Consider the following 56,148-nt stretch of genomic DNA (forward strand, 5'->3'; position numbering starts at 1 on the left):
GTTCGGGGTCATTTCCGGCTTCGACCTGTTTGTCGGTGGGATCGGCGCGATCCTGATCCTGCTGTTCCTCGGCCAGACCATCGCGACCGGCCGACGACTAGCGGCACTCGAACGGCCGCCTGCGTTGCGACCTTGAACCCGGTTCACGCGCGGGTCAGAGCCGCTCGAATAGCCTGCACGCCCGATTGGAGCTGCCCATGTTGATCGCCTTCACCCTGCTCGCCCTTCAGGCCCAGCCGCTCGGCGTCGCCCCCGGCCCGCTTCCCAAAGCGGAGGCGGAGCGCCGCGCAGCCGAACGCTTCGCCGATCTCGATCTCAACGAGGATGGCGTCGTGGAGCGCGACGAGGTGCGCGCACGGTTCGATTTCGAGGCGAGCGCGGAGGCCACCTACCAGGCGTCGCGTCAGGCGAAGAAGGCCGCCGAGCCACGCCCCGCGGTGCGCGCGCCCGCGATGGACTGGGCCCGGGCCGATGCGTGGTTCGCGGCGGTCGATACGGATGCCGACGGCAAGGTCTCGCCTGCCGAGCTGGCCGCCCATCTGGGTGCGGATGTCGAGCAGCTCGGGATCAAGTGATCAGCCGCGCAGCCGCGCTTCCTCCTGCACCATATAGTCGCGCGTGATGGGCAGCGCCGTGCGCGAGCGGCTGTACTGGAGCTGGTAGTTCACCAGCCCGCCATTCTCGAAGCTGACCAGCGACCCGGCAAGATAATAGGTCCACATCGCGAAGAACCGTTCGTCGTAGAGCGCGACGATGGCGTCGCGCGCGGCCACGGTGCGATCGTACCAGTGCTGCAGCGTATAGCCGTAATGCAGCCGCAACACCTCGACGTCGGTCAGGAAGTAGCGCAGCCCCTCATGTCCGCGCGCGATTTCCGACAGCGCCGGGATATAGCCGCCGGGAAAGATGTATTTGGCGGTGAAGGCGTCGGTCACTCCCGGCCCGCCGGCACGGCCGATCGTGTGGAGCAGCATCACGCCCTCGGGCGTCAGCAGCTCGCGGCACTTGCGGAAGAAGGTGCGGTAATGCGCCGGGCCGACATGCTCGAACATGCCGACCGACACGATCCGGTCGAACTGCCCGGCGACATGGCGATAGTCGATCAGCTCGAACCGCACCTTCCCCGCGACGCCAGCCGCGTCGGCGCGCTCGCGCGCGACCTTGAGCTGTTCCTCGGATAAGGTGACTCCCAGCACCTCGGCACCGGTCTTTTCGTGCAAATAAAGCGCCATCCCGCCCCAACCGCACCCGATATCGAGCACCTTCATGCCCGGTTTGAGCGCCAGCTTCGCGGCGATATGCGCCTTCTTGTCCGCCTGCGCCTGTTCCAGGCTGTTGGCCGGATCGGTGAAATAGGCGCAGCTATATTGGCGGTCGGCGTCGAGGAAGAGGTCGTAGAGGCGGCGCGACAGATCGTAATGATGCGCCACGTTGCGTTTCGAACGGCGCGCCATGTTTACCCGGTCGAGCCGGAAGCGGACATTGTCGAACGCGCGCTTGAACCCGCCGGGGGCGAGGTTGCCGGTCGCATCCTCCCACTTGTTGTTGGCGGTGACGAGACGGAGCAGCGCGAGGATGTCGCCCTTCTCGATCACCAGCCGCCCGTCCATGAAGCTCTCCGCCGCGCCAAGTGCCGGGTCGGTGACGATGCGGCGGCTCACCGAGGGATCGGTGAAGCGGATGGTAACGGGAAGGAGAGCGGGATCCGGAGCGCCGAAGCTGCGCGCGCTTCCATCCGCATGGATCACCGTGAGTTCGCCGCGCGTCACCGCGCGGGTGAAGAAATGATCGATAAGCGCCATGGCGCGGACGCTAGCGGCTGAACGGGCTTTCGCAAGTGCGAACAGCGGGAAAAGCAGCCCTAGATTCCGGCATACCATTCGTAATCGGCGACATCCTCCCAATAGCCGCCCTTGCCCCGCCCGATGCCGTCCAGCGACGCCACTGCCTCGATCCGCATCACATATTTGGCGTGCTTGTAGCCAAGCTGGCGCTCGACCCGCAGTCGGACCGGCGCGCCATGCGCAACAGGCAGGATGCGGTCGTTCATCGCCCAGGCCATGATTGTTTGGGGATGGAAGGCGTCGATCAGGTCGATCGATTCGTAATAAGCACCGCCCCGCAGGCTGTCGGCGCAGTGAAATACGAGATAACGGGCGGTATCGCGCAGGCCCGCCGCGTCGAGGATGGTGGCGAGGCGCGGGCCCTGCCACTTGCCGATCGCGCTCCACCCCTCGACACAGTCATGGCGCGTGATCTGCGCACGTTGCGGCATCGCACGCAGATCGGCGAGCGACAGGCTGAGCGGCCGCGCAACCAGTCCGTCGACCTTCAGCCGCCAGTCGACGAAGCGGTTTTCGGCGAGCGCGCGATACATCTCGGTATTCGGGTTGCGCGTGCCGTTCGAACGGAAGCGCGGCGACATGTCCTCGGGCGAGAATTCGCGCGCGAGCGCGTCGCGATTGGTAATCGTGCGCTGCAGGCTGCGGTGCACCGCCTCCGCCTTGAACAGAATATCGCGGCCCGCCTCGCTCTTGCCGACGGCGTCGCACCCGGCGAGCAGCCCGCCCGCGCCCGCGACGATCAGGTTGCGGCGGGTGATCAGCGTCATTCGCCCTCCTCCGGCGGCACGCGCCATTGACCGGTGAGCATCGAACGCACCTCGTTGAGTGGTCCGGCGAGGATCACCAGCGCGAGGTGGACGATGATGAACAGCGCCAGCAGCATTGCGACGATGAAATGCACCGACCGCGCACTCTGCCGCCCGCCGAAGATATCGAGCAGCCACGGCCAGGCCGCGTTCATCCCCGGGGACATCGCCAGCCCCGTGAAGATGATGAGCGGGAGCAGGACGAAGATCACGCCGGCATAGGACAGCTTCTGGAAGATATTATAGGCGCGGGGATTCTCGGGATCGTGGAAGCGCAGCGCGAGATGCGCCTTCAGGTCGGCGAGCAGGTGCCCCCGCGCCAGCTCTTTCGCGCGGATGCGCAGGTCGCGCTGGAAATGCCGGTTGAGCAGGCTGACGACCATGTAGATCAGCAGCGCAAAGCCCAGCACCAGCGCGAAGAACAGATGCCAGCGCCGCGCCAGCGCGAGATTGTAGGTCGAGGGAATGGTCAGCCATCCCGGCACCCGCGCGGTATCGAACAGCCAGATCAGCTTGAACCAGGGCTGGTCGTAATTGGCGCCATACTCGCCCCAATAGAGCTGGCCATGCGCATTGAGGATCATCAGCCCGCTCCCGAGCAGCACAATCACGCTGACCGCAGTCGTCCAATGCCAGAGCCGCGTCGCCAGCGCGTGGCGACGGATGACGGCGGGGGCTTCCGGATCGCTCATGGTCACCTTTACGCGCGAGGGACGGACACGGTTACAGTCGGACGAAGAAAAAGATGGTCGTCCCCGCCGTCACCAGCAAGGTCCAGCCACGCACGAGGCGGGGCGACATGCGCTTGCCGATCGCTGCGCCGCTCCATCCCCCGACGATTGCGCCGATCAGCATCGGGACCCCGGTGCGCCAGTCGACCATCGCGAAGCCGATGAAGACGAAGGCCGCGGCCAGATTGGCGATGGCGAGCATCAGCGTGCGGATCGCGAACAGCGCGCGCGGCTCGATATTGGCGAGCAGGCCATAGGTGGCGGTGGTCATCAACCCAACGCCCCCGCCGAAATAGCCGCCATAAATGCCGAGCACGCCCTGAGCCCCGATCAGTGTTCGGCGCCCGATCGTGACCCGCGCATGCAGCCAGTCCGCCGCGCGGCGCCCGAACACCATCACGACGAAGGCGAACAGCAACAACCACGGGATGATGAAGTCGAACGTGTCGCTGGGGGTCAGCACGAGCAACAGGCTACCCCCCAGACCCGCGACGAACGTGATCGTGGCGAGCAGCGCCACCGACAGACCGGCCACGGGGCCAAGCTCGTCGCGAAACCCCCAGGCGCTCGCCGCAGCCCCGGGCAACAGCGAAACATTGGACGTCGCATTGGCGATGTTGGCAGGCAAGCCGAGCGCGATGAGCGCCGGGAGCGTGGCAAAGGTACCGCCGCCGGCGAGCCCGTTCATGATACCCCCGACACAACCGGCCCCGGCGGCAAGGAGAAGTGCGGTTGCGTCCATCGACCGCTCCTTGCGCGACGGCGCTGCGCGCTACAAGCCTCGCCGTCGAGAATTCGGAATCGCGGCGGCCCGGGTGCGCCGGTCAGCAAAAAGGGCGACCCTGCCGGGCCGCCCTTCCTGTTCGTGTCGTTCGGTTCGGACCGATCAGAAGCGCAGGCCGACGCCGACGCCCGCGAAGTTCACGTCCGGACCCTCGACCAGAGTGCGGCGATATTCGATCTTGGCGAAAATCTTCTCGCCCAGATTGTGCTGGTAGCCCGCTCCCGCAAAGGCGCCATCGTCGCCCTCGGTGAAGCCGTAGCCGGCCAGTGCATAGACGCGACCGGCGTCACCGATCTTCGCGCCGACGCGGCCGCCGACGCTGAACAGCACGTCCGCGCCACCGGCGAGGACCTTGTCGGCCGAAACCTCGGCGCCGACGAACGCAGTGTCGCCCAGGTCGAAATCATAGCCGGCGGCAACGCCGGCGAACGCTTCTTCCTGGCCCTGCGCCCAGGCGATGCCGCCGCGGACTTCGACGCGGCCTTCGCCGGTCTTGTCCGACTGCGCCAGCGCAGGCGAGGCAACGGTGGCGGCAGCAAGGGCCGCAAGAATCACGATCTTACGCATATTGGTATCCCACAGAATGTTATGTTTTGGCTGCAACAGGACGTTGCGGAACCGAACTAATCGGGCTTCACGTGTTTTACAAGAGTAACACGGTTCATTTATGCAACAATTATCGGCATATGTTGCATACGCGCAACATTCCGCCCTGTGCCTAGCCTAAAGCGGCCTGTTTTTCTTCCGCCAGCCGGTCCAGTTCGGCGCGGCTCTTCTTCTCCGCCGCGGTCTTGAGCTGGCCGCACGCGGCGTCGATGTCGCGCCCGCGCGGCGTGCGCGCCGGCGCGGAAATACCCGCGCCGAACACGATCTCCTGGAACGCGCGGATGCGCTCGGGAGTCGAGCATTCATAGGGCGCACCCGGCCAAGGGTTGAACGGGATCAGATTGACCTTGGCGGGCAGCTTGTACTGTTTGATCAGCCGCACGAGTTCGCGCGCATCGTCGTCGCTGTCGTTCTTGTCCTTCAGCATCACATATTCGAAGGTGATGCGGCGGGCATTGTTCGCGCCGGGATAGTCGGCGCACGCCTGCAACAGCTCTTCGATCCCGAACTTGCGGTTGAGCGGCACGATCTCGTCGCGCACCTCCTTGGTCACCGCGTGAAGCGAGACGGCAAGGTTGACCCCGATCTCCTCGCCCGCGCGCGCCATCATCGGCACCACACCGCTGGTCGACAGCGTGATACGCCGCTTCGAAAGCGCGAGCCCGTCACCGTCCATCACGATCTTGAGCGAATCGCGGACATTGTCGAAATTGTAGAGCGGCTCGCCCATCCCCATCATCACGATGTTGGTCAGCATGCGCCCCTCCGGCGTGCTCGGCCATTCGCCCAGCGCGTCGCGCGCCAGCATCACCTGCCCGACGATCTCGCCCGACTCGAGATTGCGGACGAGGCGCATCGTGCCGGTATGGCAGAAGCGGCAGTTGAGCGTGCACCCGACCTGGCTCGACACGCACAGCGTTCCCCGATCCGCATCAGGGATGAATACCATCTCGTAATCCTGCCCGTCGTCCGAGCGGAGCAGCCATTTGCGCGTGCCGTCGGTCGACACCTGCGCCTCGATCACCTGCGGGCGCGAGATCACGAAACGCTGCGCCAGCCAGGGCTGCATCGCCTTCGAGATGTCGGTCATCAGGCTGAAATCGGTGACGCCGCGATTGTAGATCCAGTGCCACAATTGCTTGGCGCGCAGCTTCGCCTGCTTGGGTTCGAGCTGCGAGGTCTCCAGCGCCATCCGCAGATCGGCCTTGGACAGGCCGAGCAGGTCGATACGACCATCGGCGCGCGGCTTCAGGCTGCGGGGAACGGGCACGGGATCGATATGCCCGGCGATGGGCATCAGGGGCGACGCGACTGTCTGCATCGCGCGCATATAGCGAAGTTTTCGATGCGTTTCCATGCCCCGCCCATCCCGAGGAGGCAACGACTCACCGAGGAAGGGTTGCGACGCCCCCGACGCCTCTGAAACCATGAGGCGTGCGCGTTTCTACGCCCCAACTTCAACGATATCTGGAGTGACATTTTGATTAAGCTTACCCATGCGGCCCTGGCGGCCGGCATCCTCATGACGACCCCCGCCCTGGCGCAGACTACTGAGCCAGCGACCCCCACGCCCGAGGCGACGCCTGCAGCGCCGGTCGCGATCACCGACGCGGAAGTGACCATGTTCGCCAAGGCCGCTCTGGCCGCCGACGCGGTGAGCAAGGATGCGACGATCCCGGCCAGCGAAAAGCAGGCCAAGATGGCCGAAGCGGTGACCAGCAACGGGCTGGAGGCAACCCGCTTCAACGAGATCGCGCAGGCATCGCAGTCCGACCCGGCGCTTCAGCAGAAGGTCCAGGCGGCGATCATCGCGATCCGCGACGCCAAGCCGGCCGCTCCGGCGACCCCGTCGGCCACGCCGACACCGACGCAGACCCAGTAACCTCCCGGCGCGCGGTACCGGCTGGTCGGTGTCGCGCGCAACAACTCAGCGCCGGGCGCCTCAGCGCCGGGCGCAGCCCAGCGCGGCGGCATCGATCGCGGTTGCGGCACCCGCCAGCGCATAGACATCGGCAAAGGCGCCGCCACCGCGCGCCACGCTCTCCACGCTCATCGATCGGCTCGACCGCATCGCCGCGACGATCGCGCGATCGGTGCGCGCATCGGGCGCCCAGGCGTCGCTTGCGCCCGCCTTCAGCTCGAACCGGCGTTCGCCGATCGCCAGCGTCACCTTGGCGCGAGGATCGCGCGCGCGGCTCAGGCGCACGTGAATCTGGTTGCGCGCGCCCGATCGCGGCCAGTTGGCGACACTGGCGAATGCTGCGGAGCGTCCGCGCACCGTCTGTGCGATGGCATAGCACCGCGCCGGCGCGGCATCGCGAAACGCCCCCCACCCCTCGAACACGCCCAGCGATTCGCGTCCCTGCGACGGCGTCTGCGCCGCGACGGCGAGCGCGAACCACAGTGCGATCATGCCGGCGCGTGGCCCGTGCCGCGATGGACCACCGTCTCGGCGCCCTGCGCGATCATCACCACCGATCCCTGCGGCAAGCCCGGCGCGACCGGCGTTTCGAACTGCGGATGCGCATCCTGCCCGGTCATCACGCCCCGGAGCACGCGGCTGGAAATGCCGTGCATGATCACCAGCCGATCGCCGGGATCGTCGTCGGTGTCGGCGAGCCACGCCGACACGCGCGCCGCGATTTCGGGATAGCGCTCGCCGTCGGGCGCCGGGTGCAACAGTCCACCGTCGGCAACCACCGGAAGATCGCTCGCCATCAGGTCGGCATAATAGCGGCCGCCCCAGCTGCCCATGCCGATTTCGGTCAGACGAACGTCGCGTCGGGCGGCGTGCCAGTCGAGTTCCAGATGCTCGGCGATCACCGCCAGTGTCTGCAGCGCGCGACCGGTGTCGGATGCCCACAGCGTCAGCGCGGGGCGCGGCCCCAGCAGGTCGCGCAACGCCTGTCCCATTTCGTCGGCCTGGGCGAAGCCCGTACGGGTCAGCGGCGTGTGCGGATGCTCCCCCTGCAGCCGCCGCGCCGCGTTGAACACCGTTTCCCCATGCCGGGCGATAAAGTCGCGACCCTGTCTCATACGATCCGCAGCTAGGTGCACCTGTGGCCGAAAGGCAACGGTTTTTCACGTTTATCCGGCGTTCATGCAACTTGCGCCGCGACGCACCATTTAGCTCCGGACCCGGCGGGCACGCCCGCAGGTCGTGTATAAGGAGTTTAATTATGCGTACCGTTTTCGCAGCCGCGCTGGCAGCATCCACCATGTTCGCCGCCCCGGCCGCCTTCGCCCAGGATGGCGAGGCTACCTTCACCGGTCCGCGTGTCGGCGTGATCGGCGGCTATGACATCATCCGTCCCGGCAGTTCCGAGGACAGCGACATCGACGGCGACGACCAGAGCGTCGACGGCTTCCTCTACGGCGTCGAGGCCGGCTACGACATCGCGCTCGGCGGCGCGGTCGTCGGCGTCGAGGCGGAACTGTCCGACTCGACCGGCAAGGTAAAGGCCAACTCGACCGATCCGAACTATTTCGGCTTCGGCGAAGTCGGCGCCGGGCGTGACATCTATGTCGGCCTGCGTGCCGGTGTCCTCGCCTCGCCCAGCACGCTGATCTACGCCAAGGGCGGCTACACCAATGCCCGCCTGAACGTGCTCGCCAGCGACGGCACCACCGAACTGCGCGAGAATTTCGAGCTCGACGGCTGGCGCATCGGCGCGGGCGTCGAGAAGGCGATCGGCAGCAACACCTACGCCAAGCTCGAGTACCGCTATTCGAACTATTCGAACGCGAATTTCGAGTTCAACAACGGCGCGGTGACGGACGATTTCGACATCGATACCGATCGCCACCAGATCGTCGCGGGTGTCGGCTTCCGCTTCTAAGCGCGATTCCGTCCACAAATGAATGACAGGAAGGGCCGGAGCGGCTTGCTCCGGCCCTTTTTGACGTTAAGGATATCTCGAACTTCCGACGGCAATCCGCACGCCGTCAGTTGAATTGGGGCGGCCGCCCGGGGGTTTGGAATACACATGAAAGCGACGATCGAACGCGCAACGCTGTTGAGGGGCCTTAGCCACGTCCAGTCCGTGGTGGAACGGCGCAACACGATTCCCATCCTGTCGAACGTGCTGATCGAAGCGTCGCTCGACGGATCGCTGCGGCTGATGGCAACCGATCTCGACCTCCAGATCGACGAAACCGTGCCTGCAGCGGTCGATCAGGCGGGGTCGATCACCGTCCCGGCGCACACGCTGTTCGACATCGCGCGCAAGCTGCCCGAGGGATCGCAGGTCGAGCTGACCGCGGCCGAGGGCAAGATCAAGGTCAATGCCGGCCGCGCCAAGTTCGAACTCGGTACGCTGCCGCGCGACGATTTCCCGGTGATCGCGGAGGGCGAACTGCCCACCGTGTTCGAATTGCCGGCCGAGATTCTCAAGCAGATCATCGACAAGACCCGATTCGCGATCTCGACCGAAGAGACGCGTTACTATCTCAACGGCATTTTCCTGCACGTCGCCGACGACACGCTGAAGGCCGCCGCCACCGACGGCCACCGCCTCGCCCGCGTCACCGTGCCCCGCCCCGAAGGGGCCGAGGCGATGCCCGACGTGATCGTGCCCCGCAAATGCGTGGCGGAACTGCGCAAGCTGCTCGACGAGGTCGACGGCTCGGTCGGCGTGTCGCTCTCGGGGTCGAAGATCCGCTTCGACCTCGGCGCCGCGATCCTGACGTCGAAGCTGATCGACGGCACCTTCCCCGATTACAGCCGCGTCATCCCGACCGGCAACGACAAGATTCTCAAGATCGACCCGCGCAGCTTCATGCAGGGCGTCGACCGCGTCTCCACCATCGCGACGGAGAAGACCCGCGCGGTGAAGATGGCGCTCGACCGTGACCGCATCACCCTGTCGGTCACCAGCCCCGACAACGGCACCGCCGCCGAGGACGTGCCGGGCGAGTATGCCGCCCAGCCGTTCGAGATCGGCTTCAACTCGCGCTACCTGATGGACATTCTCGGACAGATCGAAAGCGATCTCGTCGAAGTCCACCTCGCCGACGCCGCCGCGCCGACGCTGATCCGCGAGAACGACAAGTCGCCCGCGCTCTACGTGCTGATGCCAATGCGGGTGTAAACCCGCGCTTGCCTCGGTCGGCATAATCACTTATTTACACGGCTGTCAGTATGGGCAGTCGCATGATGACTACGCAGGCAATCGACTGGGGCAAGCCGCGCAGGCGCGAATGGGGCACGGCGCTCGCCGCACTCCGCCGGCTGCTCGCCAATGGCGACGATACGGTGCAGGTATTCCGCATCATGCGCGCGCTCAACGGCGACACGGTGGGCAGGAACTATCGCAAGCTGCTCACCACGCCCGATGGCGGCCGAATCGCCTATCATCGCGTCGAACTCGCCGAAAAATTCTCCGATCGCGCATGGATCGATTCGTTGCCCGTGGGCAGCGTCGGCGCGGCCTATCGCGATTTTCTCGACCGCACCGGCTATTCGGCGCAGGGGCTGGCCGAGGTCAGCTATGCCGACGCCGATGTCGAACGCGGGATCGAGCATCCGCACGCTTGGTATGGCCGGCGCGAGCGCGACATCCACGACATCTGGCACGTCATCACCGGCTATCAGGCGGACGAGCCGCTGGGCGAGGCATGCCTCGTCGCCTTTTCCTATGCGCAGACCGGCGGTCTGGGCTGGGCCTTCATCGCCGCGGGGGCGGCATTCAAGAGCCTTCGCGTCACCGGATCGCGCGCCTTCGCGCGGGCGGTGCGCGAAGGCTATCGCCACGGCAAGGCGGCAGGCTGGCTGTCGGGCGAGGACTATGTCCAGCTGCTCGCCGAGCCGCTCGACGCGGTGCGCAAGCGGCTCAATATCGGCGATCCGGTTCTCTACCGCGCGGCCCAGGCCGAATTGCGCGCGAAGGGCCTGATCGGGATCTGATCCCCCGCGGGCCCCCTCGCGACCGCGCTAGATCATCGTCATCGGGGCCACTTCCTCACTCGGGGCCAGGATTTCGAGGTCTCCGCGCAGCGTCGTGCGATCGAGCACCGTCTTCGGCAGTTCCAGGACCGATCCGCGAAACGAACCCGGGCCGAACCGCATCAGGCGAAACAATTCCTGCGTCTGGCCGGCATCACCCCGAACGGACAGGCGCAACAGAGCGCCGGTTCCAAGCAAATCGGCGAGCGCACGCGCGAAATTGCGCGGGGTCCCCTCCTGCTGCAACTCCGCAATTTCCGGCGCGGCGAGATGCAGCGCAACGAGCCTGCCCACCGGCGCCAGCGCCTTGTCGGTCGTCGTAACGGCTTCCAATCCATTAGGCCGACCGTCGCCGATTGCGCTCAACCGCCACACCTGCCCGCGGCGCCCGGCGACCTCCTCGGTCCCGATCTGCTCAACCTTGAACTGGAGCACGGGCGGCGGCGCGAACCGGAACACGCGGCCATCGGGCAGCCGAACCTCGCGCACGCCCGGAGTCGCATCGAGCTCAGCCGCCCGACGCCGTCGCGCCGCTTCCGCCAGATCCTCCATCCCGACGACATCGGAGCGCAGCGCCGCGATCGGCTCCATGCGGAACTTGGTGCCGTCGATCGCGACACGCTTCTCGTTCATCAGATAGTCGAGTCCGTCGCGCCGGACGATCCCGCGGCGCTTGCCGGCATACAAGCGCGCATCGCCATTCTCGGCCAGGCTGACGACGATCGCGTCCGGGCGCCCGTCCTTGCTGTAGCTCGCCTCGAGCCCATCGATGACGGCAGTCGCCGGATCACCCGCACAGCCCGCCAATCCGAACAGCGCCGCAGCCAGAATCGATCGCTTCATGATTCCCCCCGCCCCAACGATTGCGCAAGCGCTATGCCTCGGCAAGCCGGAACGCTACAGGCCGGCCATGGCCGTCACCCGCCTCGTCCTCACCGATTTCCGCAATCACGCCGACACGCTTCTGACACCTGAGCCCGGGTTCGTCGTGCTGGCGGGGGACAATGGTGCGGGGAAGACCAATGTGCTGGAGGCGGTGTCGCTGCTCGCCCCCGGACGCGGGCTGCGCCGCGCGCCGCTCGGCGACATGGCGCGGCAGGGCGGCAGCGGCGGCTTCTCGGTGGCCGCGACCTTGCTCGAAGGCAGCGAGATCGGCACCGGCACGCTGGCGACCGCGCCCGAGCGGCGCGTGGTGCGCGTCAATGGCGCACCCGCCGCGGCGACCGCGCTCGCCGAGTGGCTGACGGTGCTGTGGCTCACGCCGGCGATGGATCGGCTGTTCGTGGAGCCGGCGGGCGAGCGGCGGCGGTTCCTCGATCGGCTTACGCTGGCGCTGTCCCCCGGTCACGCCCATCACAGCGCGCGTTACGAAGCGGCGATGCGCGAGCGGAACCGGCTGCTCGCGGCCGAGGAGCCGGCCGATCCCGACTGGCTCACCGCGCTTGAGGCGCGCATGGCCGAGCATGGCGCGGCGATCGACCAGGCACGCCGCACCACCGTCGCCGCGCTCGCCGAAAGCCTGGCCGACCAGCCCGCCGGGCCGTTCGCGCGCGCCGGCCTCACGCTCGAGGGGGAAGGCGCCGACGATCTCGCGGCCCGGCTCCGCGCCGGACGCGCGCGCGACGCCGCAGCCGGGCGTACCCTGGCCGGCCCGCACCGACAGGACCTTGCGGTACTGCATCTCGACAAGGACCAGCCCGCGCATCTCTGCTCAACCGGTGAACAGAAGGCGCTGCTGCTCGGCATCGTGCTCGCCCACGCCGAACTGGTCGCCGCACGGACCGGCCGCGCCCCGATCCTGCTGCTCGACGAGGTCGCCGCGCATCTCGACCCCAGCCGCCGCGCCGCGCTGTTCGAGCGGCTGGCGGGCCGGGGCCAGGTGTGGATGACGGGAACCGAACCGGAATTGTTCGCGAGCGTCCCCGCCCCGCTCACCCGCTATCGCGTGGCGGGCGGGGCGATCGTCGCCGAACGCTGAACGCTCAGGCGGCGAGCGCGAGTTCGCCGACCAGCCGTGCGTGATCCTGTTGCGACAGGCAATTGCGCGCGATCACGTCGCGGATCATCGCGAACGCCTCGGGCGGGGCGCCCGCGCCGACGTTGCGCAGGAAGGTCGCACGTTCCAACGGGGTCATCGCCGGCAGCATGATCGAGAGCGACTCGGCCATTTGCTCGGGCGGGATCGACGCGACGATGCGACCTTCGATCGCCTGCAGTTCGGCGTCGGTGAACAGCGCATGCGCGATCGGCTGCACCTCCAGCTCCTCCGACGCCATGTGCGCGAGGTCGTCGGAAACATAGAGGCTGTAGCGCAGGTAAAGCCGGTGTGCGGCGGCGGGGCGTTCGGCGTCGACCGCCGCCTCGACCGCCGCGATCAGCGCCGCCAGCGCGTCGAACGTTGCGTGATGTTCGGCATGATCGTGATCGAGCGCATCGGCGAGTTCCGGCGCGCGGGCACGCAGCACCGGGTGAAATTCCGCCTCTTCATGCTCGAGATGCGCGCGGGCAACCTCCAGATGGTGACGCAGCGCGGCGATCAGCGCGGCCGAGGCGCGCGCGCACTGCCAGTCGTTGGACCCGAGCCGGATGAGCAGCTGGGCCGAAGCGAAGCGCAGTCCCTTGTGGACGGGACCGTAAAAGTCGTGACGTGCGGACATGAGTCTCCCTCCCCGGACGCACCCGCCCGGGCGTTGTTATTACCGATTCCCCTATGTGTGTTGCCTTAGCAATACACCAAGGCCGTTGCAACTTCGCAATGAAGTGGTTGAACTTTTTTACGGGCGGCGGCGTATTCGTTGCGATGACCAGACGAACCCCCGCAAAGCTCGAGATCCGCAACGCCACGACGCAGGACATTCCCGGCATCCTGGCCCTGACCCGCAAGACCTATCGCAACGTCGAAAACTACAGCGCGGGCATGATCCGCGGCCATATCAACAACTATCCCGACGGCGTGTTCGTCGCGCTCTATGAGGGCGAGGTGGTCGGCTATTGCGCCGCGAGCCGCATCGACGAAGAAGTCGCGCTCGCCCCGCACGACTGGGAATCGATCACCGGCAACGGCTTCGGCAGCCGCCACGATCCCACCGGCGACTGGCTGTACGGCTATGAGATGGTCGTCGCCTCGAAGCAGCGCGGGCTGCGCATCGGCAAGCGGCTCTACGACGCACGGCGGATGCTGGTCGAACGGCTCGATCTCAAGGGCATCGTATTCGGCGCGCGCATGCCCAATTTCCGGCGCTACATCGCCAAGGTGTCCGGGCCGCAGGACTATGTCGATCACGTCGTTGAGGGCGAGATTCGCGATCCGACGCTCGGCTTCCAGATCGCCAACGGCTTCCGTCCGATCGGCGTGCTCCCCGACTATCTGCCCGAGGACAAGCCCTCGGGCGGTCACGCCGCGCACATGGTCTGGCGCAACCCCTATGTCGACCCGAACGAGCCGCCCACCCACCGCGTCCCGCGCGATATCGAAAGCGTGCGGCTGGCGACGGTGCAGTTGCAGGCGCGCGCGGTCGCTGACTTCGACGAATTCATGCGCAACGTCGAATATTTCGTCGATGTCGCCTCCAACTATCGCTCCGACTTCGTGGTGTTCCCCGAGCTGTTCACCCTGTCGCTGCTGTCGTTCGAGCCGCACGACCTGACCCCCGCCCAGGCGCTGGACAAGCTCACCAGCTGGCGCAAGCCGCTGGTGGACCGGCTGTCGGAACTCGCGCTGTCGTACAATGTCAACATTATCGGCGGGTCGCATCCGACCTATACCGACGATGGCGAGATCCAGAACGTTGCTTACGTCTGCCTGCGCGACGGTTCGATCCATGCGCAGGAGAAGATCCACCCCACCCCCGACGAAGCCTATTGGTGGCGGATCAAGGGCGGCGACAGCGTCGACGTGATCCAGACCGATTGCGGACCGATCGGGGTGCTGATCTGCTACGACAGCGAATTCCCCGAACTCGCCCGTCGGCTGGTGGACGAAGGCGCGCGGATCATCTTCGTCCCCTTCTGCACCGACAGCCGCCAGGGTTATATGCGCGTACGCTATTGCGCCCAGGCGCGCGCGATCGAGAACCAGTGTTTCGTGGTGATGAGCGGCAATGTCGGCAATCTGCCCGGCGTCGAGAATATGGATATCCAATATGCCCAGAGCTGCATCCTCACGCCGTGCGACTTCCCCTTCGCGCGCGACGGCATCGCGGCGGAGGCGAGCGAGAATATCGAGACGCTGACCATCGCCGACGTCAACCTCGCCGACCTGACCTGGGCGCGCGCCGAGGGCACGGTGCGCAACCTCACCGACCGGCGGTTCGACCTCTACCGCATCGACTGGACGCAGAGCCCGCGCGGCGAGCAGCAGATGCCGATCGGCCATGGCCATGAAAAGAAGGGACCGGGCGGCGGATAACCCCGTCGCGCGGGCGCATTTCGCTTTCGTTACGTGCGCCCAATCCCTATATGCTGGGCATGGCATCCGAAGACGATAAAACCCCCGAAAATACCCCCAACAGCAACAGCTACGGCGCCGACAGCATCAAGGTCCTGAAGGGCCTGGATGCGGTCCGCAAGCGGCCGGGCATGTATATCGGCGACACCGACGACGGGTCCGGCCTCCACCACATGGTGTTCGAGGTGTCGGACAACGCGATCGACGAGGCGCTGGCGGGGCATTGCGACCGCATCATCATCCAGCTGAACGCCGACGGATCGGTCAGCGTCGAGGATAATGGCCGCGGCATTCCCACCGGCATCCATGCCGAGGAAGGCGTGAGCGCGGCCGAGGTCATCATGACCCAGCTCCACGCTGGCGGTAAGTTCGAGAACACGTCAGACGACAATGCCTACAAGGTTTCCGGCGGCCTGCACGGCGTCGGCGTGTCGGTGGTCAACGCGCTGTCCGAATGGCTCGATCTCAACATCTGGCGCGACGGCGAGGAGCATTACATGCGCTTCGCCTACGGCGATGCCACCGCGCCGCTCAAGGTGATCGGCCCGGCCAACGGCAAGAAGGGGACGCGCGTCACCTTCCTCGCCTCGACCGAAAAGACCCCGGGCGATGGCGGCACGTTCAAGAACCAGATCGAGTACGACTTCGACAAGCTCGAGCATCGTTACCGCGAGCTCGCCTTCCTCAATTCGGGCGTCCGCCTGTTCCTGCGCGACGCGCGGCACGAGGAGGTGAAGGAGGTCGAGCTATATTACGAGGGCGGCATCGCCGCGTTCGTGAAATATCTCGATCGCAACAAGACCGCGCTGATGCCCGATCCCGTGGCGATCGCCGGCACCCGCGACGACGTCACGATCGATGTCGCGCTGGAGTGGAACGACAGCTATTACGAAAACGTTCTCTGCTTCACCAACAACATCCCGCAGCGCGACGGCGGCACGCACCTCGCCGCGTTCCGCGCCGCGCTGACGCGCACGATCAACAGTTATGCGGACAAGTCGGGCCTCCTGAAGAAGGAGAAGGTGACGCTGACCGGCGACGACATGCGCGAAGGGCTGACTGCGATCGTCAGCGTCAAGCTGCCCGATCCCAAGTTCAGCAGCCAGACCAAGGACAAGCTGGTCAGCAGCGAGGTGCGCCAGCCGCTCGAAAGCCTGATGGCCGACAAGATGGCCGAATGGCTCGAGGAAAACCCCCAGAATGCGCGCCAGATCATCCAGAAGGTGATCGACGCCGCCGCGGCGCGTGAGGCTGCCAAGAAGGCGCGCGAGCTGACCCGGCGCAAGGGCGTGATGGACATCGCCTCGCTGCCCGGCAAGCTCGCCGACTGCCAGGAGCGCGATCCGGCCAAGTCCGAACTGTTCCTGGTCGAGGGTGATTCGGCGGGCGGATCGGCCAAGCAGGGCCGCGACCGCCATTTCCAGGCGATCCTACCGCTGCGCGGCAAGATCCTGAACGTCGAGCGCGCGCGCTTCGACCGGATGCTGTCGTCCAAGGAAATCGGCACGCTGATCCAGGCGATGGGCACCGGCATCGGGCGCGACGATTTCAATATCGAGAAGCTGCGCTACCACAAGATCGTCATCATGACCGACGCCGATGTCGACGGCGCGCATATCCGCACGCTGCTGCTGACCTTCTTCTACCGCCAGATGCCCGAGATCATCGAGAACGGGCACCTCTTCATCGCCCAGCCGCCGCTGTACAAGGCGAGCAAGGGCCGGTCGGAAGTCTATCTCAAGGACGATGCCGCGCTCGATCAGTATCTGGTCGATGCCGGCGTCGGCGGGACGGTACTCGACACGGCAGGCGTCCATCGCACCGGCGAGGAGCTGCGCGAACTGGTCGAGCATGCCCGGCGGATGCGCACGCTCGTCCGCTACGTCCCGCGCCGCTACGATCCGATGATCATCGAGGCGCTGGCACTCGGCAACGGGCTCGATCCCGCCGCATCGCGCGACCAGCGCGCCGAGAGCCTGACTTCGGTCGTCACCCGGCTCGACGCGGCGGATGCCGATGCGCGCTGGTCGGCACGCGTGACCGAAGAAGGCGGCTACCACTTCGAACGCGCCTGGCGCGGCGTGACCGATCACCACATCGTCGAAGCCGCGTTCCTCGTCTCCGCCGAGGCCCGCAAGCTGCACGCGCTGGCGACCGAGCACGCCGACAAATATCTCGTCCCGTCGAAGCTCGTCTCGTCCAAGGCGAGCGCCGCAGCGGACGCCGCCGAAGCCGAGGCACCTGCGGACGGTGAAGAGGCGGGTGCCCCCGTCACCGCAGCCAAGGGCGAGGCATTGGTTTCACGCCCCAGCCAGCTGCTCGACGCGATCCTCGCCTTCGGCCGGAAGGGCCTGTCGATCCAGCGCTACAAGGGCCTGGGCGAGATGAATGCCGAGCAGCTGTGGGAAACCACGCTCGATCCGGCCAACCGCTCGATGCTGGTAGTGCAGGTCGATCAGGCGGACGTCGCGGACGAGATTTTCACCCGCCTGATGGGCGATGTGGTCGAGCCGCGCCGCGAATTCATCCAGGAGAATGCGCTCAGCGTCGCCAATCTCGACGTCTGATCGCGGAATCCGAACAGTGCGGCGCTGGACGGATTGCCGTCCGGCGCCGTCTCTGTTTCACCCCCGGTCCGAAACAAGGGGCCGGGGACCATGCGGGGACTCATCGCGATCACATTGCTGTGCGCTGCGGCGCCGGGCGTCGCGCAGGACGTCGCGTCCCCCGCAGCCACTCCCGCCGTGCTGGCGACCGGCATGGCCAGCTATTATGGCGATGCCCATGCCGGGAACCGCACCGCGAGCGGCGAGCGCTTCGATCCCGACGATATGACCGCCGCGCATCGCACCCTGCCCTTCGGCACCCGCCTGCGCGTCACCGACCCGTCGACCGGGCGCAGCGTGATCGTCCGCGTCAACGACCGCGGGCCGTTCCACAAGAGCCGCGTGCTCGACCTGTCCGAAGCCGCCGCGCGCGAACTGGGCATCGTCCGGCGCGGCCGGGCTCTGGTCGAGATCGCACTGGCCGACACGGCGGTCGCGGCGATCGACTGAATCTGCGTTCCGGACGCGCCGACGTCATGCTAAGGTGACGTCCGGGAGGTCCGACACCGATGTCCTTGTTGCTGCTTGCTCTCGCATTCCAGTCCGGCGCGGACACCGATGCAATGGCCGCCTATCGCGAAAAGACGCGCGCGGTCATCCCCTGCGAACGCACCGCCGATCCCGATGAAGTCACGATCTGCGCGCTGCGGGAGGCGGACAAGAAATACCGCGTCCCCTTCATCACCGTGCGCGCGGCCGACAACGTGCCGTTCCAGACCGACAAGGCGCTTGAGGACGTGACGTTCCAGTGCGGCGTCACAGGCCCCTTCCTCACCCCCTGCGGCGGCATGGTAGGGGTGACGGTCGGCGTCGGTTTCGACGGCAAGGTGGTGCGAAAGCGCGAACCCGCGCCCTGACCCGCGGCGCCGGTCCGGCCCCGTTCACTCGCCCAGGATGTGCATCCACATCGGTTCGCCCGACAGGCTCTGCGAGCCGCGCAGCTTTTCCAGCGCCTGCGCCACGCACCGCTCCGGCCCTTCGTGCGTCACGATCACCAGCAGCACGCTGCCATCGGCCATCGCGCCACGCTGGATCAGCGATTCGATCGACACGCCCGCATCGCGCATCGCGGCGGCAATCTCCGCCAGCACGCCGACCTTGTCCGGCACCGTGAAGCGCAGATAGGCACGGCTGCGGCGTTCGCCGGTCGGCGCCGCGGGCTCGCCCGCCAGGCTGGCAGCCGGCATCGCATAGGGCGGGCCGAATTCGGTTCGCGCGATATCGATGAGGTCGGCGACCACCGCGCTCGCGGTCGGGCCGTCGCCGGCTCCGGCGCCCTGGAACAGCAGCCGGCCGACGAAATTTCCTTCCGCCACCACCGCATTGGTCGCGCCGGTGACGTGCGCCAGCGGATGCGCGAAGGGGACGAGATGCGGGTGCACGCGCTGGAACAGCCCGTCGCCGTTCAAGTCCGCGATCCCAAGCAGCCGCACGCGATAGCCGAGCGCCGCCGCCTCGGCGATATCGGCGGCAACGACATCGCGGATGCCGCCGACGGCGACGTCACCGAACGCCGGCTGCGTTCCGAAGGCCAGGCTCGCAAGGATCGACAGCTTGTGCGCGGCGTCGACGCCGTCGATGTCGAAGCCCGGATCGGCCTCGGCATAGCCCATCGCCTGTGCCTCGGCGAGCACGTCGTCGAAGTCGCGGCCTTCCGCCTCCATCTTCGACAGGATGAAATTGCAGGTGCCGTTGAGGATGCCATAGACACGATCGATCACGTTCGCCGCCGCGCCCTCGCGCAGCCCCTTGATCACCGGAACCCCGCCCGCGACCGCCGCCTCGAACTTCATCGGCGTGTCGGATTTCTCGGCCATTCCGGCGAGCTCGAGCCCATGATGCGCGATCATCGCCTTGTTGGCGGTGACCAGCCCCTTGCCCGCCGCCAGCGTCGCCCGCGCGAGCGCGAGCGCCGGTCCGTCCGACCCGCCGATCAGTTCGACCACCACCTCGGCCTCGGGATGGTGCGCGAGCTGCGTCATGTCGTCGACCCAGTCGAACCGCGCGATATCGACCCCGCGATCCTTGGACCGGTCGCGCGCCGACACCGCGACGATCTCGATCGGCCGCCCGGCGCGTCGCGCGATCAGATCGGCATTGGCGTCGATCAGGCGAATGACGCCCGCGCCTACCGTGCCCAGACCTGCCAGCGCGACTTTCAACGGCTCGACCAACGCGATTCCCCATCTCGATCCCGACGGCATGGCGGGATTTCGCACGGCCGTGCCGCACCGGCGCTCTTTGCGGCAGCGTGGCCCCCGGAACAACCCCGGGGCGAGAGAGGATAAGTTTGGCCCGCCCTATTTCTTCGTGAGGCCGATCTCGGCCAGCCGCTCCGCCAGATAGTCGTGCGCGGTGATCGGCGGCTCGCGCTCGGGGTTCTCCGCGCTCACGCATTGCGGCAGCGCCTTGATCAGGAAATCGGGCGCGGGGTGAAGGAAGAAGGGCATCGAATAGCGCGAATGCCCGCGCCGCTCGACCGGCGGGTTGACCACGCGGTGCGTGGTCGAGGGCAGGACATGGTTGGTCAGCCGCTGCAGCATGTCGCCGACATTCACCACCAGCGCCCCCTCGGGCGGCTTGACCGGCAGCCAGCGGCCATCCTTGTCGAGCAGTTCCAGACCCGCCTCTTCGGCGCCGAGCAGCAGCGTGATAAGGTTGATGTCCTCATGCGCGCCCGCGCGCACGTTCGGCGCATCTTCGGTCACCGGCGGATAGTGAAGCAGGCGCAGCACCGAATTGCCGTCTGCGACGGCATGATCGAACCAGTCGTCTGCCAGCCCCAGATGCAGCGCGATGGCCGACAGCAGCCGGTCGCCCGCAGTGTCGAACGCCGCGAACAGCTCGAGGAAGGTCTCGCGAAACCCCTGGGGCGCGTCGGGCCAGATGTTCGGCGCCATCAGGTCCGAAAAGCGGTGCCCCTCGGGCAATTCGCGGCCGATATGCCAGAATTCCTTGAGGTCGACATGGCTCGCGCCCTTGGCGATCTCGGTCTTGAACGGCGTGTAGCCGCGCGCGCCGCCACCGCCGGTGACCAGATAGCCGCGCTTTTCCGCTTCGGGTCGCGCGAAGAACGCCTCGGTCATCGCCCATGCGCGGTCGACCAGATCCTGCGGGATCCCGTGATCGCGCACCATCGCAAAGCCGAACCGCTCGAACGATCCGCCCAGCGCAGCGGCAAAGCCCTGCGGATCGCCCGCCTGATCGGCAAGGCTGACAAGGGGGACTTCGGCTAACAGACGATCGGGCATTTCAAGGCGACTCCGGGTAACGATTCCCCCGCAGATAATCGCTTGAGGCACACTCGAACAGTGGCGCGGGAGGGGCACGGTGCCGTGCGCCCCTCCCGCTTCGCCGTCCGCCTACGCCCGGACGGCGGATTGCGGCCGCTCAGCCTCCGGTGACGGACAAGGTCCCGCGGCTCTTGCCGTCGCCTGCGGGATCGACCTTGAGCGTATACGGGCTGCCCTCGCTGGTCTTGCCGGTCAGTTCGGCGCGATTGCCGGTCACGGTAAAGCCCGCCCCCTCCATCTGCTCGCGGAACCAGGTGCGCACCCGCTCGGCATCGGCCGGCGCATCGAACGCCACGCGCACGCCACCCTTGTCGGTGTCGCTGCCGCGATCCTCGATATTCAGGCTCGAGATGGTGGAGCCGGGATAGAGCTTCACCCCGTCGATATCGAAATTATCGGCATCCATCCTGAACTTGGGCAGCTTGATCGACCCTTCGAAGCCCGGCGCCTTGACCTCGACCCGGCCGTCCTTGTCGGCCTTCGCGGTCACGGATCCGTTGTCGCCCTCGATCGAGATGGTCGTGCCTTCGCCACCACCGCACGCCGCAAGGGCGGCGGCGAGCGGGAGCACCAGCCAGATGCGTTTCATCACAGTCTCCACGCGTATTATTCAGGCAATACACTAAACCGGTTCGCCACGCAGGTCAATTCACGGGGTGACGCATGGGTTGCGATGCGGCATGGGGGCCCGAATGGACGCGCGTACAGGGATTTCCCAAGCAGAATCGGTCGACCGCTCCCCCATCCCGATGGGCGAGTTCGTCGCCATGATCGCATCGATCATGGCGCTGACCGCGCTCGGCATCGATTCGATGCTGCCCGCCCTCCCCGCGATCGGTGAGCAGCTGGGCGTCAGCGAACCCAACCATCGCCAGTATATCATCACGGCCTTCATGCTGGGCTTTGCCGTCGGGCAGCTGTTCCACGGCCCGCTCGCCGACCGGTTCGGGCGCAAGCCGGTAATCGGCATCGCGCTCGGCCTCTATGTCGTCACCAACGTCGTCGCAGCCTTCTCGTCTAGCTTCGAACTGCTGCTGGTCGCCCGCGCCGCCAGCGGTGCGGCGGTCGCGGCCGGGCGCGTGGTGACGGTGGCGCTGGTACGCGACTGTTTCCAGGGGCGGGCAATGGCGCGGGTGATGAGCCTCGCCTTCATGACCTTCATGGTCGTTCCCGTCCTGGCCCCGGCATGGGGCCAGCTGATGATCATGATGTTCGCCTCGTGGCGGTTGATCTTCGGTGGAATCGGTATCGTCGCGGCGGTGGTGCTCACCTGGTTCCTGATCAGAATGCCCGAGACGCTGGACCCCAATTCGGTCAACAAGCTCGACCTGCGCGAGATCTGGCGCGGCTACCGCATCATGTTCCGCGATCGCTGGGCGGTGGGCTACACCTTCGCGACCGCCGCCATCTCCGGGTGCTTCTTCGCGTTCATCGGATCGATCCAGCAGATCGTCTACGACGTGTTCAAGCGCCCGGAACTGTTGACCGTGGTCTTCGCGTCGGTCGCCGGGCTGATGGCGGTCAGCGCCTTCGCCAATTCGCGGCTGGTGATGCGCTTCGGCATGCGCTTCCTGTCGCATCTCGCGATCCTCGTCACCACGGTCCTGGCGATGGTCCATCTCGTCGTCATTCTGCTGGGCGGAGAGAATCTGGTGGTGTTCATCGTGCTGCAGGCGCCGATGATGGCGGCGATGGGCCTTGCCAATTCCAATTTCTCCGCGATGGCGATGGAAAATATGGGCGAGATCGCCGGGCGCGCATCCAGCCTTCAGGGGTTCATCGCGACGCTGGGCGCGGCGGTGCTCGGCGCGGTGATCGGCCAGGCGTTCGACGGGACGACCGTGCCGCTCTATATCGGGTTCACCGTGCTCGGCCTCACGGCGCTGGGCATCGTCTTCGTGACCGAACGCGGCAAATTGTTTCGTCGCAACTGAAGGCGCCTGTCGCAACGCGCGGAACCAGCTGCGCCCGCCCGCCGTTCGCGCCTCCAGGAAACGCATGGAGTCAGATTGCGATGGGTGGTCATCAGGTGCCGGGCATGGGAACCGGCGACGACGGATATGACGAAGACGGCTATGACGAGAGCCAGCGCGCCGAAATTCTCGAGGCGACCGGCGGCGGCCCGGGCAACGGCGTCCTCGTGACCGATCTCGACCCCGATCTCGGGCAGGAGATCGACGAGGAAGACGACGAGGACGAGGCCCTCGGCTTCGCCGACGAACAGACCGACGAAGAGATCGGCGACCCCGACGAGGAAGGGGACGCCGCTGAAGACGCCGCGCAAACCGAATTCGAGTCCGGGACGGTCGACGACGACGATCTGGACGACAACGAGTCCACCGCACTGAACCCCTGACCCGCGCGGATGGGCTCGGACGATGGGTCGGTCGGGCATGGCGGCGGAGACGGCGCCATGCTCGACCGGCCCGCGCTTCGTCGCCAGATCGACTAGCAGGCGATAGACTGACCGGAGCAAGGAGCGGCACTGGAACGACGCGCATCGCTAAGCCCTTGTGCTCGGTGCAATTTGTGTCATGATACACCATCTCTTACTCAAGAGGAGGTTCCGATGACCCGTGCCGCTTCCTATCGCCGCAACGAATTCGAACCGCTCAGCGCGCTCAACATCACTCCGCTGATCGATGTGATGCTGGTGCTGCTCATCATGCTGATCGTCACCATCCCGATCGCCAGCCACAAGATCCCGGTCGATCTGCCCACCGGAGTGGGAAAGGTCGACGACGGCATCATCCACCGGCTCGACATCGCTGCCGACGGCGCGCTGAGCTGGGACGGCACGCGGATCGCCGATGCGCAGCTTCCCGCGCTGCTCGCCGCGGGCGTGGCGGCGGACGAGCCGCTGCACATGAAGACCGACGCCGCCGCGCGCTACGAGCGCTTCGACGATGTGCTGGCGGTGGTGAAGCGCGCCGGCGTGACCAAGCTCGGCTTTGTCGGTCATGAGGCGATGAAGTTCGACTGACGGAACGTGGCGCATGCGGCGGCGTTGGGTTTGCTCCTGTTCTAGCCGACGAGGTTCGCATGCGCCGCGCTGTCCTGTTTCTACCGCTGTTGATCGCAGCTTGCGGGGGCGAGCCCGGCTCCGTGCCCGCGCCCGGCAACGAGAGCGGCAATGCGGTGGATGCGGCGCCAAGCGATCTGGAGGCTCCGCCGTCCGACACGGGTGACACAAACGATCCGGTCGACCCACCCGCAGCCGAGATCGACGCGCCCCCGCCGCCGACGCCCACCCCGGATGAGACCGATGAGACCGACAAGCCCGCGGGTTCGGGCGATCCCGCACCGACGCCCGAATCCGAAGCCGGCCCGCAAGGGGCAGCGCGGGTAGCTCAACGCTATTTCACCCTGCTCGGCAACGGCAATCCCCGCCGCGCCTATGCGCTGTGGGAACCGGGCCGGGCCGGCATGACGGCAGCGCAGTTCGCGCGCAGTTTCGAGAAATACGGGTCGTATCGCGCGACGGTCGGAACGCCCTCACCGGTCGAAGGCGCGGCCGGAAGCCGCTATACGCGCATCCCAGTGCGTGTGCAGGGCACGCTCAAGCAAGGTAATCGTCCCTTCGCCCTGCGCGGAACCGTGACGCTGCGCCGCGTTGCCGACGTCCCCGGGTCGAGCGCGGCCCAACGCCGCTGGCGCATCTATGCGTCCGATCTCGACGCGCGCCCGGGCGAGGCGTCGCCCACCCCGACCCCACAGCCGACCGAGGACAACCGCTCGGTCGCGCATTATCGCTGCGCCGACGGCGCCCGGCTGACCGCCCGTTTCGATCCGGACAATGGTCGCGTGACGCTGTTGCGCGACCGCGAGCGGATCGGGACGCTTCAGCAGCGGCGCGCGGCGTCGGGCATCTGGTATGTCGGGCGCGGCTGGGAACTGCGCGGCAAGGGGCGTGAGGTCACGCTGACACAGGATGGCAAGCCGCCGCTTTCCTGCACGGCGCGGGTGCCGTAAGCGTCAAGCGCATGGCGCGCTTCACGCAACAGATCACCGCCCGGCCCGACGACATCGACGAGTTGGGACACGTCAACAACGCCGTCTGGGTCCGCTGGATTCAGGATGTCGCGGTCGCGCACTGGAACAGCGTCGCCCCGCCCGAACATCGCGACGCGTTCGTCTGGGTCGTGACCCGACACGAAATCGACTATCGCGGCAATGTCGTGGCGGGCGAGACGGTCACCGCCGAAACCTGGGTTCCCGACCCGCCCAAGGGTGCCCGCTTCGACCGCCACATGCGCTTCACCGATGCCGAGGGCCGGGTGAAGGTGGAGGCGGTCTCGACCTGGGCGATGCTCGACCGCGCCACCGGACGACTGGTCCGCGTCCGCCCGGAAATCGCCGCGCCGTTTCTTGAATCCTGAATTCAGCCCGAGTTTCTGAGCGCCGTCGCGATCGCGTTGATCGACAGCAGGATGCCCTGCTCGATCTTGGGATCGGTCTCGCCCGCGCGATGCCGCTTGAGCAATTCGACCTGCAGCAGGTTGAGCGGCTCGATATAGGGCAGCCGCAGCTTGATCGAAGTTTCGAGCGCGGGATGCTTCTCCAGCAGCCGCGTCTGGCGCGTGACTTCGAGCAACTGGTCGTGCGTCGTCCGCCATCCGTCGCGGATGCGCCCGAAGATCGCATCGGCCAGATCGCGATCCTCGACCATCGCTGCATAGCGTTCGGCGATGCCCATGTCGGACTTCGCCAGCACCATCTCCATGTTCGCCAGCGTCGAGGCGAACAGCGGCCAGCCCGCCGCCATTTCGCGCAGCAATCCGCGATCCTTGAACCCGGCGAGCGCCTGCCCGACGCCATACCAGCCCGGCAGCATCACGCGCGCCTGCGCCCAGCTGAACACCCAGGGGATCGCGCGCAGATCTTCGATCGCGTCGCTCTTCTTGCGGCTCGCCGGGCGGCTGCCGATCTTCAGGCCCGCAATCTCGGCGATCGGCGTCATCTGGCGGAAGAAGGTGGTGAACCCGTCGGTGCCATAGACGAGGTCGCGATAGGCCTTGAACGCCGTGGTCGACAGCTCCTCCATCGCCGCCTCGAATCGCGCCGCGTCCGCGTCCGACAGGCGCTGCGGCTCCAGGCTAGCGAGCAAGGTCGCCGACGCCATCGCTTCGAGGTTGGTCTGTGCGCTTTCGCGCGTGCCATATTTGGCGGCGATCACCTCGCCCTGTTCGGTGATGCGGATGCGGCCCTGCACCGTGCCCGGCGGCTGTGCCTGGATCGCCGCGAAGGACGATCCGCCGCCGCGCCCGACCGCGCCGCCGCGTCCGTGGAACAGCTGCATGCCGATCCCCGCTTCCTCGAACACCGGCTTGAGCGCGGTCGACCCCTTGGACAGCCCCCAGGTCGAGGTCAGATAGCCGCCGTCCTTGTTCGAATCGGAATAGCCGATCATCACTTCCTGATGCCCGCGCGCCTTCGAGATCGCGGCGATCTCGGGCAGCGCGAACCAGGCCCGCATGATATCGGGCGCGGCCTCCAGATCGCCGATCGTCTCGAACAGCGGCACCGCCATCACGTGCGCCTGCGGCGTCTCGCCCGGAATGTAGAGCCCGGCTTCCTTGAGCAGGATATTGACCTCGAGCAGGTCGGACACCGACTGCGCCATCGACACGATATACTGGCAGATCGCCGCCCGGCCGTAGCGCTGATGCGCCTCCGCCGCGGCATGGACGATAGCGAGCTCGGACGCCGTCTCTTCGCTATAGTCGGCATAGCGGCTGGTCAGCGGGCGCGGGCTGGCGAGCTCGCGGCGCAGCAGCGCGACGCGCGCATCCTCGTCCAGCGCGGCATAGTCCGCCTCGACCCCGGCGACCTTGAGCAGCTCGCCCACCACGCGTTCGTGCACCGCGCTGTTCTGGCGCATGTCGAGCGTCGCAAGGTGAAAGCCGAAAATGTCGACCGAGCGGATCAGGCGACCCAGCGCACCGCTCGACGCCAGCGTCTCGCCACCCTGTGCCGCCAGCCCCTTGGCGATGGCGGACAGGTCGGCGCGGAATTCGGCAGGATCGGCATAACGCTCGCCGCTCAGCGCGCCCGGACGCGGCGGCGCCTTGCCGGTCAGGTCGCGATAAGTCGCCGCCAGCCGCGCATAGATGCCCGAAATCGCCCGGCGATAGGGTTCGTCGGCGCGGCTCGCCGCCGTATCCCCGCTCGCATCGGCGAGCGCCTGGACGCCGGCATCGATCTGCGCATGGCGCGACGAGATCGAGATCTCGGCGCCCAGCGCGTGCACGGCATCGAGATAATGGGCGAGCACCGCTTCGGACGATCGCGCCAACGTGAGGCGCATCGAATCGGCAGTGACGAACGGATTGCCGTCGCGATCGCCGCCGATCCAGTTGCCCGGACGCAGGAACGCCGGAACGCGGCTGCCCAGCGCACGGTCCCAGCGCGCATACAGCGCTGGCAGCGTCGGCAGGAACACGTCGCGCAGATAGGACAGCGCATTCTCGACCTCGTCGGCGACATAGAGTCGCTCGAAGCGCAGCACCCGCGTCTGCCACAGCAGCGCCACCTGCCGCACGATCGCCTCGTCCACCAGGTCGCCATCCGGCGTCTCGGCGACCCCGTCGTCCTTCATCCGCATCAGCTCGGCGATGCGGTTGCGATGGTCGATCATCGACTTGCGCCGCACCTCGGTCGGGTGCGCGGTCAGTACCGGCGCGACCAGCGCGTGTTCGAGCAGCGCGACGATGCGGTCGCGGTCGATGCCGTGCTCCTTCAGCTTGGCGACGGCATGCTCGACATCCGCGCCCGGCTCGGCGGCAATTCCCTGCCGGTCCTCGGCCAGGTTGGCGAGCATCGAGAACAGCATGAAGCTGCGCACGAAATCGAGCGTGTCGTCGAGGCTGAGGCTGTCCAGACCGGGATCGATCGACTCCGCCCCGGCGATCCCGCGATGCCGGTCGACCGATGCCGACCGGATATATTCGATCCGCCGGAACAACGGCTCGCCGCCATAGGCGCGGATCACATCGCCGAGCACGCGGCCAAGGAAACGGATGTCGGAATTGTTGGTGATGGGGGGTGAGCTGGCCATGGGTGCGTGCTGCACTGCGGGGTGGACCACGTCAACGACTCCGTATCGCTCGTTACCATCCCGCGCCAAATGTCGATTTGCGTCGGATGACAGCGTTGGCGGGCATCGACAAGGCCGACGCGCCCACCTATCGCCCCTGCACAGCATCCACCGATAGGACAGCCCAGCCCATGCAGACCGCCAGCCAGGTTCTCGACCGCGTTCTCGTTCTCGAAATGGTTCGCGTGACCGAAGCTGCCGCGATCGCTGCATCCACGCTTACCGGACGCGGCGACGAAAAGGCCGCCGACGCCGCCGCGGTGGAGGCGATGCGCGCCTCGCTCAACGAACTCTATATGGACGGCACCGTGGTGATCGGCGAGGGCGAGCGCGACGAGGCGCCGATGCTTTATATCGGTGAGAAAGTCGGCTCCGCGCCGGGCAAGGGGCCGAAGATCGACATCGCGCTCGACCCGCTCGAAGGCACCACGATCTGCGCCAAGGCCGGGCCCAACAGCCTCGCGGTGCTGGCGATCGCCGAGGAGGGCAACCTGCTCAACGCCCCCGACGTCTATATGGACAAGATCGCGGTCGGCCCCGGCTATCCCGCCGATATGATCGATCTCGACAAGTCGGTCACCGAGAACATCTGCGCCATCGCCGCGGCCAAGGGTGTCGAGCCCAAGGATATCATCGCCTGCGTGCTCGATCGCCCGCGCCATGAAAAGCTGATCGCCGAGCTGCGTTCGCTCGGTTGCGGCGTCGTGCTGATCGGCGACGGCGATGTCGCGGGCGTCATCGCGACCACCGATCCCGACACCACGATCGACGTCTATATGGGTCAGGGTGGCGCGCCCGAGGGCGTGCTCGCCTGTGCCGCGCTGCGCTGCGTCGGCGGCCAGTTCAAGGGCCGGCTGCTGTTCCGCAACGAGGATGAGCGCGCCCGCGCGCGCAAATGGGGCATCACCGATCTCGACAAGCAATACGACCTGTCGGAGCTCGCCAAGGGCGACTGCATCTTCGCCGCGACCGGCGTGACCGACGGCTCGCTGCTCGAAGGCGTCAAGCGGATGCGCGGCAAGATGACGACCGAGAGCGTCGTGATGCGCGCCAGCTCGGGTACCGTCCGCTGGGTCAAGGGCGAGCACCGCACCGATCGATGAGCGCGTTCCCGGGGGCTCATGCTGATGTGACGGGCGCGGATTGACGGCGGCGCTGCCGTTCGCGCCGCTCGACGCGCTGCTGCTCGCCGCGCTCGCTGCCGCCTATCTCTGGTATGTCGGGGGCGATGGTGGCGGCACCGGGCGCGATGACCGGATCGGGCGCTATCGCCGCTGGATGCGCCGCGCCCCGCTCGCCTTCGGCGCAAGCGCGCTCGCAGCCCTGGTGCTCACCGGACGTTGGGGCGCCCTGTCGATCCCGCCCCCGGAATTCGAACCGCTGATCGCCCCGGCACGCACGCTCGCCGGGTTCGGCGGCGACATCCTCGACCTCAAGATCGCGGTGCTCGCAGGCTTCGGTGGCGGGTCGCTGGTCGGTCTCGCCATCGCCTGGTGGCTCGCGCGGCGGGGCAAGCGCCAGTTGATGGCGGGAAAGATCGCCGCGCTGATGCCGCGCACCGCGCAGGAGATCGGCTGGACCGCCGCGCTGGGCACGATGGCGGGACTTGTCGAGGAATTGTTCTTCCGCCTCGCCTTCCCGCTGTTCGTCGCGCGGGTGACGGGCAGCGCGGAGCTGGGCATGGCCCTGACCACGCTGCTCTTCGCCTATGCCCATCGCTACCAGGGCTGGGTCGGCATGGCGATGTCGGCGCTGGTCGGCGCGCTGCTCGCGATCCTCTACCTCGCCACCGGGCAGCTATGGTTCGCGATGGTCGTCCATATACTGCTCAACCTCAACGCGCTGGTGATCCGGCCGCTGCTGGTGCGGCGGTGAGCCGCACCCATCCAGCCGTCAGTTCTTCAGCCGCCAGCCGGACTTGAAGATCCATGCGATCACGCCGAGGCACACGAACAGGAACGCGGCGGTAAAGCCCAGGCTCACGCCGATCGCCACGTCGCCCTTGTCGAAAAACGCCCAGCGGAAGCCGCTGACCAGATAGACGACCGGGTTGGCCAGGCTGACGCTCCGCCACGGCTCGGGCAGCATGTTGATCGTGTAGAAGGCGCCGCCGAGGAAGGTCAGCGGCGTGACGATCAGCGCCGGGACGAACGACAATTGCTCGAACCCCTTGGCCCAGATGCCGATGATGAAGCCCAGCATGCTGAACGTCACTGCGGTCAGCACCAGCATCGTCAGCATCATGAACGGATGCGCCAGCGGCACGTCGACGAACGCCATCGCGGTGACCAGGATGATCAGGCCGATCGCGATCGACTTGGTCGCCGCCGCGCCGACATAGCCGATGACCATCTCGATTGCGGTGACCGGCGCCGACAGCAGCTCGTACACGGTGCCGGTGAACTTCGGAAAATAGATGCCGATCGACGCGTTCGAGATCGACAGCTGCAACAGATTCATCATGATCAGGCCCGGCACGATGAAGCTGCCGTAGGAGACCCCGTCCAGCTCCTGCATCCGCGATCCGATCGCGCCGCCGAACACCACGAAATAGAGTGCGGTGGTGATCACCGGGGTGACCAGGCTCTGCCACAGGGTGCGCATCGCGCGTGCCATCTCGAAGCGATAGATCGCCCAGACGCCATGATGGTTGAACCCGCTCATGCCGCCACCTCCTCACGCTTCGTCGCGACAAGGTCGACGAAGATATCCTCCAGGCTCGACTTGGACGTGTCGAGGTCCTTGAAAGCGATGCCCAGCTCGCCCAGCTTGCGCAGCAGCGAGGGGATGCCGGTGCGTTCGGCCTGCGCATCGAACGTATAGCGGAGTCGCGTCCCTTCATCGGCCAGGCTGAGCTGCCATTCGGAAAGCTCGGCAGGAATGTCCGTCATCGGCTCAACCAGCGCCAGGTCCAGCTCGCGCTTGCCCAGCTTCTTCATGAGCACCGCCTTGTCCTCGACCAGCAACAATTCGCCCTTGTTGATGACGCCCACCCGGTCGGCCATCTCCTCGGCCTCCTCGATATAGTGGGTCGTCAGGATTATCGTCGTCCCGCGTTCGCGCAGCCGGTGGACCAGCTTCCACATGTCGCGGCGCAGCTCCACGTCGACGCCCGCGGTCGGCTCGTCGAGGAACAGGATGTCGGGCTCATGCGCCAGCGCCTTGGCGATCAGCACGCGGCGCTTCATGCCGCCCGACAGCTCCATGATCTTGGACTTGCGCTTGTCCCACAGCGACAGGTCCTTCAAAACCTGATCGATATAGGCGTCATGCCCGGCGCGACCGAACAGGCGGCGGCTGTAGCGCGTGGTCGCCTGCACGGTTTCGAACATGTCGACCGACAGTTCCTGCGGGACCAGCCCGATCATCATCCGCGCGGCGCGCGCCTGCGCGATCGCATCATGCCCGCCGACCAGGATCGTGCCGCTGCTGGGCGTGACGATGCCGCAGATGATGTTGATCAGCGTCGTCTTGCCCGCGCCGTTCGGGCCGAGCAGCGCGAAGATTTCGCCCTTGTTGATGTCGAGATCGACCGATCCCAGCGCCTTGTGCCCCGAGGCATAGGTCTTGCTGACGCCGCGGACGGATAGAATTGGTTGCATATGGCCCCCTTAGCAGGCGCAGCATATGGGTTGGGGGTTGCACACCAGCAAGACCGGGCGCGATGACATTCGCGGTTGAACCTGGGTGATATAGTGTGATAATACACTCCGCTCATGTCGAACAGGAGTGCGTCATCAGAATTGCCCTCGTCTCGTCCGTGCTTGCCCTTGCGGCCAGCGGCTGTGTCCATCCCGAAACAGCCGCGCCGCTTCCGCCACCCCCGACCGCCCAGTCGAGCCAGCTGGACGCGGTATGGTGTGCGGTGCCCGCGGCAATGGCCGAGCATAAGCTCACCGGCCTCAGCATTGCGGTGTTCGACCGATACCGCATCGTCGCGGTCCGCAGCTTCGGCAGCAAGGCCGTCGGCACCGACGCTCCGATCCGCGACACCACCGCCTTCTCGACCGCATCGATCTCCAAGCCGGTCACCGCACTGCTCGCGCTGATGCTCGAGGCCGAGGGCCGGCTCGACCTCGACGCGCCGGTCGCGACCTATCTCAGGCGCTGGCGTCTGCCCGACAGCCCCTATCCCGCCAGCGCGCGCATCACGCTGCGCCAGCTGCTCACCCACCGCGCGGGCACCTCGCAGCATGGCTTCGCCGACTATTATGAAGGCGATCGCATCCCCACGCTGGTCGACAGCCTCGAGGGCCGGATCCCGCGCTACGACAAGCCGATCGCGTTCCTGTTCGCGCCCGGCACCGACTGGAAATATAGCGGCGGCGGCTATGTCATCGCGCAGATGGCGATTGAGGACCGGACGGGCCGCCCGCTCGCCGCTCTCGCCGCGGAGAAAGTCTTCGGCCCGCTCGGCATGCGCCACACCAGCATGATCCAGCCCGGCGAGCCGGGGTTCGCGCGCGATGTCGCGCTGGTCCATGACGAGCAGGGCAGGATCATCCGCACCGGCCTGCCGATCACGCCGCAGGTCTCCGCCTCGGGCATGTGGTCCACGCCGACCGATCTCGCGCGCTTTGCCATCGCCATTCAGCGCGCGCTCATGGGCAGCCACGACGGCCCGGTCACCCCCGCCATGGCGCGCGCGCTGACCGGCATCGTCTCGCTCAAGCCGGTCGGCGGCATGGCGATGCCCTTCTTCCGCGGCTTCGGCCTCGGCCGCACCGACTGGTTCCGCCACGACGGGTCGAACACCGGCGTCAACAGCGACCTGTTCGGCGCGATGACGGGCGGATACGGCTTCGTGCTGATGGGCAATGGCGACGATGCCAATACCGGCCCGGTCTTCGCGATGCTCCGCGGCGCGATCATCGACACGATGCGCTGGGGCGCGACGCCCCCGCCCGATCGCCCGATCGACCCCGCCCTCGCACGCGCCCTGCCCGGCACCTACAAGGGCCTGCTCTACGATCTCGGGCTCGACTACCGGATCGAGGAACAGGATGGCGCGCTGTGGATCGCGTCCGACTTCTTCACGCAGTTTCTGGGGCGCGACGCCAGCCGCATGCGCCATCTCGGCGGGGGCACGTTCGCGATCGACGACTATCCCAACCGGCTGCGCTTTCACCGGGGTGCGGATGGTCGCATCGTGCAGGTGACGATCGACCGTCCCGGCAGCGGCGCCGACCCCGTGACCCGGCCCGTCGAACGGGTCGGCGCCCCTTGAGCCGCGCGGGGCTGGACGTCCGCGGGCGCTAGCGCGCCGCGCGCGCGGCGTCGACCGCCTGCTTCAGCACGTCATAGGGGACCATGCCCGAAATCACTTGGTCGCCGATCACCCAGCTGGGCGTGCCCGTGACGCCCAATTTGCCCGCGACGTCCAGATTGCGCGTGACCTCGGCCTCGACCCGCTCGCTGCTGATCGCCTGCCGCGCACGCGCGGTATCGAGCCCCGCGCTCTTCGCCGCCGCATCGATCGACGCCTCGCTCAGCTGGCCCGCCGAATAGAGCGACGTGTGGAACGGCTTGAACTTGCCCTGCTCCGCTGCGGCGAGGCCCCAGCGCGCGGCGACGCGGCTTTCCTCGCTCAGGACCGGCAGCTCGCGATAGACGACGCGCACCTTCGGGTCCTCGGCCAACAATCGCGCGATCATCGGCAGGCTGGCGCGGCAATAGCCGCAGGCATAGTCCATCCACACCGAAACGGTGACGTCGCCCGACGGATTGCCCTCCCACGCGCCGGCATAGGGTTTGGTGATCGCGTTGCGATTGGCGGCGACGACCTTCCCGCTCTCGCGCTCCTGCAGGCGCTTCATCGCCTCGGGCAGGATCTCGGGATGCTCGAGCACATAGCTGCGCACGACCTTCCCGATTGCCGCCTCGTCGCGCGATCCCGCGCCGCCCGACCCCAGCGCCTGTACGCCCAGCACAAGCGCACCGCCGATGGCGCCCGACAGGACCAGCACGCCAGCCAGCGCCAGCGGGCTCTTCGCCAATCGTTCGATCACTTCTTTTTCCTGTCCTGCATCAATCCCTGCGCCGCCATGACGATGTCCTGCGCGCGAATCCAGTCCGGCGATCCCTGCGGCAGCCCCGCCATCGCCGCCTGCGCGCTCGGCAGCGCGCGGCCGAAATCGCCGCTCATGCTCGCGCGCTCGGCGGTCGCCAGCGCCGCGCGCGCGGTATCGCCCTTGCGCTCGTACACCATGCCCAGCTGATACCAGGCGAACGGGTTTTCCTGATCGCGCGCGACGGCCTGACGCAGCACGGTCTCGGCTTCGGCGAGATGCTTCGGATCCTCGGTCGCGATCAGCGCATGGCCGAAGGTGGTGGCGATCAGCGGCTGGAAATTGGTCAGGCTGGTCGCCTCGCGCAGCGGGACGAGCGCATCCGCAGGCTTGCCCGACTCGAGCAGGATCTGCCCCTCGAGTTCGAGGAAATAGGGATTTTTCGGCTCGGCCTTCACCAGCGCCGTGGCCTCTGCCGCGGCCTCCTTGGGATAGCCGCCCAGGTGATAGGCATAGGCGCGCGCATAGTGCGCGGGCACGCTGGTATCCGACACCGGATATTTGCGCAGCGTATCCTTGGGCTCGGACACGAATCCGCGCAGCTTGGCCTGGACGCGCAGGAAGCGCGCCTCGATCTCGGGGTCGCTCGGCTTGTTCCACGCCGGGTCCGACTGCAGGTCGGCGGTCAGGGTCGAGATGCGCTCGCCCGACATCGGGTGGCTCATCACATAGCTCTGGTCGCTGCCGCGCTTCAGGCCCCAGCGATATTCCTGCTGCTGCAGCTTCTTGAAAAAGCCGAGCATGCCCTTGCCGGTCACGCCCGCACCCGACAGGAATTTGACGCCCGCCGCATCGGTGGTCGCTTCCTGCGCGCGGCTGAACGCTAGGTAGCTGCCCATCGCCGCACGCTGGCCGAGTTGCATCAGGCCCACGCCCGCATCGGCGGAGCCCGCCGCCATCGCCGCGGCGCCGAGCAGCAGGCTCAGGATCGTGATGCCGGTCGCGCCCTTGGCCATGCGATCGCCCAACGGCACATGGCCGCCGGTGATATGGCCCAGTTCGTGCGCGATCACGCCCTGCACCTCGTTGGCGTTGCTGGCGGCGTCGATCAGCCCCGAGTGGATGAACACCATCTGCCCGCCCGCGACAAAGGCGTTGATCGACGGATCGTTGATCAGGACGATGCGGACATTGGCCGGCGACAGGTTCGCCGCCTTGATGATGTCGCGCGACATGTCGGCGAACAACGCCTCGCTCTCCGCATCGCGCAGGATCGACTGGGCATAGGCGGGGCTGGTGACGCACAGCAGCAACAGCAGCGCGAACAGGGAGACTAGGCGCTTCATCGGCGGCATCATGGCGGAAAATCCCCCGCGATCAACGGTCAGCATGACCGGACGCATCCCATGCAGGATGGGCGGCGCGGTCTGAACCTGGCATGAAAAGGGCGGAGACGCCGGTCGCGTCCCCGCCCCTTCAAGCTGGATCAGGCGCCGAAGGTGCGCTGCCACCAGCCGCGGCGCGGCGCACCGGCTTCACCTTCGCCCTGCGAAGTCTCGCTCGGCGCATCTTCCGGCGCGACATCGCCCGCGGGCGCCGTGGCGTCGAGATCCTGGCTCACCTCCTCGACCGGAGCGGCTTCGGCCTTCTTGCGACGCGTGCGCTTCGGCTTGGCCGGGGCCTCGGCCGCCTCCTCGTCCGCCGCGACCGGTGCCGCGATGGGCGCTTCGATCGGCGCAGCTTCGGCGGCAGGTGCTTCTTCAGCCTTCTTGCGACGCGTACGCTTGGGCTTGGCCGGCGCTTCCTCGGCGGAAGGCGCCTCGACCGGTGCCTCGGGCGCAGCCTCGGCAGCTTCGCTCACCGGCTCGGCATCGGCCTTTTTGCGGCGCGTACGCTTGGGCTTGGCGGGTGCTTCCTCGGCATCGGCACCGGTCTCGGCGACCGGCGCGTCCTCGGGCTGCGCTTCGACGACGGCTTCACCCTCGCCAGCGTCTTCCGCTGCCTCGGCTCCGCTATCCTCACCGGCACCCGCACCGCGACGTCCGCCACGGCGACCGCGACGACGGCGCTTGCGGCCCTCGCCCTCGCCATCGGCGCCCGACGCTTCGGCTGCGACTTCGGACTCGCCATCGCGCGGCGAGTCATCGCCTTCGCCGTCGGCATCGCCGTCCTGCTCGCCCTCGACACCCTGCGGCGCATCGCCGTCCTCGCGGCGGTTGCGCCGACCGCGGCGGCGGCGGCGGCGCTTGCGACCGCCCTCGCCCTCGCCATCGTCGCGCTCACGCCGCTCGCGCGGCGCGCGGGCCTCGACCTCTTCTTCCTCTTCCTCCTCGTCGATCTCCTCGACGAAGTCCTCCTCGATCTCCTCGATCGCGGCGGCGAATTTGGGTGCGTGCGCCGGCGGCGGCCCGTCGGCCTCGACCGACATGCGCGCGCCTTCCAGCTCGCCATCCGACAGGATCTCGACGCTCACGCCATAGCGATCCTCGATCTCGGCGATGTCGGCGCGCTTCTTGTTGAGCACGTAGAAGGCCGCTTCCTGGCTGCAGCGCAGCGTGATGACCGACCCGCGGCCGCGCGCCGCCTCGTCCTCGATCAGGCGCAGCGCGCTGAGGCCCGCCGACGACGCCGTACGGACCAGGCCCGTCCCCTCGCAATGCGGGCACTGGCGCGTCGATGCCTCGAGCACGCCGGTACGCAGCCGCTGGCGGCTCATCTCCATCAGGCCGAACGCGCTGATGCGACCGACCTGGATGCGCGCGCGATCGTTCTTCAGCGCCTCCTTCATCGCCTTCTCGACCTTCCGGACGTTGGACGAATGATCCATGTCGATGAAGTCGATCACGACGAGGCCGGCCATGTCGCGCAGCCGCAGCTGGCGCGCGATTTCCTGCGCGGCTTCAAGGTTGGTCGCGGTCGCGGTCTGCTCGATCGAATGCTCGCGCGTCGACCGGCCCGAGTTGATGTCGATCGACACCAAGGCCTCGGTCGGGTTGATCACCAGATAGCCGCCGGACTTGAGCTGCACCACCGGGTGGTACATCGCCGACAATTGCTCTTCGACCCCGGCGCGCTGGAACAGCGGCACCGCGTCGCTGTAATGCTTCACCTTCTTGGCGTGGCTCGGCATCAGGAGCTTCATGAAGTCCTTGGCCTGGCGATAACCATCATCGCCCTCGACGATCACCTCGTCGATATCCTTGTTGTAGATGTCGCGGATCGCCCGCTTCATCAGGTCGCTGTCGCCATAGACCAGCGCCGGCGCCGACGATTGCAGCGTCTTGTCGCGAATCTCGTCCCACAGCCGCGCGAGATAGTCGAAGTCGCGCTTGATCTCGGTCTTGGTGCGCTGAAGCCCCGCGGTGCGGACGATGCAGCCCATCGACGGCGGCAGCTTCATGTCCGCCATGATCGTCTTGAGCCGCTTGCGGTCGGCTGCGCTCGAAATCTTGCGGCTGATCCCGCCGCCATGCGCGGTGTTGGGCATCAGCACGCAGTACCGGCCGGCAAGCGACAGATAGGTGGTCAACGCCGCACCCTTGTTGCCGCGCTCTTCCTTGACGACCTGGACCAGCAGCACCTGGCGGCGGCGGATCACGTCCTGGATCTTGTAGCGGCGGCGCAGGCTCATGCGGCGCTGGCGCAGCGCCTCGACCTGGTCGTCATTGCCCTTGCGACCGCGACGGCGGCGACCGCCCTTGCCGGACTCGCCTTCACCCTCGGCGTCGCCTTCGGCCGCCTCGGCATGTTCCTCGTCCTCGTCGGCCGGGCGCTCGAGCACCTCGACCTCGCCGTCCTCGTCGTCATGATCCTCGTCGCCGTCGGCCTCCTCGCGCAGCGCCGCTTCCTCGGCGGCATGCTCGGCCTCTTCGCGCAACAGCGCGTCGCGGTCTTCCTTGGGGATCTGGTAATAGTCGGGGTGGATTTCGCTGAACGCCAGGAACCCGTGGCGATTGCCGCCATATTCGACGAACGCCGCCTGCAGCGACGGTTCGACGCGGGTAACCTTGGCTAGATAGATATTGCCTTTGAGCTGCTTGCGCTCGGCACTTTCGAAATCAAACTCCTCGATTCGGTTTCCTTTGACGACCGCCACGCGGGTCTCTTCCCGGTGGCGTGCGTCGATCAGCATACGCATGGTCATTGATGAGTCTCCGGGCGCGCCAAGCGCTCGATAGCCGCGGCGCGCGAACATGATTGCGCCACGTCGAGATGGGGGCGCGGGGGTTTGGTGATGCCTCTGCTGCATCGGCACGGCCGGACCCGTGGGTGCCCGCCTCCGCCGCCTCGCGCGCGACCGCCTGAGCGGTGCGATGCGGGATGGACGGAAATTGCCTCATGCAGCGTCAACCTGAAATGCCGGGCCAGTGGGGCCGACGATGGGAAGCCGAAACCGCAGATGCGGGTCCGGCAGGCTCGCTGCCTAGCACCCGTCGCGCGGCGCGGCAACATTCCGCTTGCGATATGGCAATCGGCAAGGACGACCGGCATCGCGCTGCCGGCAACCGGCAAAAACATGCCGAACGGCGCATTAACCGCACCCCTTCACCGCGATTGAAGAAGCACGGGGGTAGACGGGCAGGGTCAGGGTTACGTTTGTTGTGAGTACACGTGCATGCTTTTGGGCTGGACCCCCCCCAGCCCGGCGCGGCATATCGCCCGGGTGACTTTTTTTCTGGCCCTTCTCGCCGGCTTTCTAAACGGCGCGCCGAGTTGGGCCGGCACGATCCGCGATATCGACGTCCAGTCGAACCGGATCGTGATACGGTTCGACGACCGCGTGGCACAGGCCAGCAGCTTCCTGCTCGCCGGGCCGAACCGGATCGCGATCGACCTGATGGGCGCGCGCCCCGGCGCTGCACCCGGCCAGACGCAGAGTCCCGTCGCCGGCGTCCGACAGGCGGCGCAGGGCGATGGCGCGCGCGTCGTGTTCGATCTCGCCCGTCCCGCGATCGTGACCGAGGGGCGCTTTGCCGCCGACGGCGCGACGTTGACGCTCGAGCTGCGCACGGTCGACGACGCACGGTTCGCGCGCGCCGCGGCGGAAGGGCGGATGAGCTTCCTGCCCCCGTTCAGCTTCGCCCGCGCGTCCAGCCGCCATCCCTATAGCGTGTCGGTGGCGGTCCCGCCCAAACCCGCGCCCTTCGCGCTCCCGCGCGTCTATGGCGCCGACGACGATCGCCCGCTGGTCGTGCTCGATCCCGGCCATGGCGGGCGCGACCCCGGATCGATCTCCGCCGATGGCGTGCATGAGGCCGATATTGCGCTCAAGATTTCCCGCGCGATCCGCGACGAACTGGTCGCATCGGGCCGGGTGCGCGTCGCGCTGACCCGCGACGACGACCGCTACCTGCTCCACCGCGACCGGTTCGAGGTGGCGCGCAAGCTCGGCGCCGCGCTGTTCATCTCGATCCATTGCGACGCCGCGCATACGCCCAGCGCCAGCGGCGCGACGGTCTATACCCTGTCGGAAGTCGCTTCGGACAAGGAAGCCGCACGCCTCGCCGCGCGCGAGAACAAGTCCGACATCCTGTCCGGAATCGATCTCGACGGGCAGAATCGCGACGTCTCGTCGATCCTGATCGACCTGACCCAGCGCGAGACGATGAATGCATCGGCCAAGTTCGCACGCCTGCTCAGCCGCGAGGCGCAGGGGCTGATCCCGGTCAAGGAAAACCCGCACCGCATGGCATCGCTGCTGGTACTCAAGGCACCCGACATGCCCTCGATCCTGTTCGAGACCGGCTATATCTCCAACCCGGCCGATGTCGCGATCCTGAACTCGCGCGACGGGCGCAAGCGCATCGCGCAGAGCGTCAGCCGCGCGGTCGCGATCCATTTCGCGACGCGGATGGCATCGCGATAGCCGGGGCCGCCATCGCGCGGCCCCGCTCGCCCCACCCGTCGCAAACGCAGGTGGCATGACGGGCGTATCCTGCTAAACCCCGCGCGCGATGGCCGATCAGTATCAACCCAATTTCACCCTCAAGTTCACGCGTGAGGACGTCGGCAACCGCTTCGCGCAACTGCGCAGGAAATGGTGGTTCCGTGTCCTGGCATGGCTCGCCCTGCTCGCAGGTCTCGGCACGATCGCGCTCTGGGCGCTGTTCCTGCGCGACCTCCCGTCGGTCGACAAATTGCGCGCCTATGAGCCGCCGCTGCCGACGAACATTCGCGCCGGCGACGGCATGCCGCTGCGCAGCTATGCGCGCGAACGCCGCGTCGAATTGTCGTACGAGGAATATCCCAAGCTCCTGGTCGGCGCGTTCCTGTCGGCCGAGGACAAGACCTTCTTCCAGCACAGCGGCGTCGATTATCCCGGCCTCGCCCGCGCCGCGTGGCAGGGGCTGACCAGCGGCGAAACGCCGCGCGGCACCTCCACCATCACGCAGCAGGTGGCGAAGAACCTGCTGCTCACCAACGAAGTCAGCTACGTCCGCAAGGCGCGCGAGGCCATCCTCGCCTTCCGCATCGAAAATTCGCTGTCGAAGGAGCAGATTCTCGAACTCTATCTCAACCAGATCGCGCTCGGCCGGAACGCGTTCGGGGTCGAAGCGGCGGCCAACGCCTATTTCGACAAGAGCGTGCGCGACCTGACGCTGCCGCAATTCGCCTATCTCGCGATCCTGCCCAAGGGCCCGAGCAACTACATGCCCGAACGGCACGAGAAGCGCGCGATCGAGCGCCGCAACTGGGTGCTCGGGCAGATGCACGAGAATGGCTATATCGACCAGGCGCAGCTCGACGCCGCGCTCGCCGCCCCGCTCGGCGCGGTCCCGCGCAAGACGCCCAGCACCGATCCGCTGGGCGGCTATTTCATCGAAGAGGTGCGCCGCCAGCTGATCGACAAGTTCGGCGAGACCGAGGAATCCGGACCGTACAGCGTCTATGCCGGCGGTCTGTGGGTCCGCACGTCGTTCGATCCGGAAATCCAGAAGGCCGCGCAAAAGGCGCTGCGCGAAGGCCTGCTCCGCTATGATCGCGGCCGCGGCTGGTCCGGCCCGATGCGCGAGGCGCCGTTCGAGGGCGATGGCTGGCGCAGCGCCTTGCTCAACCACAATATCGATCTCGATTATGAGGATTGGCGTTCGGCCATCGTCATCTCGAAATCCGGCACGTCGGCAGAGATCGGCTTTGGCGACGGGCGGACCGGCACGCTCCCGCGCGGCGGCGCGCAGATGCCCGTGCGCGGCAAGGGCGGCACCGCGTTCGCCGCGCTGAAGCCCGGCGACGTCATCGCGGTCGCGCCCGAGGGCGGGGTGTTCGGCCTGCGCTCGATCCCCAAGATTTCGGGCGGCATGGTGGTCGAGGATCCGCGCACCGGCCGCATCCTCGCGATGCAGGGCGGGTTCGACGCGACGGTTCAGGCATTCAACCGCGCGACCCAGGCGCAGCGCCAGCCGGGATCAACGATCAAGCCGATCGTCTACGCCGCCGCGCTGGAGAACGGGATGACCCCGGCCTCGATCATCGTCGACGGGCCCTTCTGCGTGTGGCAGGGCGCAGCGCTGGGCGAGAAGTGCTTCCGCAACTTCGGCGGCACGCGCGGCGCGGGTCCCAAGACGATGCGCTGGGGCATCGAACAGTCGCGCAACCTGATGACAGTGCAGGCGGCGAACCAGACGGGCATGGACAAGGTGGTCGACCTGATGCAGCGCACCGGGGTCAGCCAGCAGAAATATCCGCCCTATCTCTCCTATGCGCTCGGCGCCGGCGAGACGACGGTGATGCGGATGGTCAACGCCTATTCGATCCTGGTCAACCACGGCCGCGCGCTCAACCCGACGCTGATCGACTTCGTCCAGAACCGCCACGGCAAGGTGGTGTGGCCGGAAAACTGGCGCCCGTGCGATCGCTGCAACATGCCCGACTGGGACGGCAAGCCGATGCCGCGCCCCGTCGTCCGCTCGCGCCAGGTGCTCGACGCGATGAGCGCCTATCAGATGGTCCACATCACCGAGGGCGTGATCCAGCGCGGCACCGCGACCATCCTGCGCGATCTCAACCGTCCGATCATGGGCAAGACCGGCACCTCGACCGGTCCGCGCGACGTGTGGTTCGTCGGCGGCACGCCGCAGATGATCGCGGGCCTCTATATGGGCTATGACACGCCGACCAATCTCGGCGGCTATGCCCAGGGCGGCACGATCGCCGCGCCGATCTTCAAGGCGTTCGCGCAAAAGGCGTATGAAGGGCTGGATGTCCTCCCCTTCACCGCGCCATCGGGCATTCGCATGGTCCGCATCGACCGCACCACCGGCAAGCGCGTGTTCGGCGCCTGGCCCGGAACCGATCCCAAGGGCGCGGTGATCTGGGAAGCGTTCAAGCCCGAAAGCGAGCCGCGCCGCCGGACGATGCGCGACGAAGAGGAAGCGCCCAAGGCGGAGGTCAAGAAAAAGGCCGTGCGTCAGGAGGGGCCACGCGACAGCGACTTCTTGCAACGCGAGGGCGGAATCTACTAGCGGCACTAATTCGTCGCCCCAGCGAAAGCTGGGGCCTCGCGCCGCATGCCGCTCGCTTGCGGTTTGAGACTCCAGCGTTCGCCGGGGTGACGGTTCATTTGAAAGGTTTTCACGATGCGCGCCGAAGCGCAGGCTTACGCCGACAAGATCAACGACGCCCTCGCGCTGCTGCGCCGGTTCCTGGACTGGGACAAGGCGCTGCGCCGGCTCGACGAACTGAACGCCCGGGTCGAGGATCCGACGCTGTGGGACAATCCCAGGGCGGCGCAGGATGTCATGCGCGAACGCCGCAGGCTCGACGAATCGATCAGCGCGACCCGCGCGATCGAGCGGGAACTCGCCGACACGCTCGAACTGATCGAGATGGCCGACGAAGAGGGCGATACCGCAATGGGTGACGAGGGCGTCGCCGGCCTCGCCGCGCTCGCCGAACGCGCCGAGCAGGACAAGGTCAAGGCGCTGCTCTCGGGCGAGGCCGATGCAAACGACACCTATCTCGAAGTCCATTCGGGCGCGGGCGGCACCGAAAGCCAGGACTGGGCCGAAATGCTCCAGCGCATGTACACGCGCTGGGCCGAACGCCACGGGTTCAAGGTCGAACTGATGGACTATCACGCCGGCGAACAGGCCGGGATCAAGTCGGCGACACTGCTGATCAAGGGCGAGAACGCCTATGGCTATGCCAAGACCGAAAGCGGCGTCCACCGCCTCGTGCGCATCTCGCCCTATGACAGCTCGGCGCGGCGCCACACCAGCTTCTCGTCGGTGTGGGTCTATCCGGTGATCGACGATTCGATCGATATCGAGATCAACGAAAGCGACCTCAAGATCGACACCTATCGCGCCTCGGGTGCGGGCGGGCAGCACGTCAACACCACCGATTCCGCGGTGCGCATCACCCACGTGCCCTCGGGCATCATCGTCGCCAGCCAGCAGGACCGTTCGCAGCACAAGAACCGCGCGACCGCGATGGGGATGCTGAAAGCCCGCCTGTACGAGGCCGAACTGGCCAAGCGCGAGGCCGCGGCGCTGGGCGAATACAGCGCCAAGACCGAGATCGGCTGGGGCCACCAGATCCGCTCCTACGTCCTCCAGCCCTATCAGCTGGTGAAGGATCTGCGCACCGGCACGACATCGACCGCGCCCGCCGATGTGCTCGACGGAGCACTCGACCCGTTCATGGCTGCTGCGCTATCACAGCGCGTGACCGGCGAGACGGTCGAGGTGGAGGACGTCGATTGAGACTGACCCGGGCCGCGCTGATCCTGCTCCCCGCGCTTGCGCTGGCGAGCTGTGACGAGACGCGCCCGCGCCCCCAGCCCGAGCCGAGCGAGGAACTGAGTTTTCCCGCGGCGGACCGGCCGGTGGCGACGATCGTTTCGGCGCGCTGGTCGACCGAGGAAGCGCGCGATCGCCTCAACGAAGCCGACACGGTGATGAACCGCGCCGACATCCGCCCCGGCATGACCGTCGCCGATATCGGCGCGGGTGAGGGCTATTACACCATCCGCCTCGCCCAGCGCGTCGGCAAGGACGGGCGCGTGCTGGCGGAGGACATCATTCCTGAAGTCCGCGACGCGCTCGCGCAGCGCGTCGCGCGCGAGCGGCTCGACAATGTCAGCGTGCGCCTTGGCGAACCCGACGATCCCAGGCTGCCCGACAACAGCTTCGACCGCGTCTTCATGGTCCATATGTATCATGAGATCGAGGAGCCGTATGAGTTCCTGTGGCGAATGCGCCCGTCCTTGCGCAAGGACGGACTGGTCGTGGTCGTCGACGCCAACCGCGAGACGCAGAATCACGGGACTCCGCCCGATCTGCTGAAATGCGAATTCGCCGCGGTCGGCTATGCGCTGGTGTCGATGCGCGACATGCCGTCGGCCGGCGGCTATCTCGCAATGTTCAAGGCACAGGGCCCGCGCCCCGATCCGGCATCGATCCGCGCCTGCCCGAATCGCGGGCTGCCATCGCCACAGGGTGGCGCCACGCCGCAAGGCGACGAATAGCCGCTAGAGCAGCCCCGCCGCGCGAAAGCTCCACACCGCGCCGCCGCGACCCACCACGACATGATCGACCAGCCGCGATTCGATCGCTTCGAACGCGCGCGCCATCCGGCTGGTCGCCGCGCGGTCGGCCCGGCTGGGGGAAGCATCCCCCGATGGATGGTTGTGCGCCATCACCACGCGCGGCGCGTCGAGCAGGACCGCGTCGGCAACGATCCGCCGGACCGGCAGGTCGAGCGACCCGCTGTCGGCCGACGCGATCCGCAACGTGCCGAGCACCCGGCCGGCCGGATCGCAATAGGCGAAGGCCGCGACCTCGCGCGGTTCGGCGGCGATGCTCGCCGCCAACAGGTTGGCCAGCGCGCCGAAACGGGAATCCGGGGTGGGGTCGCACGACTCGCCGGCCATGCCGCGAAGCCTCGCGAGGCGGCGCTGCCGGGTCCATCGCAACAGGGTCCGAAGCGGAGGATTAAACCTCCATTTCGGCGCAACCCTGCTTGGCGGGGTGGGGACGGTCGGCTAGGTTCGCCCGATGCGGCAATATCTCGACCTGATGGAACGCGCGCTGCGCGACGGCGCGGTGCAGAACGACCGGACCGGCGTCGGCACGCGCAGCGTGTTCGGCCACCAGATGCGCTTCGACCTGTCGGAAGGCTTCCCGCTGCTCACCACCAAGAAGCTGCACATCCGCTCGATCTTCATCGAACTGCTGTGGTTCCTGCGCGGCGACACCAATGTGAAATGGCTGCAGGACCGCCGCGTGAGCATCTGGGACGAATGGGCTGATGAGAACGGCGATCTCGGCCCCGTCTACGGCAAGCAGTGGCGCGACTGGGAGGCGCCCGATGGCCGCCATATCGACCAGATCAAGGAGCTGATCGAGACGCTCAGGACCAGCCCCGCCTCGCGCCGCATGGTCGTCTCCGCCTGGAACCCGGGCGAGCTGCACGCGATGGCGCTCGCGCCGTGCCACTGCCTGTTCCAGTGCCATGTCGCCAACGGCAAGCTCTCGCTCCAGCTCTACCAGCGCAGCGCCGACATCTTCCTCGGCGTACCGTTCAACATCGCCAGCTACGCGCTGCTCACCCATATGCTCGCCCAGCAATGCGACCTCGACGTCGGCGAGTTCATCTGGACCGGCGGCGACTGCCACCTCTATTCCAACCATGTCGAACAGGCCGAGCTGCAGCTCTCCCGCGCGCCCGGCCCGCTCCCCCGCCTCGAAATCCTGCGCCGCCCGCCGTCGATCGACGCGTACGAGTATGAGGATTTCGCCCTGCACGACTATGTCGCGCAACCGCATATCAAGGCCGAGGTCGCGGTCTGATCACCTTCCATCTCGCACGCGCGGACAATGGCGTGATCGGAGTCGATGGCGACCTGCCTTGGCGCCTGCCCGCCGACCTCCGGCGCTTCAAGGCGCAGACCATGGGCAAGCCGATGGTGATGGGCCGCAAGACGTTCGAGAGTTTCCCCAGCCCCCTGCCCGGCCGTCGCCACATCGTCCTGACCCGCGACCCCGCATGGCGCGCCGAGGGGGCGGAGGTGGTGCATTCGGTCGAACAGGCGCTGGCAACCGCAGGCAACGGCGAGGTCGCGATCATCGGCGGCGCGGAAATCTTCGCGCTGTTCCTCGACCGCGCCGACCGCATCGAACTGACCGAGGTGCATCTATCCCCCGCGGGCGATGCCGTGGTGCCGCCGTTCGGCCCGGAGTGGCGCGAGACCGCGCGCGACGACCACCCGGCCGAGGGCGAACGCCCCGCCTACAGCTTCGTCACGCTCGAACGCCTCTCGTAATCGTCACCCCGGCCTTGTGCCGGGGTCCACGGTGCCGCAAAACCCTGAGCGATCGGATGCGCGGCACGGTGGATGCCGGAACAGGTCCGGCATGACGAACCAGGGGAGAGTGTCGTGAAAAAATACCTCTGGGGCATCCTCGCCCTCATCGCGATCGGCATCGCCGCCTTCCTCATCCTCGCCCCCGGCATCGTCGAGCGCGGCATGAACAATGTCGTCGCGACCCGTCTTCCCACCGTCACCCCCGAAGCCCGCAAGCTCCACGCGACGCTCCAGATCGCCGACATGCACGAGGACACGCTCCTGTGGAAACGCGACCTGCTCGACCGCGCGACACGCGGCCATGTCGACCTGCCCCGGCTGATCGACGGCAATGTCGCGCTGCAAATCTTCTCCTCGGTCACCAAGACGCCCAAGGGCCAGAATTACGACGCCAACAGCGCCGAGACCGACAACATCACCCTGCTCACCGTGGCGCAGCTCCAGCCGCCGCGCACCTGGACCTCGCTGCTCGAACGCGCGCTCTATCACGCGCAAAAGCTCGACCGCGCCGCCGCCCGCTCCGACGGCCGCCTCCACGTCATCCGCTCGCCCGGTGAGCTCGACGCGCTCCTCGCCGCCCGCGCCGCCGGGCAAAAGGCGGTCGGCGGCCTGCTCTCGATCGAGGGGCTGCAGGCGATGGAGGGCAAGCTCGCCAATCTCGACCGGCTCTACGCTGCCGGCTTCCGCATGGCCGGGCTCGCGCATTTCTTCGACAATGAACTCGCCGGATCGATGCATGGCGAGCAGAAGGGCGGGCTGACCCCGCTCGGCCGCCAGACGATCGCACGCATGGAACAGCTCGGCATGATCGTCGACATCGCCCATTCCAGCCACGCGACGGTCGCCGAAATCCTTCGCATCGCCAGACGCCCCGTCGTCTCCAGCCATGGCGGCGTGCAGGCGGTGTGCAAGGTCAACCGCAACCTCAGCGACGCCGAGATACGCGGCGTGGCGAGGACCGGCGGCGTGGTCGGCATCGGCTATTGGGACGCCGCGATCTGCGGCACCGAGCCGGAAAAAGTGGCGGCGGCGATCGCGCATGTCCGCGATCTGGTCGGGATCGACCATGTCGGGCTCGGCTCCGACTTCGACGGTGCGGTCACCACCGGCTTCGATACGTCGCAGCTGGTCTACGTGACGCAGGCGCTGGTCGATCGCGGCTTCACGCCCGATGAGATCGGCAAGGTGATGGGCGGCAACGTCCTGCGCGTCCTGCGCGCGGGGATGGTGCCGCGCTAATTCCTCCCCTGCCACGCAGGGGAGGTGGCAGCACGAAGTGCTGACGGAGGGGCCGCCCCGCAGAGGGCGGAATTTTGTCGAGATGCTGTCGGCCGTCTCTCCACCACCCGCTGCGCGGGCGGTCCCCCTCCCCCAGCAAGCTGGGGGAGGAATTGAGAACGATTTGATTCCTCTCACCCTGACCTTATAGCCGCGCCGATGGATCGGCTGGACGGAGCGGCTTCGGTCCCCGCGCATCTGCGCGGCGGGATCGTCGCGCTGGGGAATTTCGACGGCTTTCACCGCGGCCACCAGGCGGTGGTGGGCCGCGCCGTCGACCGCGCGCGTGCCGAGCGGCGCCCGGCGATCGTCGCGACCTTCGATCCGCACCCGGTGCGCCATTTCCGCCCGGATACCGAGCCCTTCCGCCTCACCTCGCTCGACCAGCGCGCGCGGCTGTTCGCGCAGGCCGGCGCCGATGCCATGCTGGTCTTCCACTTCGACGGCACGCTCGCGAGCCTTTCGGCGCGCGAGTTCGCGCAGCAGCGATTGTGCGAGCTGATCGGCGCGGGTGGCGTCGTCACCGGCGCGGACTTCACCTTCGGCAAGGGCCGCGACGGCAATGTCGCGGTGCTCACCCGTCTCGGCGCAGACCTCGGCTTCAGCGTGGATACCGTCGCCCCCGTTGCGGAAGACAACCAGATCATCTCGTCCAGCCGCATCCGCGATGCGCTGCGCGAAGGCCGCCCGCGTGAGGCCGCGGCATTGCTCACCCGCCCCTTCGCCATCCAGGGCGTGGTCGAGCCGGGCGCGAAGCTCGGCCGCGAACTCGGCTTCCCCACAGCCAACCTGCGCCTCGGCAGCTATCTGCGCCCGCGCTACGGCATTTACGCGGTGCGCGGGCGGCTCGCGGACGGCACCGTCCTCGACGGCGTCGCCAATCTCGGCATCCGCCCGACGATCGACCCGCCGGTCGAGCTGCTCGAACCCTATTTCTTCGACTTCTCGGGCGATCTCTACGGCCAGAGACTTGAGGTCGAACTGATCGAATTCCTCCGCGACGAGGCGAAATACGACACGCTCGATGCGCTCAAGGCCCAGATCGGCCGCGATTGCGAGGATGCCCGCAAAGCGCTTCGACTTACCTAGCCCCTCCCCTTCAGGGGAGGGGTTGGGGTGGGGCAGAGCGTCCAGGCGACCGCCTCCAGCCTTGTTCACCCCCCTGCCCCTTTCAATGTTGGAGTTCATCTGCTCCAGTCTGGTCGATGGAGCCGATTCCTTCTCCCTCTCCTGACGGATGCGTCCCATGGCGGTCGCCTCGCGGTCGTGCGGATGGCGCCAACCCGTCGCGCACGTGTCGCGTCGGTGTCGCGCGACTGTCGCGTCGGCGGCGCGTTCCGGTCGCGTCGCAGGCGCGTCCCCGGCGCGTCGGCCCCATACACGCTGTTTTTCGTCAGCTTCGTCGGACAGCTTCCGCTTCCCCCGTCGCCCGACACAAGCTAATCCCCGCCCCAAATGACTGACACACCCGATACCGCACGCGGCGCCCAGCAAGATTGGCGCGACACCGTCTTCCTGCCGAAGACCGAATTCCCGATGAAGGCCGGCCTCGCCGCCAAGGAACCGGCGATCCTCGACCGCTGGGCCAAGCTCGGCGTCTACGATCGCCTCCGCGAACAGCGCGCGGGCCGCGAACGCTTCATTCTCCACGATGGCCCTCCTTACGCGAATGGCGACATTCACATGGGCCATGCGATGAACAAGATCCTCAAGGACATCATCGTCCGCAGCCAGAGCCTGATGGGCAAGGACGCGCCCTACGTCCCCGGCTGGGACTGTCACGGCCTGCCGATCGAATGGAAGATCGAGGAAGCGTACCGCGCCAAGAAGCTGAACAAGGACGAGGTTCCCGCGGCCGAATTCCGCGCCGAATGCCGCGCCTATGCCGAGAAATGGGTCGCGGTGCAGCGCGCGCAGTTCGAGCGGCTGGGCGTGATGGGCGACTGGGACGATCCTTATCTCACCATGAAGTTCGACGCCGAGGCGACGATCGCCGGCGAACTGCTCAAATTCGCGACCAGCGGACAGCTCTATCGCGGCGCCAAGCCGGTGATGTGGTCGCCGGTCGAAAAGACCGCGCTGGCCGAGGCCGAGGTCGAATATGAGGACGTGGTGTCGACCCAGATCGACGTCGCGTTCGAGATCGTCGAAGCGCCGAATGCGCCCGAACTGGTCGGCGCACATGCGGTGATCTGGACGACGACGCCGTGGACGATCCCGGTGAACCAGGCTTTGGCTTATGGGCCGGAGATTGAGTACGGTGTATACGCTCTAGCGCCACATTTTTCAGCTACCGGCGCCGCTGATGAGGACGTAGTCGAGAGTCAACGAGCATGGAGCGATAGTCATCCACTGAACCACTTAGTGGGTAAGCGGCTTCTTATTGCCACAGAGCTATTCTCAACCGTCGAGGCCCGGTTATCGCGCGCCTGTCCCCCAGGCCAGGGCGTTTATTTAATGCAGGTCGGGATTGCGGCGAAAAATAGCCTGGCCAACGCCACCGCCCGCCACCCGATGCACCATCTCGGCGGCTTCTTCGCCAAGCCCCGCCCCTTCCTCCCCGGCGAGTTCGTCACCACCGACGCCGGTACCGGCTTGGTCCATATGGCGCCCGATCATGGCGAGGACGATTTCCTGCTGTGCAAGGCGCATGGCATCGACCCGGTCTTCGCGGTCGATGGCGCCGGCATGTACCGCGCCGACTGGGCATGGCTCGGCGGCCAGGGATCGGTGATCAACAAGAAGTTCGTCGCGTCCGACGGCCCGATCTGCACGGATCTGCGCGAAGCCGGCGCGCTGCTCGCCGCCTCCGACGATTTCGAACACAGTTATCCGCACAGCTGGCGGTCGAAGGCGAAGATCATCTTCCGCGCGACCCCGCAATGGTTCATCCCGATGGATGGCAGCCGCTCATCCGTCGCCCCAGCGGAAGCTGGGGCCTCCAGCGACGGCGCGGAACAGCAGCCACACGATGCCGCCACGGCCCGCGACATCGCCGCCGAACTCCCCGGCTTTGCCGGCGCCGCCGGTTTCGGCCCGGTGGTCACCCCGACCAACGCCCCCACGCTGCGCGGTCTCGCGCTCGACGCGATCGAGCGCACCCGCTGGGTCCCCGCGCGCGCCGAAAACCGCATCCGTTCGATGGTCGAGGGGCGCCCCGACTGGGTGATCAGCCGCCAGCGCGCCTGGGGCGTGCCGATCCCGCTCTATGTCCACCGCCAGAGCGGCGATTATCTCCGCGACGACGCCGTCAACGCCCGCATCCTCGACGCCTTCCGCCGGGGCGGCGCCGACGCATGGTTCGGCGCGGACCATCAGGCCCTGCTCGGCCCCGACTACGACCTCGCCGATTACGAGGTGGTCAACGACATCCTCGACGTGTGGTTCGACAGCGGCTCGACCCACAGCTTCGTGATCGAGGCGCGGTACGGCGAGGGCACCCGCGCCAACCTCTATCTCGAAGGGTCCGACCAGCATCGCGGCTGGTTCCAGTCCTCGCTGCTCGAAAGCTGCGGCACCCGCGGTCGTGCGCCCTATGACGCGGTGCTGACGCACGGCTTCGCCCTCGACGGGCAGGGACGCAAGATGTCCAAGAGCCTCGGCAATGTCGTCGATCCGCTCAAGATCATCGGCGAGAGTGGCGCCGACATCCTCCGCCTGTGGGTCGCGCAGACCGACTATTTCGAGGATGTCCGCATCGGCAAGGAAGTGCTGGCGGGCACCAGCGACGCCTATCGCAAGATCCGCAACACCTTTCGCTACCTGCTCGGCGCGCTCGACGGATTCAGCGATGCCGAAAAGCTCGGCGTCGACAAGATGCCCGAGCTCGAACTCTATATCCTGCACAAGCTCTGGATGCTCGACGTCGAGCTCAAGGCGGCGGCGCAGGCGTTCGAATTCAACCGCTACGCGCGTGCGCTCGGCGATTTCATGAACGAGGACCTCTCGGCCTTCTTCTTCGATATCCGCAAGGACTGCCTCTATTGCGACGCCGCGGACAGCCCCAAGCGCCGCGCCTATCGCACCGTGCTCGACATCCTGTTCCACGCGCTGGTCCGCTACGCCGCGCCGATCCTCGCCTTCACGACCGAGGAAGTGTGGCAGGCGCGCTATCCGTCGCAGGACGGCTCGGTCCACTTCCTCGAATGGCCCGAACTCCCCGCCCTGCCCGGTGACGACGCGATCTCGACCGAATGGGAAGACATCCGCCGTCAGCGCGAAGCGGTGACCGAGGCGATCGAGCCGCTGCGCCGCGAGAAGACGATCCGCTCCAGCCTGGAAGCCGAGGTGACCGTGCCCGACCTGCTGCGCCCCGCGGTGGAACTCGCCGAGGTGTTCATCGTCGCCGACGTGCATCAGGGCGATGGCGAGGGCGTCGGCGTCACCCGCACCGATCACAAGAAATGCGGCCGCTGCTGGCGTCTGCTTCCCGAGGTTGAAGCCGATGGCATGCTGTGCCACCGCTGCGACTCGGTGGTTTCCTGAAAGACATGGGACAGATGACTCGCAACCGCACGATCGGCTTCGTTCTCGCCGTGCTCATCTTCGTCGCCGACCAAGCGATGAAGGCGTGGGTGGTGGAAGGGCTGGGCATCGATTCGCCGGGCAAGGCGATCGAGGTCGTGTCCTTCTTCGACCTGCGCTTCGTCCCGAACATCGGCGTGTCGCTCGGCCTGCTCGCGGCGGAAACCGATACGATGCGCTGGGCGCTGGTCGCGCTCACCGCAGCGATCGCCGGTGGCGTGTGCTGGTGGATGTTGAAGGAAAAGAACCGCAACGATCTGTTCGCACTGTCGCTGGTGCTGGGCGGCGCGCTCGGCAACATCGTCGATCGCATCCGCTTCGGCTATGTGGTCGACTATGCCGATCTGCACTTCGGCGAATGGCGCCCTTTTTTGGTCTTCAATGTCGCCGATGCTGCGATTACCATCGGCGTTCTGATCCTGCTCATCCGGGCGCTGTTCGTGCGTGAGAAACCCAAGGCCGATCAAACCGGCGCCCCTGTGGAGAATGCCAATGCGTAAGTCCGTGCTTGTTGCCGCCATCTGCGGCTCGGCGACCCTGCTCGCCAGCTGCGGCGGCGGCCTGTTCGACCGCAAGCGCCCCGACGAATTCGCCGTCTCGCGTCAGGCGCCACTGGTGATCCCGCCCGATTTCGCGATGCGCCCGCCCCAGCCCGGCGCCCCGCGTCCGCAGGATGCCGGCGGCCCGTCGCAACAGGCGCTCGACGCCCTGTTCGGCGGCACCGCGCCGCGCAGCGCCTCTGAATCGGCCGCGATCGAGGCAGCCGGTGGCCGCAGCGCCGCCGATGTCGGCGTCCGCTCGGGCGTGGGCAGCCCCGACACCAATGTGGTGGACAAGGGCAGCACCACCCGCGACATCGTCGCCGCGCCGCAGGGCGATGGCCGCGAAGCGCAGACCCAGGCCGGCAACGCACCGACCCCGCCGCAGAACTGAGGTCTTGCCTCAGCGCAAAAGGGCCGCGGAACCCGGGTTCCGCGGCCCTTCGCTTGTCCGGTTGACCGCGCTTAGAACGCCGCGCCGAGCGTGAACAGCACCGCGCCGTCCGCGCCGACGGCTTCCTTGTAACCGCCCAGCCGCGGCGCGTCGGTATTCACATAGGCGACGCCCAGCGTCAGCGCCTTCCAGCTGACTTCGGCGCCGACCGAATAGTCGAACACATCGCCGTCGAGGCCGCCGAGGAAGCTGTCGCTCTTGGCGAAGCCGACATGGCCCTTCAGCTTGAACGGGGTCGACGGAACGCCGATCGCTGCGTCGGTATAGACATAGACCGCACTGTCATCGCCCAGCGAATCCTGGCCACCCGGAGCCCAGGCGAGGCCGGCCTTGACCGACGCCGGACCGACGGTGCCGCTCACCGACACATAGGGTTCGATGATCGAGCTGTCCGATGCGCCGGGATAGAGGTACAGCGTCGCGCCGATGTCGAACGTCACGCCCGACGTCACTTCCTTGGCGAAACCGGCGAACACGTCGATCTCGGTGCCGTTGGCGAAGCCGACGCCCGAACCCCAGGTGCCGACATAGAGGCCGCTCTCATGCGCGACGGTGAAGCCGCCCTGGATGGTCGCTTCCTCGTTGGTCTGGCTGAAGCCGCGAAAGCGATAGTCGCTGACCACCGTCGCGCTGCCGGTGATGGTGAAGGCGTCGGGCGCCTCGGTCTCGTCCTGCGCGAACGCGGGCGTGGCGGTGGCGGCGAGCAGCAGCGCGCCGAGAAGTGGCTTGGTGATACGCATGGGATCCCTTTCGTCTTGGTGCGATTTCGGTCCCCGCCTGCAGCGAGAGGGATGCCGCTTTGGCTCGGGTTTCCCCGGCGCGACTATTTCCTCCCACCGCCCTAAAGTTGCAGCAATTCGTTGCGCTGCACAATTCTATTTCGCGCCGCGCAAGCAAAAGCTCCGCATGCTGTTGCGGCGGCGCAACAGAATTGTCACGATTGAAACCGCTCAGCGTACCGCGACGACGGCGTCCACCTCGACCGCCGCGCCGCGCGGCAGCACCGCGACGCCGACCGCGGCACGCGCATGGCGCCCTGCCTCGCCGAACAGCTTCTCCATCAGTTCGGACGCGCCGTTGGCGACCTGCGGCTGCTCGGTGAATGCCGGATCGGAATTGACGAAGACGCCAAGCTTCACGATCCGATCCAGCCGGTCGAACCCGCCCAGCGCCTTTTCGATCTGCGCGGCGATCATCAGACCGCACCGCTCGGCGGCTTCCTGACCATAGGCAAGGTCGCGATCCTCGCCCAGCCGACCGGTCATCACGACGCCGTCCTTGAACGGCAGCTGCCCCGAAATATGCATCAGCCCGCCGACAGTCACGGTCGGGACATAAGCGGCAACCGGTGCCGCAGCTTCGGGCAGCGTCAGGCCGAGATCGGCGAGGCGGGCGTGCACATCGGCGGTGGTGATGGTCATTTGGTCAGTCTCCCTGCGCGGTATGAACGGTATCGGCCGGCTGCCCGGCGGCAAAACGTGCGGCGATCCAGCGCTGGGCCTCGCGCCAGTCGTCGATCCGCGCATGGGCGTGCGGCGCGGCCGGCACGAACCGCGCCATTGCGGGTTCGGAGACCATGTGCAGCCGGAATACCTGCGGCGCCGCCTGTGCGACCGATTCGTGATGCTGGGGCAGATCGTCGACGAACACCGCGACGCTCGCATTGTGCTCCGCGACCAGTCGGGCGACCGGCGCACCCTTCCCGCCCTGATTGCACTCGACGCGATGGACGATGCCATGGCTGTCCAGCTGCGCGATGCGGTGGTCGCGGCACTGATCCTTCAGATTGGTGAGGATCACGATATCCGCCCGTTCGGACAGCGCCTCCAGCGCCTCGCGGGCGTGCGGGACCAGCGTCTGGCGCCCCATTTCGGCGGGAAAGAACCCGTCCAGATAGCGCCACATCGCCTCGGGCGACAGCGTGCTGCCGTTGCGCGGGCGCATTGCCCGGCTCCAGTCGTGATGGCTCATGTCGAATTCGATGTCGTGCGCCTCGTCCAGCCAGGTGCCGAAATGGCGGACCATGTGCAGCAGGACTTCGTCGCAATCGCAGATCAACAGCGGCTTCATTCAGTCTCCAGCCGGGCATGGGCGGCGATCAGCGCCGCCGGGGTACAACCGATCGCCGCGGCACAGGCAATCAGGTCGGGCTCATGCGCGGCCAGAAAACCGAGCACGGCGGCAAGGACGTCCGGCTCCCCCGCCCGCGCGCGCAGATCCGCGGGGGTCAAGCCGGTCAGGTCGAGCAACCGGTTGGCGCGCGACATATCCGACACGATCCACCCCAGCGCGCCCAGCGCCAACGTCATCGCCTCCTCATTTGTCTCCGCGCCGCGCATCGCCTAGAGCTTCGCCCAATCGTTCGTTAGCCAATCGTTCGTCGAAGGGATCGCGTGGCAAAAAGGGTGCTGGTTGTCGAGGACAACGAACTCAACCTGAAACTTTTCTGCGATCTCCTGCGCGCGCACGGATTCGAGACCACACCGGTCCGCGACGGGCGTGAAGCGGTGGCGACGGCGCGCAGTTTCGCGCCCGACCTGATCATCATGGACATTCAGCTGCCGCACGTTTCCGGGCTCGAAATCATCGGGCGGATGCGCGGCGACCCGGCGCTACGGACGATCCCGGTGATGGCGGTGACGGCCTATGCCGGTCATGACGACGAAGCGCGCATCCGCGCCGCGGGCGCCAACGCCTATGTCACCAAGCCGATCTCGGTCATGCGCTTCGTGGAAGAGGTCCAAGCTCTTCTGTGATCCGAGCGGCGCCGGCCCAATGCACAACGCGAAAAGGCCGCGTGGCGAAACGCCCGCGGCCTGCATCCCGGATCGAACCCCGATCGGACTGACGGCGGCTCACGCCGCCGCGCACGTCACTTGAT

General features: G+C 67.1%; 56 protein-coding genes (2 of these 56 only partly in view). 31 read left to right on the forward strand and 25 right to left on the reverse strand.

Annotated features, from left to right (window positions below):
- Both ABS767_RS01040 and ABS767_RS01045 read left to right on the forward strand, forming a co-directional pair.
- Positions 1–136, forward strand: the final stretch of a protein-coding gene (locus ABS767_RS01040) for a CDP-alcohol phosphatidyltransferase family protein (RefSeq protein ID WP_408076505.1). 557 nt of this gene lie to the left of the window's left edge; 136 of the gene's 693 nt are visible here — the last part of the coding sequence; its start codon lies off the left edge, out of view; it ends in the stop codon at positions 134–136.
- 61 nt (positions 137–197) lie between these two features.
- Positions 198–575: a hypothetical protein gene (locus ABS767_RS01045; protein WP_408076506.1), complete on the forward strand. Its 378-nt coding sequence runs from the start codon at positions 198–200 to the stop codon at positions 573–575.
- Here ABS767_RS01045 and ABS767_RS01050 read toward each other — a convergent pair whose 3' ends face one another.
- The 6 genes from ABS767_RS01050 to rlmN all read right to left on the reverse strand — a co-directional run bounded on the left by ABS767_RS01050 (position 576) and on the right by rlmN (position 6,092).
- On the reverse strand, positions 576–1,802 hold the full coding sequence (locus ABS767_RS01050) for a class I SAM-dependent methyltransferase (protein ID WP_408076507.1): 1,227 nt from the start codon (positions 1,800–1,802) through the stop codon (positions 576–578).
- 59 nt (positions 1,803–1,861) lie between these two features.
- Positions 1,862–2,611 carry a molybdopterin-binding protein gene (locus ABS767_RS01055; RefSeq protein WP_408076508.1) on the reverse strand — a complete coding sequence of 250 codons (750 nt, stop codon included), beginning with the start codon at positions 2,609–2,611 and terminating at the stop codon, positions 1,862–1,864.
- Positions 2,608–3,342 carry a cytochrome b/b6 domain-containing protein gene (locus ABS767_RS01060; protein ID WP_408076509.1) on the reverse strand — a complete coding sequence of 245 codons (735 nt, stop codon included), beginning with the start codon at positions 3,340–3,342 and terminating at the stop codon, positions 2,608–2,610. Before ABS767_RS01060 ends, ABS767_RS01055 begins: the two co-directional genes overlap by 4 nt.
- A 31-nt stretch (positions 3,343–3,373) precedes the next feature.
- Positions 3,374–4,123 (reverse strand): sulfite exporter TauE/SafE family protein, encoded by a 750-nt coding sequence (locus tag ABS767_RS01065; RefSeq protein ID WP_408076510.1) that lies wholly within the window; start codon positions 4,121–4,123, stop codon positions 3,374–3,376.
- Positions 4,124–4,267: 144 nt separating this feature from the next.
- Positions 4,268–4,732, reverse strand: a complete 465-nt coding sequence (locus ABS767_RS01070; protein WP_408076511.1) for an outer membrane protein — start codon at positions 4,730–4,732, stop codon at positions 4,268–4,270.
- A 151-nt stretch (positions 4,733–4,883) separates the two neighbouring features.
- A complete protein-coding gene (gene rlmN, locus ABS767_RS01075; protein ID WP_408076512.1) occupies positions 4,884–6,092 on the reverse strand; it encodes a 23S rRNA (adenine(2503)-C(2))-methyltransferase RlmN in 1,209 nt (402 codons plus the stop codon).
- A gap of 201 nt (positions 6,093–6,293) precedes the next feature.
- Here rlmN and ABS767_RS01080 point away from each other — a divergent pair, with 201 nt between their 5' ends.
- Complete coding sequence (locus tag ABS767_RS01080; protein WP_408076513.1) at positions 6,294–6,653, forward strand: DUF4168 domain-containing protein; 360 nt, start codon at positions 6,294–6,296, stop codon at positions 6,651–6,653.
- A 60-nt stretch (positions 6,654–6,713) separates the two neighbouring features.
- On the opposite strand, the gene ABS767_RS01085 is transcribed toward ABS767_RS01080, so the two are convergent.
- Positions 6,714–7,184, reverse strand: coding sequence for a hypothetical protein (locus tag ABS767_RS01085; protein ID WP_408076514.1), 471 nt, complete (start codon positions 7,182–7,184; stop codon positions 6,714–6,716).
- Positions 7,181–7,807, reverse strand: coding sequence for a histidine phosphatase family protein (locus tag ABS767_RS01090; protein ID WP_408076515.1), 627 nt, complete (start codon positions 7,805–7,807; stop codon positions 7,181–7,183). The genes ABS767_RS01085 and ABS767_RS01090 overlap by 4 nt, the downstream gene beginning before the upstream one ends.
- A 143-nt stretch (positions 7,808–7,950) precedes the next feature.
- Here ABS767_RS01090 and ABS767_RS01095 point away from each other — a divergent pair, with 143 nt between their 5' ends.
- The 3 genes from ABS767_RS01095 to ABS767_RS01105 all read left to right on the forward strand — a co-directional run bounded on the left by ABS767_RS01095 (position 7,951) and on the right by ABS767_RS01105 (position 10,676).
- On the forward strand, positions 7,951–8,610 hold the full coding sequence (locus ABS767_RS01095) for an outer membrane protein (protein ID WP_408076516.1): 660 nt from the start codon (positions 7,951–7,953) through the stop codon (positions 8,608–8,610).
- A 147-nt stretch (positions 8,611–8,757) separates the two neighbouring features.
- Positions 8,758–9,861 carry a DNA polymerase III subunit beta gene (gene dnaN / locus ABS767_RS01100; protein WP_408076517.1) on the forward strand — a complete coding sequence of 368 codons (1,104 nt, stop codon included), beginning with the start codon at positions 8,758–8,760 and terminating at the stop codon, positions 9,859–9,861.
- Between the two features lie 65 nt (positions 9,862–9,926).
- Positions 9,927–10,676 carry a Coq4 family protein gene (locus ABS767_RS01105; protein WP_408076518.1) on the forward strand — a complete coding sequence of 250 codons (750 nt, stop codon included), beginning with the start codon at positions 9,927–9,929 and terminating at the stop codon, positions 10,674–10,676.
- Between the two features lie 27 nt (positions 10,677–10,703).
- Here ABS767_RS01105 and ABS767_RS01110 read toward each other — a convergent pair whose 3' ends face one another.
- Positions 10,704–11,558, reverse strand: coding sequence for a hypothetical protein (locus ABS767_RS01110; protein WP_408076519.1), 855 nt, complete (start codon positions 11,556–11,558; stop codon positions 10,704–10,706).
- A 67-nt stretch (positions 11,559–11,625) separates the two neighbouring features.
- Between ABS767_RS01110 and recF the strand changes: the two genes are divergently transcribed.
- Positions 11,626–12,693 (forward strand): DNA replication/repair protein RecF, encoded by a 1,068-nt coding sequence (gene recF, locus ABS767_RS01115; RefSeq protein WP_408076520.1) that lies wholly within the window; start codon positions 11,626–11,628, stop codon positions 12,691–12,693.
- Positions 12,694–12,697: 4 nt separating this feature from the next.
- On the opposite strand, the gene ABS767_RS01120 is transcribed toward recF, so the two are convergent.
- A complete protein-coding gene (locus tag ABS767_RS01120) occupies positions 12,698–13,372 on the reverse strand; it encodes a hemerythrin domain-containing protein (protein WP_408076521.1) in 675 nt (224 codons plus the stop codon).
- Positions 13,373–13,515: 143 nt separating this feature from the next.
- Between ABS767_RS01120 and ABS767_RS01125 the strand changes: the two genes are divergently transcribed.
- The 4 genes from ABS767_RS01125 (at position 13,516) to ABS767_RS01140 (ending at position 18,625) form a co-directional block, all read left to right on the forward strand.
- A complete protein-coding gene (locus ABS767_RS01125; protein WP_408076522.1) occupies positions 13,516–15,123 on the forward strand; it encodes a GNAT family N-acetyltransferase in 1,608 nt (535 codons plus the stop codon).
- A 50-nt stretch (positions 15,124–15,173) separates the two neighbouring features.
- Positions 15,174–17,729, forward strand: a complete 2,556-nt coding sequence (gene gyrB, locus ABS767_RS01130; protein WP_408076523.1) for a DNA topoisomerase (ATP-hydrolyzing) subunit B — start codon at positions 15,174–15,176, stop codon at positions 17,727–17,729.
- 90 nt (positions 17,730–17,819) lie between these two features.
- Positions 17,820–18,218 carry a septal ring lytic transglycosylase RlpA family protein gene (locus tag ABS767_RS01135; protein WP_408076524.1) on the forward strand — a complete coding sequence of 133 codons (399 nt, stop codon included), beginning with the start codon at positions 17,820–17,822 and terminating at the stop codon, positions 18,216–18,218.
- Positions 18,219–18,277: 59 nt separating this feature from the next.
- Positions 18,278–18,625: a hypothetical protein gene (locus ABS767_RS01140; protein WP_408076525.1), complete on the forward strand. Its 348-nt coding sequence runs from the start codon at positions 18,278–18,280 to the stop codon at positions 18,623–18,625.
- 24 nt (positions 18,626–18,649) lie between these two features.
- Here the strand turns inward: ABS767_RS01140 and ABS767_RS01145 are convergent, their stop codons facing one another.
- From ABS767_RS01145 to ABS767_RS01155, 3 genes are all read right to left on the reverse strand, one after another.
- The gene (locus ABS767_RS01145; RefSeq protein WP_408076526.1) at positions 18,650–19,942 is read right to left on the reverse strand and encodes a homoserine dehydrogenase; all 1,293 of its coding nucleotides are present in this window, start codon (positions 19,940–19,942) and stop codon (positions 18,650–18,652) included.
- Between the two features lie 126 nt (positions 19,943–20,068).
- Positions 20,069–21,019, reverse strand: a complete 951-nt coding sequence (locus tag ABS767_RS01150; protein WP_408076527.1) for an isopenicillin N synthase family dioxygenase — start codon at positions 21,017–21,019, stop codon at positions 20,069–20,071.
- A 139-nt stretch (positions 21,020–21,158) separates the two neighbouring features.
- On the reverse strand, positions 21,159–21,650 hold the full coding sequence (locus ABS767_RS01155; protein WP_408076528.1) for a hypothetical protein: 492 nt from the start codon (positions 21,648–21,650) through the stop codon (positions 21,159–21,161).
- Between the two features lie 103 nt (positions 21,651–21,753).
- On the opposite strand from ABS767_RS01155, the gene ABS767_RS01160 reads away from it, so the two are divergent.
- The 5 genes from ABS767_RS01160 (at position 21,754) to ABS767_RS01180 (ending at position 25,440) form a co-directional block, all read left to right on the forward strand.
- A complete protein-coding gene (locus ABS767_RS01160) occupies positions 21,754–22,995 on the forward strand; it encodes a multidrug effflux MFS transporter (RefSeq protein WP_408076529.1) in 1,242 nt (413 codons plus the stop codon).
- A gap of 104 nt (positions 22,996–23,099) precedes the next feature.
- Entirely contained in the window at positions 23,100–23,417 is a 318-nt protein-coding gene (locus tag ABS767_RS01165) for a DNA primase (RefSeq protein WP_408076530.1), read from the forward strand.
- A 213-nt stretch (positions 23,418–23,630) separates the two neighbouring features.
- Positions 23,631–24,044, forward strand: a complete 414-nt coding sequence (locus ABS767_RS01170) for an ExbD/TolR family protein (RefSeq protein WP_408076531.1) — start codon at positions 23,631–23,633, stop codon at positions 24,042–24,044.
- 59 nt (positions 24,045–24,103) lie between these two features.
- Positions 24,104–25,033: an MliC family protein gene (locus ABS767_RS01175; RefSeq protein WP_408076532.1), complete on the forward strand. Its 930-nt coding sequence runs from the start codon at positions 24,104–24,106 to the stop codon at positions 25,031–25,033.
- Between the two features lie 11 nt (positions 25,034–25,044).
- On the forward strand, positions 25,045–25,440 hold the full coding sequence (locus tag ABS767_RS01180; protein WP_408076533.1) for an acyl-CoA thioesterase: 396 nt from the start codon (positions 25,045–25,047) through the stop codon (positions 25,438–25,440).
- A gap of 2 nt (positions 25,441–25,442) precedes the next feature.
- Here ABS767_RS01180 and ppc read toward each other — a convergent pair whose 3' ends face one another.
- On the reverse strand, positions 25,443–28,118 hold the full coding sequence (ppc, locus tag ABS767_RS01185) for a phosphoenolpyruvate carboxylase (protein ID WP_408076534.1): 2,676 nt from the start codon (positions 28,116–28,118) through the stop codon (positions 25,443–25,445).
- 170 nt (positions 28,119–28,288) lie between these two features.
- On the opposite strand from ppc, the gene glpX reads away from it, so the two are divergent.
- Together glpX and ABS767_RS01195 are read left to right on the forward strand one after the other, a co-directional pair.
- Complete coding sequence (gene glpX / locus ABS767_RS01190) at positions 28,289–29,260, forward strand: class II fructose-bisphosphatase (RefSeq protein WP_408076535.1); 972 nt, start codon at positions 28,289–28,291, stop codon at positions 29,258–29,260.
- A 40-nt stretch (positions 29,261–29,300) separates the two neighbouring features.
- Entirely contained in the window at positions 29,301–30,032 is a 732-nt protein-coding gene (locus ABS767_RS01195) for a CPBP family intramembrane glutamic endopeptidase (RefSeq protein ID WP_408076536.1), read from the forward strand.
- An 18-nt stretch (positions 30,033–30,050) separates the two neighbouring features.
- On the opposite strand, the gene ABS767_RS01200 is transcribed toward ABS767_RS01195, so the two are convergent.
- Together ABS767_RS01200 and ABS767_RS01205 are read right to left on the reverse strand one after the other, a co-directional pair.
- Positions 30,051–30,821: an ABC transporter permease gene (locus ABS767_RS01200; protein WP_408076537.1), complete on the reverse strand. Its 771-nt coding sequence runs from the start codon at positions 30,819–30,821 to the stop codon at positions 30,051–30,053.
- On the reverse strand, positions 30,818–31,759 hold the full coding sequence (locus ABS767_RS01205) for an ABC transporter ATP-binding protein (RefSeq protein ID WP_408076538.1): 942 nt from the start codon (positions 31,757–31,759) through the stop codon (positions 30,818–30,820). The genes ABS767_RS01200 and ABS767_RS01205 overlap by 4 nt, the downstream gene beginning before the upstream one ends.
- 158 nt (positions 31,760–31,917) lie before the next feature.
- On the opposite strand from ABS767_RS01205, the gene ABS767_RS01210 reads away from it, so the two are divergent.
- On the forward strand, positions 31,918–33,384 hold the full coding sequence (locus ABS767_RS01210) for a serine hydrolase (protein ID WP_408076539.1): 1,467 nt from the start codon (positions 31,918–31,920) through the stop codon (positions 33,382–33,384).
- Positions 33,385–33,412: 28 nt separating this feature from the next.
- On the opposite strand, the gene ABS767_RS01215 is transcribed toward ABS767_RS01210, so the two are convergent.
- The 3 genes from ABS767_RS01215 to ABS767_RS01225 form a co-directional block, all read right to left on the reverse strand.
- The gene (locus ABS767_RS01215; RefSeq protein WP_408076540.1) at positions 33,413–34,165 is read right to left on the reverse strand and encodes a DsbA family protein; all 753 of its coding nucleotides are present in this window, start codon (positions 34,163–34,165) and stop codon (positions 33,413–33,415) included.
- Entirely contained in the window at positions 34,162–35,511 is a 1,350-nt protein-coding gene (locus tag ABS767_RS01220) for a M48 family metalloprotease (protein ID WP_456293441.1), read from the reverse strand. Before ABS767_RS01220 ends, ABS767_RS01215 begins: the two co-directional genes overlap by 4 nt.
- Positions 35,512–35,651: 140 nt before the next feature.
- Entirely contained in the window at positions 35,652–38,309 is a 2,658-nt protein-coding gene (locus tag ABS767_RS01225) for an Rne/Rng family ribonuclease (RefSeq protein WP_408076541.1), read from the reverse strand.
- A gap of 471 nt (positions 38,310–38,780) precedes the next feature.
- Here ABS767_RS01225 and ABS767_RS01230 point away from each other — a divergent pair, with 471 nt between their 5' ends.
- The 4 genes from ABS767_RS01230 to ABS767_RS01245 all read left to right on the forward strand — a co-directional run bounded on the left by ABS767_RS01230 (position 38,781) and on the right by ABS767_RS01245 (position 44,633).
- Positions 38,781–40,031: an N-acetylmuramoyl-L-alanine amidase gene (locus ABS767_RS01230; RefSeq protein ID WP_408076542.1), complete on the forward strand. Its 1,251-nt coding sequence runs from the start codon at positions 38,781–38,783 to the stop codon at positions 40,029–40,031.
- A gap of 88 nt (positions 40,032–40,119) precedes the next feature.
- On the forward strand, positions 40,120–42,627 hold the full coding sequence (locus tag ABS767_RS01235) for a penicillin-binding protein 1A (protein WP_408076543.1): 2,508 nt from the start codon (positions 40,120–40,122) through the stop codon (positions 42,625–42,627).
- A 114-nt stretch (positions 42,628–42,741) separates the two neighbouring features.
- Positions 42,742–43,869, forward strand: a complete 1,128-nt coding sequence (gene prfB / locus ABS767_RS01240) for a peptide chain release factor 2 (protein WP_408076544.1) — start codon at positions 42,742–42,744, stop codon at positions 43,867–43,869.
- A 2-nt stretch (positions 43,870–43,871) separates the two neighbouring features.
- Positions 43,872–44,633: a class I SAM-dependent methyltransferase gene (locus ABS767_RS01245; RefSeq protein WP_408078632.1), complete on the forward strand. Its 762-nt coding sequence runs from the start codon at positions 43,872–43,874 to the stop codon at positions 44,631–44,633.
- A gap of 3 nt (positions 44,634–44,636) precedes the next feature.
- Here ABS767_RS01245 and ABS767_RS01250 read toward each other — a convergent pair whose 3' ends face one another.
- Positions 44,637–45,038, reverse strand: a complete 402-nt coding sequence (locus ABS767_RS01250) for a JAB domain-containing protein (protein ID WP_408076545.1) — start codon at positions 45,036–45,038, stop codon at positions 44,637–44,639.
- Positions 45,039–45,162: 124 nt separating this feature from the next.
- On the opposite strand from ABS767_RS01250, the gene ABS767_RS01255 reads away from it, so the two are divergent.
- The 7 genes from ABS767_RS01255 to ABS767_RS01285 all read left to right on the forward strand — a co-directional run bounded on the left by ABS767_RS01255 (position 45,163) and on the right by ABS767_RS01285 (position 53,207).
- Positions 45,163–45,957, forward strand: a complete 795-nt coding sequence (locus ABS767_RS01255; RefSeq protein ID WP_408076546.1) for a thymidylate synthase — start codon at positions 45,163–45,165, stop codon at positions 45,955–45,957.
- Positions 45,954–46,430: a dihydrofolate reductase gene (locus ABS767_RS01260; RefSeq protein WP_408078633.1), complete on the forward strand. Its 477-nt coding sequence runs from the start codon at positions 45,954–45,956 to the stop codon at positions 46,428–46,430. The genes ABS767_RS01255 and ABS767_RS01260 overlap by 4 nt, the downstream gene beginning before the upstream one ends.
- A 114-nt stretch (positions 46,431–46,544) precedes the next feature.
- On the forward strand, positions 46,545–47,711 hold the full coding sequence (locus ABS767_RS01265; RefSeq protein ID WP_408076547.1) for a dipeptidase: 1,167 nt from the start codon (positions 46,545–46,547) through the stop codon (positions 47,709–47,711).
- Positions 47,712–47,909: 198 nt separating this feature from the next.
- Positions 47,910–48,839, forward strand: a complete 930-nt coding sequence (locus ABS767_RS01270) for a bifunctional riboflavin kinase/FAD synthetase (RefSeq protein ID WP_408076548.1) — start codon at positions 47,910–47,912, stop codon at positions 48,837–48,839.
- A gap of 366 nt (positions 48,840–49,205) precedes the next feature.
- The gene (gene ileS, locus ABS767_RS01275) at positions 49,206–52,235 is read left to right on the forward strand and encodes an isoleucine--tRNA ligase (RefSeq protein ID WP_408076549.1); all 3,030 of its coding nucleotides are present in this window, start codon (positions 49,206–49,208) and stop codon (positions 52,233–52,235) included.
- Positions 52,236–52,249: 14 nt separating this feature from the next.
- Positions 52,250–52,774: a signal peptidase II gene (gene lspA, locus ABS767_RS01280; protein ID WP_408078634.1), complete on the forward strand. Its 525-nt coding sequence runs from the start codon at positions 52,250–52,252 to the stop codon at positions 52,772–52,774.
- Positions 52,767–53,207 carry a DUF3035 domain-containing protein gene (locus ABS767_RS01285; protein ID WP_408076550.1) on the forward strand — a complete coding sequence of 147 codons (441 nt, stop codon included), beginning with the start codon at positions 52,767–52,769 and terminating at the stop codon, positions 53,205–53,207. Before lspA ends, ABS767_RS01285 begins: the two co-directional genes overlap by 8 nt.
- 71 nt (positions 53,208–53,278) lie before the next feature.
- Here ABS767_RS01285 and ABS767_RS01290 read toward each other — a convergent pair whose 3' ends face one another.
- From ABS767_RS01290 to ABS767_RS01305, 4 genes are all read right to left on the reverse strand, one after another.
- Positions 53,279–54,007, reverse strand: coding sequence for a TorF family putative porin (locus ABS767_RS01290; RefSeq protein ID WP_408076551.1), 729 nt, complete (start codon positions 54,005–54,007; stop codon positions 53,279–53,281).
- Positions 54,008–54,217: 210 nt separating this feature from the next.
- Positions 54,218–54,688 (reverse strand): RidA family protein, encoded by a 471-nt coding sequence (locus ABS767_RS01295; RefSeq protein ID WP_408076552.1) that lies wholly within the window; start codon positions 54,686–54,688, stop codon positions 54,218–54,220.
- A gap of 4 nt (positions 54,689–54,692) precedes the next feature.
- Positions 54,693–55,337 (reverse strand): HAD family hydrolase, encoded by a 645-nt coding sequence (locus ABS767_RS01300; RefSeq protein ID WP_408076553.1) that lies wholly within the window; start codon positions 55,335–55,337, stop codon positions 54,693–54,695.
- Positions 55,334–55,606, reverse strand: a complete 273-nt coding sequence (locus tag ABS767_RS01305) for a DUF3572 domain-containing protein (protein WP_408076554.1) — start codon at positions 55,604–55,606, stop codon at positions 55,334–55,336. Before ABS767_RS01305 ends, ABS767_RS01300 begins: the two co-directional genes overlap by 4 nt.
- 54 nt (positions 55,607–55,660) lie before the next feature.
- Between ABS767_RS01305 and ABS767_RS01310 the strand changes: the two genes are divergently transcribed.
- Positions 55,661–56,023, forward strand: a complete 363-nt coding sequence (locus ABS767_RS01310) for a response regulator (RefSeq protein ID WP_408076555.1) — start codon at positions 55,661–55,663, stop codon at positions 56,021–56,023.
- A 116-nt stretch (positions 56,024–56,139) separates the two neighbouring features.
- On the opposite strand, the gene rpmG is transcribed toward ABS767_RS01310, so the two are convergent.
- Positions 56,140–56,148, reverse strand: the 3' end of a protein-coding gene (gene rpmG, locus ABS767_RS01315) for a 50S ribosomal protein L33 (RefSeq protein ID WP_066483558.1). The gene runs 159 nt beyond the window's last position; only the last 9 of its 168 coding nucleotides appear in the window; the start codon falls outside the window, past its right edge — the gene reads right to left on this strand; its stop codon occupies positions 56,140–56,142.

It is taken from the genome of Sphingomonas plantiphila (assembly GCF_046000505.1).
Classification (GTDB): Bacteria; Pseudomonadota; Alphaproteobacteria; order Sphingomonadales; family Sphingomonadaceae; genus Sphingomonas; species Sphingomonas plantiphila.

Bases quoted from the DNA above. Each gene is read 5' to 3' on its own strand.
- ABS767_RS01045 (WP_408076506.1), top strand. From the start codon at position 198: ATGTTGATCGCCTTCACCCTGCTCGCCCTTCAGGCCCAGCCGCTCGGC.
- ABS767_RS01050 (WP_408076507.1), bottom strand. From the start codon at position 1,802: ATGGCGCTTATCGATCATTTCTTCACCCGCGCGGTGACGCGCGGCGAA.
- ABS767_RS01055 (WP_408076508.1), bottom strand. From the start codon at position 2,611: ATGACGCTGATCACCCGCCGCAACCTGATCGTCGCGGGCGCGGGCGGG.
- ABS767_RS01060 (WP_408076509.1), bottom strand. From the start codon at position 3,342: ATGAGCGATCCGGAAGCCCCCGCCGTCATCCGTCGCCACGCGCTGGCG.
- ABS767_RS01065 (WP_408076510.1), bottom strand. From the start codon at position 4,123: ATGGACGCAACCGCACTTCTCCTTGCCGCCGGGGCCGGTTGTGTCGGG.
- ABS767_RS01070 (WP_408076511.1), bottom strand. From the start codon at position 4,732: ATGCGTAAGATCGTGATTCTTGCGGCCCTTGCTGCCGCCACCGTTGCC.
- rlmN (WP_408076512.1), bottom strand. From the start codon at position 6,092: ATGCAGACAGTCGCGTCGCCCCTGATGCCCATCGCCGGGCATATCGAT.
- ABS767_RS01080 (WP_408076513.1), top strand. From the start codon at position 6,294: ATGACGACCCCCGCCCTGGCGCAGACTACTGAGCCAGCGACCCCCACG.
- ABS767_RS01085 (WP_408076514.1), bottom strand. From the start codon at position 7,184: ATGATCGCACTGTGGTTCGCGCTCGCCGTCGCGGCGCAGACGCCGTCG.
- ABS767_RS01090 (WP_408076515.1), bottom strand. From the start codon at position 7,807: ATGAGACAGGGTCGCGACTTTATCGCCCGGCATGGGGAAACGGTGTTC.
- ABS767_RS01095 (WP_408076516.1), top strand. From the start codon at position 7,951: ATGCGTACCGTTTTCGCAGCCGCGCTGGCAGCATCCACCATGTTCGCC.
- dnaN (WP_408076517.1), top strand. From the start codon at position 8,758: ATGAAAGCGACGATCGAACGCGCAACGCTGTTGAGGGGCCTTAGCCAC.
- ABS767_RS01105 (WP_408076518.1), top strand. From the start codon at position 9,927: ATGACTACGCAGGCAATCGACTGGGGCAAGCCGCGCAGGCGCGAATGG.
- ABS767_RS01110 (WP_408076519.1), bottom strand. From the start codon at position 11,558: ATGAAGCGATCGATTCTGGCTGCGGCGCTGTTCGGATTGGCGGGCTGT.
- recF (WP_408076520.1), top strand. From the start codon at position 11,626: ATGGCCGTCACCCGCCTCGTCCTCACCGATTTCCGCAATCACGCCGAC.
- ABS767_RS01120 (WP_408076521.1), bottom strand. From the start codon at position 13,372: ATGTCCGCACGTCACGACTTTTACGGTCCCGTCCACAAGGGACTGCGC.
- ABS767_RS01125 (WP_408076522.1), top strand. From the start codon at position 13,516: ATGACCAGACGAACCCCCGCAAAGCTCGAGATCCGCAACGCCACGACG.
- gyrB (WP_408076523.1), top strand. From the start codon at position 15,174: ATGCTGGGCATGGCATCCGAAGACGATAAAACCCCCGAAAATACCCCC.
- ABS767_RS01135 (WP_408076524.1), top strand. From the start codon at position 17,820: ATGCGGGGACTCATCGCGATCACATTGCTGTGCGCTGCGGCGCCGGGC.
- ABS767_RS01140 (WP_408076525.1), top strand. From the start codon at position 18,278: ATGTCCTTGTTGCTGCTTGCTCTCGCATTCCAGTCCGGCGCGGACACC.
- ABS767_RS01150 (WP_408076527.1), bottom strand. From the start codon at position 21,019: ATGCCCGATCGTCTGTTAGCCGAAGTCCCCCTTGTCAGCCTTGCCGAT.
- ABS767_RS01155 (WP_408076528.1), bottom strand. From the start codon at position 21,650: ATGAAACGCATCTGGCTGGTGCTCCCGCTCGCCGCCGCCCTTGCGGCG.
- ABS767_RS01160 (WP_408076529.1), top strand. From the start codon at position 21,754: ATGGACGCGCGTACAGGGATTTCCCAAGCAGAATCGGTCGACCGCTCC.
- ABS767_RS01165 (WP_408076530.1), top strand. From the start codon at position 23,100: ATGGGAACCGGCGACGACGGATATGACGAAGACGGCTATGACGAGAGC.
- ABS767_RS01170 (WP_408076531.1), top strand. From the start codon at position 23,631: ATGACCCGTGCCGCTTCCTATCGCCGCAACGAATTCGAACCGCTCAGC.
- ABS767_RS01175 (WP_408076532.1), top strand. From the start codon at position 24,104: ATGCGCCGCGCTGTCCTGTTTCTACCGCTGTTGATCGCAGCTTGCGGG.
- ABS767_RS01180 (WP_408076533.1), top strand. From the start codon at position 25,045: ATGGCGCGCTTCACGCAACAGATCACCGCCCGGCCCGACGACATCGAC.
- ppc (WP_408076534.1), bottom strand. From the start codon at position 28,118: ATGGCCAGCTCACCCCCCATCACCAACAATTCCGACATCCGTTTCCTT.
- glpX (WP_408076535.1), top strand. From the start codon at position 28,289: ATGCAGACCGCCAGCCAGGTTCTCGACCGCGTTCTCGTTCTCGAAATG.
- ABS767_RS01200 (WP_408076537.1), bottom strand. From the start codon at position 30,821: ATGAGCGGGTTCAACCATCATGGCGTCTGGGCGATCTATCGCTTCGAG.
- ABS767_RS01205 (WP_408076538.1), bottom strand. From the start codon at position 31,759: ATGCAACCAATTCTATCCGTCCGCGGCGTCAGCAAGACCTATGCCTCG.
- ABS767_RS01220 (WP_456293441.1), bottom strand. From the start codon at position 35,511: ATGAAGCGCCTAGTCTCCCTGTTCGCGCTGCTGTTGCTGCTGTGCGTC.
- ABS767_RS01225 (WP_408076541.1), bottom strand. From the start codon at position 38,309: ATGACCATGCGTATGCTGATCGACGCACGCCACCGGGAAGAGACCCGC.
- ABS767_RS01230 (WP_408076542.1), top strand. From the start codon at position 38,781: ATGCTTTTGGGCTGGACCCCCCCCAGCCCGGCGCGGCATATCGCCCGG.
- ABS767_RS01235 (WP_408076543.1), top strand. From the start codon at position 40,120: ATGGCCGATCAGTATCAACCCAATTTCACCCTCAAGTTCACGCGTGAG.
- prfB (WP_408076544.1), top strand. From the start codon at position 42,742: ATGCGCGCCGAAGCGCAGGCTTACGCCGACAAGATCAACGACGCCCTC.
- ABS767_RS01250 (WP_408076545.1), bottom strand. From the start codon at position 45,038: ATGGCCGGCGAGTCGTGCGACCCCACCCCGGATTCCCGTTTCGGCGCG.
- ABS767_RS01255 (WP_408076546.1), top strand. From the start codon at position 45,163: ATGCGGCAATATCTCGACCTGATGGAACGCGCGCTGCGCGACGGCGCG.
- ABS767_RS01270 (WP_408076548.1), top strand. From the start codon at position 47,910: ATGGATCGGCTGGACGGAGCGGCTTCGGTCCCCGCGCATCTGCGCGGC.
- ileS (WP_408076549.1), top strand. From the start codon at position 49,206: ATGACTGACACACCCGATACCGCACGCGGCGCCCAGCAAGATTGGCGC.
- lspA (WP_408078634.1), top strand. From the start codon at position 52,250: ATGACTCGCAACCGCACGATCGGCTTCGTTCTCGCCGTGCTCATCTTC.
- ABS767_RS01285 (WP_408076550.1), top strand. From the start codon at position 52,767: ATGCGTAAGTCCGTGCTTGTTGCCGCCATCTGCGGCTCGGCGACCCTG.
- ABS767_RS01290 (WP_408076551.1), bottom strand. From the start codon at position 54,007: ATGCGTATCACCAAGCCACTTCTCGGCGCGCTGCTGCTCGCCGCCACC.
- ABS767_RS01295 (WP_408076552.1), bottom strand. From the start codon at position 54,688: ATGACCATCACCACCGCCGATGTGCACGCCCGCCTCGCCGATCTCGGC.
- ABS767_RS01300 (WP_408076553.1), bottom strand. From the start codon at position 55,337: ATGAAGCCGCTGTTGATCTGCGATTGCGACGAAGTCCTGCTGCACATG.
- ABS767_RS01305 (WP_408076554.1), bottom strand. From the start codon at position 55,606: ATGCGCGGCGCGGAGACAAATGAGGAGGCGATGACGTTGGCGCTGGGC.